The sequence below is a fragment of the Kitasatospora sp. NPDC008115 genome, assembly GCF_042957205.1.
Taxonomy (GTDB): domain Bacteria; phylum Actinomycetota; class Actinomycetes; order Streptomycetales; family Streptomycetaceae; genus Kitasatospora.
In genome coordinates, this window is sequence record NZ_JBIBHU010000033.1 from 1 (window position 1) to 56,718 (window position 56,718).

Here is a 56,718-nt window from a genome sequence, read left to right on the forward strand (position 1 = left end):
GATCCGGCCGACCCTGGAGTCCTTCCGGGACGCCGGCCTGGCCACCGCCTGACCCCGGGCCCCCCCCCCCCCCCCGCCCCCCCCCCCCCCCCCCCCCCCCCCCCCCCCCCCCCCCCCCCCCCCGCCCCCCCCCGCCCCCCCCCCCCCCCCCCCCCGCCGTCCTCCGCCCGGACACCCGGTCGGCGGCCGGCGGCCCGTAGAGTCGGTCGGCGGCGCACGGCGGACCGTCGCGCGCCGCGGACGGACCATCGTGGACACGTGGACAAGGGCGAGGGCGGACACATGACACTCCTGACGGCGCTTCAAGGCGGCTCCGGCGACTGCGGCGACGCACTGCGGATCTCCGACGGCCCCGGGCTCTCCCGCGAGGCGCTGCTCGGCGCGGCCACCGCCGTCGCCGACCGGGTGGCCGGCGCCCCCGCCCTGGCGGTGCTCGCCCGGTCCACCGCCGAGACCGTGGCCGCCGTCGTCGGCGGGCTGCTCGCCGGGGTGCCGGTGGTGCCGCTGCCGCCCGACTCCGGGCCCAAGGAGCGCGCGCACATCCTGCGCGACTCGGGCGCCGCCCTGCTCGCCCACGCCGCCGCCGACACCCCGCCGCAGGACGCCGGGATCGCCGGCCTCCCCGTCGACCTGCGCGAGCGCTCCGCCACCACCCACGCCGAGCCGGACCCGGCGGCGACCGCCTTCGTGCTCTACACCTCCGGCACCACCGGCGCGCCCAAGGGGGCGATGATCGGCCGCTCCGCCGTCGCCGCCGACCTCGATGCGCTCGCCGACGCCTGGCAGTGGACCGCCGAGGACACCCTGGTGCACGGCCTGCCGCTGTTCCACGTGCACGGACTGGTGCTCGGCGTGCTCGGCGCGCTGCGCACCGGCAGCCGGCTGGTGCACACCGGACGGCCCAGCCCCGCCGGGTACGCGGCGGCCGGCGGCAGCCTCTACTTCGGCGTGCCGACCGTCTGGTCCCGGCTGGCCGGCGACCCGGAGGCGGCCGCCCGGCTCTCCTCGGCCCGGCTGCTGGTCTCCGGCAGCGCCCCGTTGCCCGTCCCGGTGTTCGAACGGCTCGCCGAGCTGACCGGCCACGCCCCGATCGAGCGCTACGGCATGACGGAGTCGCTGATCACCGTCTCCACCCGGGCCGACGGCGAGCGCCGTCCCGGCAGCGTCGGCCTGCCGGTGGCCGGGGTGCGCACCCGGCTGGTCGGCGAGGACGGCGCACCCCTCCCGCACGACGGCGAGAGCGTCGGCGAGCTCCAGGTGGCCGGCCCCACCCTGTTCGGCGGCTACCTCAACCGGCCGGACGCCGATGCCGAGGCCTGGACCGCCGACGGCTGGTTCCGCACCGGGGACGTCGCGGTGATCGGCCCGGACGGCTTCCACCGGATCGTCGGGCGCGCCTCCGTCGACCTGATCAAGAGCGGCGGCTACCGGATCGGCGCCGGCGAGGTGGAGGCGGCGCTGCGCGACCACCCGGCGGTGGCCGACGCCGCCGTGGTCGGCGCGCCGGACGAGGACCTCGGCCAGGCGATCGTGGCGTACGTCGTTCCGGACGGTTCCGTGACGGGTGAACAGCTGACGGCCTTCGTGGCCGAGCGGCTCTCGGTGCACAAGCGACCCCGGCGGGTGGTGCTGGTGCCCGAACTGCCCAGGAACGCCCTGGGAAAGGTGCTGAAGAAGCAGCTGCTGGCGGACGCGGCACTCGGGTGACGGGCGGTCATCCGGCGCCGGGTCGGGTGACGGTCGCTCACCTTCCGTGAGCCTTCCTTTGGCGCACTCCACTGCGCGCCGTGAGCGGACGCGTGCTTAACGTGACAACCGGCGCGGCCGGGGCCCGAGGGTCCCGCGCCCCGCGTGAAGCGTTCAGCTCCCAGCGTTCGGCGCGATCGGCGCGTCCGGCGCGATCAGCGAAGGAAGACAGCAGCATGACGACCGTCAACACCGGCGCACCGGGTGCCGCCGACGACGCGACCGGGCAGCACACTGCCGCCTCCACCCCCAGGCCGACGGCGGGTGCCCGCCCTGACCGTGCGGCGCGGATCCGCCGGGGGATAGGCATGGTGGCCGTGATCGCGGCCGGCGCCGGCGTGCTCGGCCTCGGCACCGGCGCGGGGACCGCGGCGGCCGAGCCGGCGCCGGCCCACGCCGGGTGGGACGGCTCGCGGTACTGGTTCAAGGACAGCCAGGGCCACTGGCGCTGGACCTCCCACTACGACGTCTACCAGGCACGCACCGGCGGCTCCGCCACAGCCTCGGCGACGTCCACGCGGGCGGCCGGCTCGTCCGGGGGGATCACCCAGGGGTGGGACGGCTCGCGGTACTGGTTCCGCAACAGCCAGGGCCAGTGGCGCTGGACCTCGCACTACGACGTCTACCTCGCGCGCACCGGCCAGTCGGGCTCGGGCTCCTCGTCGGCGGACGCCGCCCCCTCGTCCTCCGCCCCGGCGGCGGACGGCGACGTCGAGACGGCGGTGCAGTTCGCGCTCGCACAGCTGGGCAAGCCGTTCCGGACGGCCGGCAACGGGCCGGACGGCTACGACTGCTCGGGCCTGGTCCAGCAGTCCTTCCGGCGCGGCGGCATCTCCCTGCCGCGGGTCGCCAACGACCAGTACGCGGCCACCACACCGGTGACGGCCGGGCAGCTGCGCCGCGGCGACCTGCTGTTCTGGTCGGACGACCGCACCGCCCGGGGCATCCACCACGTGGCGGTCTACCTGGGGAACAACCAGTACGTGGAGGCCGCCCGGCCCGGCACCTTGATCCGGATCTCGCGGATCAGCAGCGGCTACTACCCGACCCACATGGGCCGGCCCTAGCCGGTGACGCACGGCGTTCGCACCGGTGCCCGGGCCGACGCGGTCCGGGCACCGGCGGGTGGGGCCCTGCGTGCAATGGGGCGCGGGAAGTGGGCCGGGGGCGCGCGGGAATCGGCCGGACTCCGGTGCCCCCGGCGGCGCACGCCGGTGTGCCAGGGGTTGTACAGGTATCGTCGCAGGCCCTCTGACCTGGGCACATGCCCCTGTCAAACGGAACGGGGAACCGCCAGGAGCGGGGAGCACGTGGAGGTATGGGGACCGGCGCGGCGGGGGTACCACCTCGGGTGGCGCCGGCACGACTGACGGGGGCGCCGCCCGGTGCGAACGGCGCCGGGGGAGGTCGAGAACATGGGGGCGTGAGTGATCGTCTGGGTCAATGGCACATTCGGGGCGGGCAAGACGACCGCCTGCCGCGAGCTGGTGGAACTGCTGCCCGGCAGCATGCTGTTCGATCCCGAGCTGGTCGGCTTCGGGCTGCGCGCGATGCTGCCCGCCGACCGGATGGCGGCGGTGTCGGACTTCCAGGACCTGCCGGCCTGGCGCCGGCTCGTCCCCGAGACGGCGGTGGCGCTGCTCGGCGAGGTACCGGGGCCGCTGGTGGTCCCGATGACGCTGCTGCGGGAGGACTACCGCGACGAGATCTTCGGGTCGCTGGCCTCGAACGGCATCGCCGTGCACCACCTCGTCCTGGACCCTGAAGAAACGATCCTGCGCGAGCGCATCGCCCGACGCGAGGAGGTCCCGGACGACCCCGAGCGCAGCGAACGGATCCGCCAGTGGTGCCTGGAACACCTTCCGCGCTACCGCGCCGCCCGCCGCTGGCTGCGCCGCGACGCCCGGCTCGTCGACACCTCCGGCCTCACCCCGCGCGAGACCGCCGCCCGGCTCGCCCGGCTGGTGGAGGACGGCTCCGCCCGCTGCCCCATCGTGCAGAGCCCCGACCCGACCGGGGACACCGTGGCCGCCGCCGTCCTGCTCTTCGACGAGCAGGACCGGGTGCTCCTCGTCGACCCGGTCTACAAACCGGACTGGGAGTTCCCGGGCGGCGTCGTCGAACGCGGCGAGGCACCCACCGACGCCGCGCTGCGGGAGACCGCCGAGGAACTCGGCCTGCGCCTCGACCCGCGGGCGCTGCGCCTGCTCGCCGTCGACTGGGAGCCGCGCACCGGCCCGCGCCGCGGCGGGCTGCGCCTGGTCTACGACGGCGGGCTGCTGGACGCCACCGCCCGGCAGGGGCTGCTGCTCCAGCAGGAGGAGCTGCGCGGCTGGCGGTTCGTCAGCCTGGAGGAGGCCTCCGGGCTGCTGCCCCCGGGCCGCTACCGGCGGCTGGCGGCGGCGCTGGACGCCCGCCGCTGCGGGGAGCTGCGCTACCTGGAGGCCGGGCGCCGGGCCGGCCTGGGACTGGCCAGGGCCGCCGACGCGGCGTGAGCCCGGGCGGTGTGCGGGCGGGGGGGCGTGCGCCTTGGTGGCGCGCCCCCGTGCCGCGGCGGGCGCGGAGCCGGACGGGGGAGACGGGCGCGCCCGGGCGGCGGCAGGATGAAGGCATGCCGTTCACCCTGAGCCACCCCGCCGCCGTGCTCCCCCTGCTGCGCGCGGCGGGGGAGCGCGGCCCGCTGGTCGCATCGGCACTGGTCGCCGGCTCGCTGGCGCCCGACCTGCCGTTCTTCGCCGAGTCGCTGCTGCCCGGGGTGTACCGGCACGGCGCGGCGACCCACCGCTGGTGGGCGGTGCCGACGCTGGACGTGGCGCTCGCGGCCGGCCTGGTCGCGGGCTGGCACGGGCTGGTGCGCGGACCGCTGGTCGCGCTGCTCCCCGGCCGGTGGGCGGGCGCCGCCGAGGCGCTGACGGCCCCCCGGCCCGGGCGGGGGCGGCCGTCGGGCGCGGACCTCGGGTGGTTCGCGCTCTCGGCGGCGATCGGTTCGGCGAGCCACGTCGGCTGGGACGGCTTCACCCATGCGGGGAGGTTCGGGTCCCGGCTGGTGCCCGCGCTGGAGCGGCCGGTGGCGGGCGGCCCGCCGCTGTACGAGGTGCTGCAGTACGGGACCTCCGCGCCGGCGCTGGCCGCCGTGGCGGCGTACGCGGTGCGGGCGGCCCGGGCGGTGGAGCCGGTGCGCCCGGCCGTCGAACCGTCCCGCCGGGCGCGGCGGACGGGCGCGGCCGTGCTGGCGGCGGCCACCACGGCGGGGGTGGTGCACCGGCTCGTGCCGCTGCGGTGCGGGCCGCTCGCGGAGCTGTGCTTCGGGGCTGGCGCCGGTCTCGCGGCCGGCGCGGCCGGCTGGGCGCTGGCCCGGGCGGCCGTGGCCGGGGGCGCGCGGGTGGCGGGGCGGGCCGCGAGGGTAGCGGGGCGGGCCGCGAGGGTAGCGGGGCGGGCCGCGCCGTCGTGAGGGACGGCGCGGCCCGGCGCCGGTGCCGGAGCGTCAGACGGTGCGCAGTTCGGCGTAGCGGCGCAGGAACAGCGCCTCGGTGAGGGCCATCCGCTCCAGCTCCAGCGGGTCGACGCTCTCGTTGACGGCGTGGATCTGGGTGGTCGGGTCCTCGACGCCGATCAGGATGATCTCGGCCTGCGGGTAGAGGGTGCGCAGCGTGTTGCAGAGCGGGATCGAGCCGCCCTCGCCGGAGGCCACCATCGGGGTGCCGAAGGCCTCCTGCATCGCCGCGCCCATCGCCTCGTAGGCCGGGCCGGAGGTGTCGGCGCTGAACGCGGCGCCGTTGCCCTGCCGCTCCACGGTGACCCGCGCGCCGAACGGCACCTGGGCCTCCAGGTGGGCGACCAGCGCCTCCTGGGCGGCCGAGGTGTCCATGCCCGGCGGCACCCGCAGGCTGACCGAGGCCTTGGCGGAGGCCTGCACCGAGGAGGTCGCGCCGATCACCGGCGGGGCGTCGATGCCGAGCACGGTCACCGAGGGGCGGGCCCAGAGCCGGTCGGCGACCGTGCCGGTGCCGGTGAGCGCGACGCCGTCCAGCACCTTGGCGTCGGCGCGGAACTGCTCGTCGGGGTACTGCACGCCGCTCCAGCGCTGGTCGGTGGCCAGGCCGGCCACCGCGACGTCGCCGTTCTCGTCGTGCAGCGAGGCGAGCGCCTTGACCAGGGCCTGGAGGGCGTCCGGGGCGGCGCCGCCGAAGGCGCCGGAGTGCAGGTTGCCGGCCAGCGTGCGGACCGAGACGTCCACCACGGTCATGCCGCGCAGCGAGGCGGTGACGGTGGGCAGGCCGGGGGCGAAGTTGCCGGTGTCGCCGATCACGATGGCGTCGGCGGTGAGCAGTTCGGGGTGGGCCTCGGCGTAGCGCTCCAGGCCGCCGGTGCCCTGCTCCTCCGAGCCCTCGACGATGACCTTCAGCCCGACCGGGTAGCCGCCGTCCACCTGGCGCAGCGCCCGAAGGGCCGTCAGGTGCATCAGGATGTTGCCCTTGCAGTCGGCGGCGCCGCGCCCGTACCAGCGGCCGTCGCGCTCGGTGAGCTCGAAGGCGGGGCTCTGCCAGGCGTCCTCGTCGAGCGGCGGCTGGACGTCGTAGTGCGAGTAGAGCAGCACGGTCGGGGCGCCGGCCGGGGCGGGCAGCTCGCCGTACACGGACTGCGTGCCGTCGGGGGTGTCCAGCAGCCGGATGTTCGTCAGGCCCTCGGCGGCGAAGGCGTCGGCGACCCAGCGGGCGGCCTTCTCGCACTCCTCGACCGGGAACTGGCGCGGGTCGGCGACCGAGGGGAAGGCGACCAGGTCGGCGAGGTCGGCGCGGGCGCGGTCCATGAGGGACCGGACGGCGTCGGCCAGGGGCAGCTGCGGCATCGGGGGCTCCGGGGAGGGCTGGTCCGTCCGAGGGGGTGGTGCGGGCGAACGGCATTGACGGTGGGTGGAACCGATCATAGGACGAGTCGGGCCGCGGTCCCCGGGGGAGCGGCCGAGGGCGCCCCCACCAGCCCGGGTCCGGCCCGCCCGACCCGGTGATTCGGTCGCGCGTTCGGGGCGGTGCGGCCGACGGCGGCGCGGGCGGCGGCATAGGATTGCTGCCCGTGACTGACTCCGGAAGCCCCGATTCCCACAGCCCGCTCGACGCCGAGGCCGACGGGCCGGACCGGCCGGACCCGCTGGACGGCGTCTGGGACGTCGTCGTGGTCGGCGCCGGACCGGCCGGCTCCTCCGCCGCGCACGCCGCGGCCGTGCAGGGCCGGCGCGTGCTGCTGCTCGACAAGGCCGAGCACCCCCGGTACAAGACCTGCGGCGGCGGCATCATCGGCCCCTCCCGGGACAGCCTGCCGCCGGACTTCAGACTGCCGCTGCAGGACCGGGTGCACGCCGTCACCTTCGCCTACCGCGGCCGGTTCACCCGCACCAGGCGCTCCAAGCGGATGCTGTTCGGCCTGGTCAACCGGGACGAGTTCGACCTGCGCCTGGTCCAGGCGGCCAAGCAGGCCGGGGCGGTGCTGGTCACCGGAGTGACCGTCACCGGGGTCGAGCAGCGCGGCGGCGAGCACCGGACGGCGCTGGTCACCGCCTCCGACGGGCGCGTCTTCGAGGCCCGCGCGGTGGTCGGCGCGGACGGCAGCGCGAGCCGGATCGGCCGGCACGTCGGCGTCTCCTTCGACCAGATCGACCTCGGCCTGGAGGCGGAGATCCCCGTCCCCGCGGACGTCGCCGCCGACTGGGCGGGCCGCATCCACCTCGACTGGGGCCCGCTGCCCGGCAGTTACGGCTGGGTGTTCCCGAAGACCGAGTCCAGCAGCCTGACCGTCGGGGTGATCTCGGCGCGCGGCGACGGCGAGCGGACCAAGCAGTACCTGGCCGACTACATCCGCCGCCTCGGCCTGTCGGGCTTCCCGCCGAGCGTGGAGTCCGGGCACCTGACCCGCTGCCGCGCCGAGGACTCGCCGCTCTCGCGCGGCCGGGTCCTGGTGGCCGGCGACGCGGCCGGCCTGCTGGAGCCGTGGACCCGCGAGGGCATCTCCTACGCGCTGCGCTCGGGCCGGCTGGCCGGCGAGTGGGCGGTCAAGGTCGCCGAGGCGGGTACGGCGGCGGAGGTCCGGCGCGAGGCGCTGAACTACGCCTTCGCCGTCAAGGCGGGCCTGGGCGTGGAGATGCGGGCCGGCAAGCAGATGCTGGAGGCGTTCGAGCGCCGCCCGTACCTGTTCCACGCGGCGGTCTGCCTGGTCGACCCGGCCTGGCGGGCCTTCGCCCGGACCACCCAGGGCCACCTCACCTTCGCCCAGGTGCTGCGCCAGTACCGCTCGGCCCGCCGCCTCGCCGCCCTCGCCTCGCGCTGAACCGGCCGTCGGGCGGCCCGCCTCACCACCGGGCCGCCCGGCCGGGGGTCAGTTCCCCGGGGGCAGGGAATCCGGCGGCAGGATCCGGCGGACGATGCTCCGCACATGCTCCGGCGCCTCGTCCAACTGCCGTGCGGCGGCGTTGAGCGCGGACCGGTGACGGTGCAGCTCCTCGCGGAGTTCGCTGTTCCGCTGCCGGGCGTCCGTGAGGAGGCTGCGAAGTTCGGCGGCCTCCTCGCGAGCCGCCAGGAGCTGCTGCCGCAAGAGGACCACGGCCGGGTCGGGATCATCGGCGGTGGTGTACTGGTGGACCGTGAGGTTCACGGTTCCGTGGAACACGCCTCCGGAGATGACGCTGCCGGTGTGGCCCGAGGCCGTGGTGCCGTCGTCGGCCGGCGCCTCCTCCTCGGTCCCGGCCTCCTCGGGGTCCTGGCGCGGCGGCGTGGGGTGCTCGGCGGCCGCCCGGTAGAGCGCCCGTGCCTGCCGCAGCCGCGCCTCGCGCAGGGGCGGTTCGTCGGTGGTGGCCTCGATGACGCCCACGACGAAGGGCCAGTCGTTCTCGAGGTTGTCCCCGCCCAGCCTGCGGGCGACGGTCGAGGGGCTGTGCGGGAGGCCGGACCGCTCCATCTCGGCCTGCAACTGCCGGATGCTGAGCCCGCGTTCGTTGACCATCATGCGCAGGAGGAGGGCGAGTTCGGTGCTCTCGGCCGAGGACCCCTGCACGGGAGTGTTCCACTGCCGCCCGGGACGACGGGTCTCCTCCGCCATGATGCTGTCCTCCGTCATCTGGAACGTACCGGGTTGTCCCGCAACAGGTCGTGCTGTCGCGTGGGACACCCGTTTTCGTGGCGCCCGTCAGACCGTGCGCGTATGGTAGGGAGCTGAGCACCACGAACCCGCCCCGAGGGTCCAATCTGCAGGGCGGGCCGTGTTCACCTCACCGCTTGAGGGGGTCGCCGCCGTCAGAACCGGTGTCGATCCCCTTGAAGCGTGCGTAGAGCTTCACGAGTTCGACCGCGATCCTGACGGTGGTTCTGCCTCCCGGAGAGCTCAGCCACGTTCCTGTGGCCGAGCCGGCCCCGTAGAGGCGTCGTCCCAACGAACGGGTCCTGCCACGCCGGCCGCCCAGCGGCAACGAGCGCTTCTCCACATCCCCTCCCCAGGTCGGACCTCCGTGCGGAGGTCGTGAACCGGTTCCCTGACCGGTCCTGGGCCAGGGTGAAGGGGTCCTGCGGAACCAGCGTACCGCGTTCTGTCCTACCTGTCTCGTGGTTGTCCCGAGACATGACGAGACATCAAGATCGTTGCACGGTGGGGGAGTACACGAGAAGGGGCCGGTCCACAGGACCGGCCCCTTCCGCTTGCCGTGGTGCTACTTGAGGCCGCCGTCGAGCGCGTTGATCAGGGTGCCGCCCGGTGTGTCACCGGTCATGTCCCAGATCATCGCGCCGAGCAGGCCCTTCGACTTCAGCCAGGCGGTCTTCTTGCCGATCGACCAGGCGTCGTCGAAGGTCCACCACTGTCCGCCCGCTCCGGTGTAGCCGTAGGTCGCCACCGACTGCTCGTCGTGGTAGACGGAGAGGTTGGGGAAGGTGGTGATCAGGTTGTTGTACCCGCGGGTGCCGGCCTCCTCGGCGAACTGGCCGGGGGCTGCGCCGGTCGCGCTCTGCCACTCGCCCTTGGCCCCGCCGTCCGCGACGCCCTGCCAGCCGCGGCCGTAGAAGGCCAGGCCGATGGTGAGCTTGCGCGGGTTGACCCCGGCGTCGAGGTAGGGCTTGACGGCCCCTTCGACGCTGAAGTGCGTGGTGTACGGGTCCTGGGTGTCGACGTACAGGTTGCCCTGGTGGCCGGTGCGGTTGGGCTCCCACGAGTTGTCGCTGCCGGCGCCGTGGAAGTCGTAGCCCTGGATGTTGGCGATGTCCAGGTAGTTGAAGATCTTCGAGAGGTCCCAGCCCTGGTTGATCTTGACCGGGTCGGCCGGGGTGAAGGCGGTCAGCAGCTTGTGCGAGCCGCCGAGCGCGTCCAGCTGCTTGCGGAACTCGGCGAGCAGCGCGGTCAGGTTGTCCTTGTCGTTGGGGCTGTAGTGGTTGCCGGCGTGGCCGTCGGGCGAGCCGGGCCACTCCCAGTCGATGTCGATGCCGTCGAAGATGCCGGCCGCGACGCCGTCGCCGCCCGCGCCGTTGTAGACCGGCAGGTTGCCCTTGATCCAGATGTCGATGCAGGACTTGACGAACTTCTGCCGGGACGCGTCGGTGGCCGCCGCGTCGGAGAAGTACTTGGAGAAGGTCCAGCCGCCGAGCGAGGCGACGATCTTCAGGTGCGGGTACTTGGCCTTGAGCTTCTTCAGCTGGTTGAAGTTGCCGCGCAGCTTGCCCCAGCCGTCGTCGGCCACGCCGTCGACCGACTGGGCGGCGCTCATCGGGCGGGCGTAGTCGGCGTCGGCGTCACCCGCGCCGGTGCCCTGGTCGGGGTCCTGCGGGTTGGAGGTGGTGCCCCGGGTGACGCCCGTCATGCAGGTGAGGTTGACCGGGTCGATGTTCTCGAACGCGTAGTTGATGACGTCGAGCTTGGCCGCACTGCCCGAGGTGTCGAGGTTCTTCACGAAGTACTGGCGTCCGTAGATGCCCCACTGGGTGAAGTAGCCGACCCGGGCGTACTTGCCGGTGCCGACCAGGTCGGAGGTGGTGACCTTCAGCGCGGCGGAGGCGGGCGAGGCGTTGTCGGCGCCGTCGCGGGCCTTGACCGTGAAGGTGTACGAGGTGGACGGGGAGAGGCTGGAGACGGTGGCGCTCAGCGTGGAGCCGGTCACCGTCCTGACCAGCGTGCCGTCCTGGTAGACGTCGTACGCGGCGACCTTCAGGTTGTCGGTGGCGGCGTTCCAGGCGAGCGTCACGTCGCTCGAACCCACCGCGGTGGTCCGCAGGTTGGTGGGCGCGGTGGGCGGCGTCGGGTCGGTCGCCGGGTCGAAGGTGGAGGCGGTGACCGGCGCGCTGGCCGGGCCGAGGTTGCCGCGGCCGTCCTTGGCCCGGACGGTCAGGGTGTAGCTGGTCGCCGGGGTGAGGCCGGTGACCACCGCGTCGGTGGTGGTGCTGGTGGCGACCACGGCGGTGCCGTTGAGCACCTCGTAGGACGCCACCGGGAAGTCGCCGCCGGTGGCCGCCGGCCAGCGCAGCGCCAGGGTGTGGGCGGTCGTGTCGGTCACCGTCGGGGTGCCGGGGGCGGACGGCAGGACGTCCGAACTGCCGTCGCACTTGTCACCGTTGATCCGGCAGCCGGTCGGCGCGCCGATCGGCCCGTTGGCGACGAACCAGAAGCTGTACGGCTCGGTGGTCCGGCCCGCCGGGACGTTGGCGTTGTAGAACGCGGCGACGGCGGTGACGTGGCGGCCGTTGACCGTCGCGGTGCCGTTGTAGCTGTTCTGGATGGTCACGCCGGCCGGGAGGTCGAACTCCAGCGTCCAGCCGTTGACGGCGGTGGTGTTGTCGTTCTTGACGATGTAGGTGCCCTTCCACCAGGAACCGCTGTTCTCACTGGTGAAGGCGGCGGTGAGCTTTCCGGCCGCGCTGGCGGGGGTGGCCAGGGCGGTGATCGCGGCGAGTGGGAGGAGCAGGACGGAGAGCAGCGCGAGCAGCCGGTGGCGCAGCAGCCTGTGGCGCGTTCGGCGCGCGCGGGTTCGAACGGACATGGTTCTCCCTGCGACTGTGGGGGTTGGACAGGGTGGCGCAGAACCGTACGAGTGGTGCCGGGAGCGTTCGAAGTGCCCGCGCCGTGGGGAGACGGGGGCATGGGCACTGTAGGAGGTACAGACCAATGCGTCAACAGGTCTGTACCACTGGCCAGTTGGCGGGAAGTCGGCGGAGCCCTCGCCGGCTGCGGCGCTCGCCTTCGCCGACTGCCGCGGGGGCCTTCGTCAGCCGCGGCGCGGACCGCCGGCGAGCTCGTCGCCCAGCGGGCTGCGGCGGTACAGCACCGAACGGCCGTGCCGCGCCCGGGTCACCAGGCCGGTCTCGTGCAGCACCGCCAGATGCTGGCTGACCGCGCCCGGCGTGACGTCCAGCCGGTAGGCGAGGTCGGTGGTCGAAGCCGGCTCGGCCAGCAGCGTCAGCAGCCGGGCCTTCGGCGCGCCGAGCAGCCGCTCCAGCGCGCGCGGGGTCGCCGCCGGGCGCGGCACCGCCATCCCCGCCTGCCCGCGCGCCGGGTAACTGATCTGCGGGGCGCGGTCGTTGCTGATCATCGTGATGGCGCCGCGGGCGAAGAAGGTCGGCACCAGGACCAGCCCCCGCCCGTCCACCGTGATCTCGCCGTCCCACTCCGTCCAGCGGCGGTCGATCGACAGCACGCCGTCCGACCAGCGCAGCCGGTGGTCGAGGTCGGCGAACAGCGCCGCCGCGCCCTGCTGGGCCAGCACCCGCGACCGGTAGACCAGGTCCGCCTCCAGCACCGCCCGCGCCCGCGGCCACCACGCGGGCGCCAGGCAGCACTCCCAGTACTCCTCCAGCGCGTCGGCGATCCGCTCCAGCAGCCGGGCCGGATCGGCCAGCCCCGCCTCCAGCACCGCGGGCAGCGGCTGCCGGTGCGGCAGGAACGCCTGCTCCAGCTCCGGGCGCACCTGCTCCGGCGGCAACGCCCGGACGGCGGCCAGCTCGGCGCGGAAGTCCGGCCACGGGACGGCCGGACGGGGCGTCAGGAAGTCCGGGATCCAGCCCCTGGGGGTGACCAGGGCGAGCAGCAGCGAGGAGTCCAACTCCTCGAAGGAGGGCCGCAGGCGCGCGAAGGCGGGGGACTGCAGGGCGTAGACGCCCGGGTGGGTCCACATCCGCAGGCTGAGCGCGGCCTCCTGGATCGGCGAGCAGGCGAACCAGGTGGTGGCGAGGTCGGCCAGGTCGAGCTTGAACCTGTGCACGCCCGCTCCCCCCAAGATTTTAGGTAGAGCCTAAATCAGTACTGCCGGGCGGCGGTGCCGGGGTGGGATCGTGGGCATGACCACCTCACCGGCGGCGAACACCGCACCGAGTCCCGTGCCGCCCGCGTCCAGGGCCTCCCGGCTGCTGCACCCCGACCCGACGGTGCGCCGGCTCGCCCGGATCACCCTGCTCAACACCGTCGGCAGCGGCCTCTCGCTCTCCGTCGGGGTGCTCTTCTTCACCCGCCACCTCGGCCTGAGCGCGGCGCAGCTCGGCCTCGCGCTCACCGCCGCCGGGCTCTGCGGCGTCGTCGCGAGCGTCCCCGCCGGACGGGCCGCCGACCGCTGGGGGACCAGGCCGATCCTGGTGACGCTGGTCGCGCTCACCGGCCTCGGCACCGCCGGCTACACGGCGGTCGACGGCTATCCGGTGTTCGTGGCGCTCGCCTGCGTGGTCGCCGCCGCCGACCGGGGCGCGGCCGCCGTGCGCAACGCCCTCTACGCCGAGGTGCTGCCCGCCGACAAGCGGGTGGCCGGCCGGGCCTACCTGCGGGTGGTGACCAACGTCGGGCTCTGCCTCGGCACGGGCGTCGGCGCGATCGCGCTCCAGATCGACGCACGCCCCGGCTACCTGGCGGCGATCCTGGCGGACGCGGCCTCGTACCTGGTGGTCGCGGTGATGTTCCTCCGGCTGCCGGTACCGGGGAAGGGCGCTGCCGCGACCCGCGGGGCGAGGGAGGCACGTGAGGTGAGGGAGGTGCGCGGGGCCGGAGCCGTCGGCGGGCCGCAGCGGCGGCCGGGCCGCGAGCGCAACCCCGCGCTGCGGGACGGGCCGTTCCTGCTGGTGACCGTGCTCAGCTCGGTGCTCGCCCTGCAGTTCGCGGTGCTGGAGGTCGGCATACCGCTGTGGATCGTCCAGCAGACCGACGCGCCCCGGATCACCGTGGCCGCCACCCTGGTCGTCAACACCGTGCTGGTCATCGCCTTCCAGGTCCGCGCCACCCGCGGCATCGAGCACCCGTCCGCCGCCGCACGGGCCTGCGGCCGGGCCGGCCTGATCCTGGCCGCCTCCTGCCTGGTGATCGCCCTCGCCCACGGCGCCCGCACCGAACTCGCCGCCGTGGTGGTCCTCGCCGGCGTCGCGCTCCAGGCGGTCGGCGAGGTCCTGGGCCAGGCCGGCACCTGGGCACTCAGCTACGACCTGGCCGGCGAGCAGGCCCACGGCGCCTACCAGGGCGTCTTCAACGCGGGCAGCGCCGCCGCCCTGATGATCGGCCCGGCCGTCGTGTCGACCGCCGTCATCGGCCACGGCCTGATCGGCTGGGCCGCCCTCGGCGCGCTCTTCGCCGCCGCGGGCCTCGCGATGGGCCCCGCCGTCCGCTGGGCGGCGCGGCGGGGCCCGGCGGCGCGGGCCTGAGCGGACTACTCCGCAACCACCGCGAAGGCCTCGACCTCCAGCAGCACCTCCGGCAGGAACAGCGCCGCGACCTGCACCGCCGAGGAGGCCGGCAACGGCAGGTCGCCGAGCGCCTCGTTCCTGGCCTCGCGGATAACGGGCAGGTCCCCGATGTCGGTGACGAAGTACGTCAGCTTGACGACGTGCGAGAAGTCCGCCCCCGCCGCCGCCAGACAGCGCCGCAGGTTCTCGAACACCTGCCGCGCCTGCGCCTTCGGATCCCCCACCCCGACCAGCCGCCGCTCCTCGTCGAACGCCACCTGCCCCGACACCGCCACCAGCCGCCCGCTCCCCATGACGACCTGCGTGTACCCCGTCCCCGGAGCGACCCCGGGCGGCTCGGCGATGTGGGTGAGGGGGGCGGTATTGCGCTGCGATTCCATGGTCATACGACCATCGTGGCCGACGGCCGATCACCGCACCACGCCTTTATGGCCGGTAGGCCGGTGCCGTACTCATGGTCACGGGGGAAACCCGCCAGGAGGAGACGCCGTGAGCACGCGCCACGCCGAGATCGTCGAAGGAGTCGTCACACTGAGGTCGCCGTCGTGGGCGCACGAGAGCGCCACCGAGGTCATCCGCCGGCAGCTGACTCCCCGACTGGAGGAGTTGGCGCTGGTGTCCGGCTCCGGCAACCTCGATCTGCCCGGGTCGGAGAACCGGTACGTCCCCGACCTCGCCGTCGTGCCGGCCGACCTGGCAGCAAAGACGGAGGGCGCGCTGCTCCCGGACCAGACGCTACTGGTGATGGAGGTCAGCTCACCGTCGAACGCGGAGACCGACCGGACGGTCAAGCGGCGCCGCTACGGCCAGTACGGGGCGCCGCTCCACCTCCTGGTCGACCGCCAGGCCCGCACCTGCACGCTGTTCAGCGAGCCCGGGCGGCTCGGGTACGCCGTCGAGGACGGGCCGCATCCGTTCGGGACGGCGGTCAGGCTGCCGGAGCCGTTCGCCCTCGCCCTCGACACCTCGCGGCTCTGAAACCACCCCGGCTCGTCCAAGGGGGCTGGTCGGCGGGAGGGCGGGCATGTCAGAGTCGTCCGGGCGCCCGCGGCTCACCGGTGGCGGTCGTCCGTTCCGACCCACCCTCAGCCGGAAAGCAGGACCGCACCGATGACCAGCGAAGCGCCCCTCGTCCGCGTCGCCACCGAGGACGCCGTCACCACCCTGACGCTCGACTCGCCGCACAACCGCAACGCGCTCTCCACCCGGCTGATGGCCGAGCTGACGGCCGGCCTCGCCGCGGCGGCGGCCGACCCGGAGGTGCGCGCGGTGGTGCTGACCCACGCGGGCAAGGTGTTCTGCGCCGGGGCGGACCTCTCGGAGGCGACCGGCGCCGACCCGACCGTCGGACCGCGCGGACTCGTCGACCTCCAGCGGGCGATCGTCGACTGCGCCAAGCCCGTGATCGCCGTGATCGACGGCCACGTCCGCGCCGGCGGGCTCGGGCTGGTCGGCGCCGCCGACCTAGCGCTCGCCGGGCCGGCCGCCACCTTCGCGTTCACCGAGGTCCGGCTCGGGCTCGCCCCCGCCGTCATCTCGCTGCCGCTGCGCCCCAAGCTCGACCCGCGCGCCGCCTCCCGCTACTACCTCACCGGCGAGGTCTTCGACGCCGCCGAGGCCGCCCGGATCGGCCTGGTCACGCAGGCCGTCGACGCGCCGGAGGCGGCCGAGGTCGCGCTCAAGGGCCTGCTGGACGCCCTGCGGCTGGGCTCGCCGCAGGGCCTCGCGCAGTCCAAGCGGCTCGCCAACGCCGAGGTGGTGCGTTCCTTCGAGCGGGACGCCGACGAACTGGTGGAGCTGTCGGCGCGGCTGTTCGGCTCGGAGGAGGCGCAGGAGGGCATGCGCTCGTTCCTGGAGAAGCGACCGGCGCGCTGGGTGCGCTGACGCGCCGGTCGAGGGGGCGTCAGCTGATGGCCGCGGTCTCGCGCCACAGGTCGAGCAGCGAGGCGTCCCCCGTGGCGGTCACCCGTCCGGTGCCGCCCGGGAGGCGGTTCCAGAGCAGCAGGTAGAGGTCGCGGGCCGGGCCGGTGAGCGTCAGGTCGGCCGGCCCCTCGGCGCGCTCGACGGCGAGCGGCTCCGGCCCGATGGTCAGCAGCCAACGGCCGGGGCCGTCGCTCGCGCTGACCTGCATCGTCCTCGTCCGCTCGCTGCGGACCCTGGAGCGGCCGAGCGACAGGAAGCCGGCCAGCAGTTCGTCCAGGCCGTCCTGGGCGAACTCCGGATCGGTGTGCGGCCCCTCGACGCCGGCCGCCGCGTCGGCGTCGGCGCGGTGCACGGCCGTCTCGTGCGCCTGGCGGCGGGTCCAGAACGCGAGCGGGCTCGTCGCGGGGATGAAGGTCCAGCAGTCCAGGTCGGCCGGGGCGGCGGCGAGCGTGTCGACCAGGGTGGCGTGGCCGGCGCGGAACCACGCGACCAGATCGGCGTCGTCCGGCTGCTCACCCCAGACGGCCTGGTGGCGCTCGGCATCCAGCGGGGCCGGCAGCCGGTCCCGGACGATGGCGGTCGCCCAGCGGTGCACCCGGCCGGTGTGCAGCACGAGGTCGCGCAGCCGCCACTCCGGGCAGGTCGGGACGGGGGCGGTGAGGTCGGTGCGGTCGGCGGCGTCCGCGAGCAGGGTGCCCTCGCGGCGCAGCGCGTCGAGGTGCGCGGTGATCTCCATGATCGCAATTCTGGCAGAAGTAGCGGTTTCCGGACGTGGATCGGCCGGAGTGACCGGTGGAACGCCCGGGCGTGTGACCTTGGCCGCCTCTCCGCCGGGCGGGCCCTACGGGCCGGTAACGTGAGCGCATGTCGATCACGCGTTCCCTGGTCAGCGCCGCCCGGACGGGCGGCCGGCGAGCCGCGGGCAGGCTCGTCCACCGGGGCTGGCAGTGGGTGCAGCGCACCGGCGCGGTCTCCAGCGAGAACCCCGGCCCGTACCGGTTCCGCGAGCTGGGCGCGGGAACGAAGCTGACCTTCCCGCTCGGCGCGGTCTTCAACGAGCAGTGGATCACCATCGGCCCGTTCTCGATCATCGGCGAGCGGGTGACCATCAGCGCGGGCTTCCTGCCCGGACTCGACCTCGGCCCCGACCCGATCGTGCGGATCGGCGGCGGCTGCGTGATCGGCCGCGACAGCCACATCGTCGGCCACCAGTCGATCGTGCTCGGCGACGACGTGTGGACCGGCCCCGGCGTCTACATATCCGACCAGGCCCACGAGTACCGGGCCACCGACCTGCCGATCGGCAAGCAGTGGCCGCGCAACGAGCCGGTGGAGATCGGCTCCGGCAGCTGGATCGGCACCGGCGCGGTGATCCTGCCCGGCGCCCGGCTGGGCCGCAACGTGGTCGTCGCGGCCGGCTCGGTGGTGCGGGGCGAGATCCCGGACCACACGGTGGTCGCGGGTGCCCCGGCGAAGGCGGTCCGCCGCTGGACGCCGGAGGAGGGCTGGCAGCCGCCCTTCCGCACCGAGGCACCGCAGCCGTTGCCGGGCGACGTGACGGCCGCGCAGCTGCGGGCGCTGGCGGGCTGGGACCTGCGGCTGCCGGGCGAGCCGGAGGCCTGAGCGGGAAGCCGCCGGCCCTCCGCGGAGGCCGGGGCGGGAGCGGCCGGGGCGGGAGGGGCCGGGTTGCACACCGCCCGCGAGGGCACCACCCCCGTCGGCGGCGCGGGCGACGTCGAGGTGACCGCCACCGGGACGGTGCGGCGATGCCGGTGGCCCGGGCCCCGGGCGTGGTGGTCCTGCCCGGCGCCCGGCCGGGCTGTCGCGGTCGTCGGGGCCGGCTCGGTGCCTGGTGGCGCGGGGTGAGGTGGCGGACCAGGGCTTCGGCGGAGTCGGTTCACCGCTGGAGGCCGAGGCGGTTCGGCGGCCACCGTTCCGCATCGACGCGCCGAGGCCGCCGCTGGTCGGCGCAGTTTGGTTCGGTGCGCGTGGTGCCCGGACTGCGGGCGGAGGGTCCCGGTCGAACCGGAGGCATCGCGGCCGTGCGTGCGAGGCGTCGTGCCGGGGCCGGTTCGACGGAGGCCGAGGCGAACGGCCCGTGGCTGCCGGCGGCGCAGGAAGTCGGCGGGGCCGACTTCCTACGCCTCGATGTGCTGGGGCGTCAGCTGCGGAAGGTGATGACGGCGGTGACGCCGGCGGGGTGCAGTTCGTGGGTGGCCGGGGTGGTGAGGAGGGCAGCGTCGTAACGGGTGAGGAGGGTGCCGTCGAGGGTGGCGGTGCCGGAGAGGCAGACCAGCAGCACGGTGGCGTCGACCGGGACCGGGACCGGCCCGGGCTGCTCGGCGAGGAGGAGGTCGGCGGTCGCGTGGCCGCGGCGGGTCATCACGTTGAAGTCGACGAGCGGCCCGCCGAGCAGCCGGCAGTCGGTGGCCGCGTCACCGGGGAAGGCGAACGGGCGGAACGGGGTGTCGACGACGTGCTCGGTGCCGTCGACGGTGAGCGCCATGCCCGGGCCCTCGATCAGGGTGATCACCCGCTCGACGCCCGGGAACGCGGAGAACGGCCCGGCCGCGGCGACGTCGGCGAGGCTGACCCGCCACCGGAAGTCGTCCAGCCCGGCGCCCTCGGGGAACCCGGTGACCTCGCGGGTCACCCCACCCCCGTTGCGCCAGGCCGTGGCCGGCCGCTCGGCGGCGCGCAGGAACCGGACCGGGGCGGTGCTGTTCGTCATGGCGCGATCCTCGCACGGGGTGGGGCGGGGGTCAGCGGCGGCGGGCGGTCAGGGGGAGGACGGCGGCGGTGGCCGCGGCGGCGGCGACGGTGGTGAGGGCGAGCGGCAGGCTGGTCGCGTCGGCGAGGAAGCCGATCACCGGTGGGCCGATCAGCATGCCCGCGTAGCCGAGCGTGGAGGCGAGGGCGACGCCCTGCGGGCCGCCGGTGGCGCCGGCCCGGGCGATGGCGAGCGGGAAGATGTTGGCCAGCCCCAGCCCGACCAGGACGAGCCCGGCCAGGGCCAGCAGCACCAGCGGCGCGAGCGCCGCCAGCAGCATGCCGCCCGCCGCGGTGAGGCCGCCGAGGGCCATCACCCGGTGCTGGCCGAGGCGCATCGACAGCCAGGTGCCGCCGATCCGGCCGGTGGTCATGGCGAGCGCGTAGGCGGCGTAGCCGGCGGCGGCCACCCGGGCGCCGGCGTGGACGTCGTCGGTGAGGTGCAGGGTGGCCCAGTCGGCGATGGCGCCCTCGCCGTACGCGGTGCAGAGCGCCGTGAGGCCGAGCAGGAGGACGAGCAGTCGGCCGCCGGAGGGGGCGGTGCCGGCGGGGGAGGCGGCGGAGCGCGAGGCGGCGGAGCGGGTGGTGGCGACCGGCCGGGCCGCCGGGCTGCGGAGCAGCGCGACGCCCGCCGCCACCGAGACCAGCAGCCCGGCGAGTCCGGCCAGCGCGAGCCACTGGGCGGCCGTGAGGGGCCCGGCGAGCAGGCCGCCGATGCCCGCGCCGAGCAGGCCGCCGAGGCTGTACCCGGCGTGGAAACTGGGCATGACCGGGCGCTTGAGCTCGTCGACGATCTCGACGGCGGCGCTGTTCATGGCGACGTTGGCCCCGCCGTAGCCGGCGCCGAAGAGCAGCAGGACGCCGCTGAGCGCCGCGACCGAGTGGGTGTGCGCGGGCAGCGGGACGGAGAGCGCGAGCAGGCCGAGCGAGGCGGCGGTGACGGGCCGGGAGCCGTACCGCAGGCAGAGCCGGCCGACGATCGGCATGGTGGCGACGGCGCCCGCGGAGACGCAGAGCAGGGCGAGGCCGAGGGCGCTGTGCGAGGCGTTGACCTGGCTGCGGATGTCCGGGATGCGGACGACCCAGGCGGCGAAGAGCAGGCCGTCGACGGCGAAGAAGGCGGTGAGGGCGAGGCGGGCGGTGCCCCAAGAGGCAAGGGAGCGCGCGGAGGGGGTGGGGGATTCGGCGGGGGTGCTGCAAGACTGGGGGGACGGCCGGTGGGGCAGGGCGTGGGCGCGGATTTTGTTTCGGGGCGGCACAAAGTAACAATAGGTCCGTGCAGCTCTCACCTTCAAGCCCGAAGCCCGGGACCGGGACCGACCACGACGCGCAGCGCGACGCCCACCGCCGCGCGGCCCCCGACCGGGGGCGGACGCTGCTCGGCCCCGCGCTGCAGTTGATCCACACCGGCCAGGCCCCGACCCGCTCGGCGCTCACCCGGGCGCTCGACGTCACCCGCGCCACCGCCGGCGCGGTCACCGCCGAACTGGAGGCCCTCGGCCTCATCACGGTCGACTCCCGCCCGGCCGGCGGCGGCCGAGGCCGCCCCTCGCACCGGCTCGCCATCGACCCGGCGGGCCCGGTGGTGGTCGCCGGGCAGATCCACGCCGACGGCCTGAGCGTCACCCTGGCCGGCCTCGGCGGACTGCTCGACCCGCCGGTCCACCTGCCGCTGCCCGCCGCCACCGACCCGGTGCGGATGCTGCGCGCCGTCGCCCAGGCGGGCGCCGAACTCGCCCGGGAGACCGAGCGGCGCTGCCTCGGCGCGGCGCTCGCCCTGCCCAACCCGGTCACCGAGCCGGACGGCGCCGCGCTCGCCGCGCTGCACTTCGCCTGGCCCAGCGGCACGCCGGTCGCCGACCTGTACGACGTGGAGGTGGGGCGCGCCGACCACGGTCCGCGCGCGTTCGACCCGCTGCCCACCGCGATCGCCAACGACGCCAACCTGGCGGCCCTCGCCGAGTACCGGCACGGCGCCGGGCGTGGCGCGCGGCACCTGCTGCTGGTCACCTCCGGCCACCGCGGCGTCGGTGGCGCGCTGGTCATCGACGGGCGGCTGCACACCGGCAGCGCCGGGCTAGCCCTGGAGGTCGGCCACCTGACCGTGGACCCGCAGGGCCGGCCCTGCGGTTGCGGCAACCGGGGCTGCCTCAACTCGGAGACCGACCCGGACGCGCTGTTCGCCGCCGCCGGGCTGACGCCGGACCCGGGCCGGCCGCTGCTCGACCAGGCCGGCGAGCTCTGCCGGGCCGCCGCCACGGACGAGCGGGCCCGGGCGGCCGTGGAGCACGTGATCGACCGGCTCGGGCTCGGCCTGGCCGGGGTCGCCAACATCCTCAACCCGGACCGGGTGGTGCTCAGCGGGCTGCACCTGGACCTGCTGGAGGCCGCGCCGGACCGGCTGCGCGCCGTCGTCGCCGAACGCAGCCTGTGGGGGCGCAGCGGCCGGGTGCCGATCGTCGGCGCCGAACTGAAGCACAGCGCGCTGGCCGGGGCGGCCGAACTGGGCTGGCTGCCGTACCTGGCGGACCCGCAGTCGGTGACCTCCGGGTAGGCGGGGGTGGGGCCGGGGTGGGGCCGGGGTAGGGAGCGGGGGGCGGGCGGGAAGATAAGCGGAGCCTGGAGCTTCGGATAATGTTACTTATCGTGACACTCGTACACTCGTTGTGAGCAATCGGAGGGGGGCTTCCAGGGAACTCGCACGAGGAGAGTGGCACATGGGGATCGACCCGACGGCCGACGTGGACCGTACCGACCCGGCGTACCGGAGCTGGCTCAAGGAGGCGGTCCGCAAGGTCCAGGCGGACGCCAACCGCTCGGCCGACACCCACCTGCTGCGCTTCCCGCTCCCGGCAGAGTGGGGGATCGACCTCTACCTCAAGGACGAGTCCACCCACCCGACCGGCTCCCTCAAGCACCGGCTGGCGCGTTCGCTGTTCCTGTACGGGCTCTGCAACGGCTGGATCCGCCCCGGCGAGCCGGTGATCGAGGCGTCCAGCGGGTCCACGGCCGTCTCCGAGGCGTACTTCGCGCAGCTCGTCGGGGTGCCGTTCATCGCGGTGATGGCCAAGTCCACCAGCCAGGCCAAGATCGACCTGATCGAGTTCCACGGCGGCGAGTGCCACCTGGTCGACCGGCCGGACGAGGTGTACGAGGCCTCGGCCCGGCTCGCCGAGGAGACCGGCGGCCACTACATGGACCAGTTCACCTACGCCGAGCGGGCCACCGACTGGCGTGGCAACAACAACATCGCCGAGTCGGTCTTCGCCCAGCTGCGCCTGGAGCCGCATCCCGAGCCGGCCTGGATCGTGGCCACCGCCGGCACCGGCGGCACCTCGGCGACCATCGCCCGGTACGTCCACTACATGCAGTACGACACCCGGATCTGCGTCGCCGACCCGGAGAACTCCTGTTTCTTCGACGGCTGGGTGCACGACGACCCGGACGCGGTGTGCGACCGCGGCTCGCGGATCGAGGGGATCGGGCGGCCCCGGATGGAGCCGAGCTTCGTGCCTGGCGCGATCGACCGGATGATGAAGGTGCCGGACGCGGCCTCGGTCGCCGCGGTGCGGATGCTGGACCGGGTGCTCGGGCGGAAGGCGGGGGCGTCCACCGGGACCGGGCTGTGGAGCGCGCTGCGGATCGTCGCGCAGATGCGGGCGGCGGGGGAGCGCGGCAGTGTGGTCACCCTGATCTGCGACCCGGGCGACCGCTACCTCGACAAGTACTACTCGGACGACTGGCTGGCGGGCGAGCGGATCGACATCGCGCCCCATCTGGCGGGCCTGGAGTCCTTCCTCGCCGGTGGTGACTGGACAGGCTGACGGGGCGTGCCGTTGCGCGGGGTCAGGATGCGGTGAGCGGGTGCTCGGTGAGGAGCCGTCCGCCAGAAGTCGTAGCGGCGCCAGGAGTTCCATGGAACATCAGTACGGGCATCGCTCGAATATCTAGCACTGCTAGGATATTCGGCGTGACAGCCTACGACCGCCGCGAGCGCGAACGCGCCGAACGGCATCAACTGATCGTCCGGACCGCCCGCGACCTCGCCGAGGACGAGGGCTGGGAGGCGGTGACGGTCCGCAAGCTGGCCGCACTCATCGAGTACAGCCAGCCCGTCCTCTACAGCCACTTCGCCAACAGGGACGCGATCGTCGCCGCCGTCGCCCTGGAGGGCTTCGAGGAACTGGCCGGAGAACTGCGGGAGGCGCCGCGCAACGCCGAGGGCCCGATCGAGGCGTTCACCGCCGTCGTCGGCGCCTACGCGGCGTTCGCGGCCGCCCACCCCGCCCTCTACGACGCCATGTTCACCCACGCGACCGGCCTCCCCTTCGGCCGGTCCGAGGCCCCCGAGCAGCTCAAGGAGGCCTTCACCGCCCTGGCGGGCCCGGTCGGCGAGGTCTCCGGGCGCCACGACCCGGAGACCTTCACCGAACTCGTCTGGACCGCCCTGCACGGTCTGGTCACCCTCACCCGCAGCGGACGCCTGCGCCCCGACCTCGCCGAGGAGCGCCTGGACCTCCTGATCACCCTGATGCTCGCCGGCGAACGCGTCTGACCGGCGTCCACCGCCGCTACGGCCGGCGGGCGTCGTGGCCCCGGATCACCGCCCGGCCGCCGGTGAGGTCGATCCCGGTCCGCCCCGGCGCCCCGCCGTTCTCGTCCTCCCGCAGCACCAGCTCCACTCGCCGCTGCTCCAACTGCGCCCGCTTGCCCGGGTACAGCAGCGCGTGCAGCTCCTCGGTGGCCGCCGCCCCGGCCCCGCGCCCGCCGTCCCCGGCCCCGCACCCACCCGTCCGGGCGAGCAGCCGCCGCGCGGCGGCCCCGAGGAAGAAGACCGCGACCAGGAACGCCGGGAGCAGCAGGCCCCCGGCCGCGCCGGTGAGAAGGGTGCTCATGGCAGGCCCAACGGGTGTGCGGTGCCGGGGAGTTCCCGCCCCCCGCCGGTCTACGGCAGGCGGGGGGCGGGGAGGTCGGCGGGGACGAGGAGTTGGAGGTCCTCGGTGGAGGCGTCGGGGAGTTGGGCGATCCGCATGGCGTGGCGTTCGACCATGGTCTCGAAGACCTGGCGGGCGGTGCGGCCGTTGCCGAAGTTGGGGCCGCGCTCGATGCCGGCGAAGTGGTCGAGCAGGGCGCGCTCGGTGGCGTCGGCGAGCGCGTACTCGTGCTCGGCGCACTGGGCGCGGGCGATCTCCAGCAGTTCCTCGGCCGAGTAGTCGGGGAAGGCGACGGTGCGCGAGAACCGCGACGACACACCGGGGTTGGCGGAGAGGAAACGCTCCATCTCGGCGGTGTAGCCGGCCACGATGACCACCACCTCGTCCCGGTGGTCCTCCATCAGCTTCACCAGCGTGTCGATCGCCTCCCGCCCGAAGTCACGGGCCCCGTCCTCCGGCGCCAGCGCGTACGCCTCGTCGATGAACAGGACCCCGCCGCGCGCCCGGTCGAAGGCGGCGGCGGTGCGGATCGCGGTGGAGCCGATGTGCTCGCCGACCAGGTCCACCCGGGCCACCTCGACCAGGTGCCCGCGCTGCAGCACCCCGAGCGAGGCGAGGATCTCGCCGTACAGGCGCGCCACCGTGGTCTTGCCGGTGCCGGGCGCGCCGGTGAAGACCAGGTGGCGGCGGAGCGAGGGCGCCTTGAGCCCGGCCTGCTGCCGCCGCCGCCCGACCGAGATGAGGTCGATCAGCGTCCGCACCTCCTGCTTGACGGTGGCCAGGCCCACCAGCCCGTCGAGCTCGGCGAGCGCCTCGTCGGCGGGCCGGCAGTCCGGGATCGGCCCGATCACCGCGGCGGCGGGCGCCGAGGCCGCCAGGGGCGCGGCGGTGGTTGCGAGCTGGGCGCGCGGGGCGGGGATCTCGGCGGGAGCCGCGGTCGCGGCCGGCACGTCGTCCGAGGTGCAGCCCTCCACCACCGGCCCCGGCTCGGAGAACTCGAAACCGGCCCGCTCGTTCTGCTCGGCCCGGCACCGGGTGAGCACCGTGCGGCAGCCGTCGATGATGTGGAAGCCGAAGCCCTTGCCGTGCGAGACCCGGCAGTCCTCGAAGGTGCCCCGGCCCTGGGCGGAGACGTAGACGCCGGCGTCCGAACCGGCCCGGACGGTGCAGTCCCGCAGCACCGGGTCGGCGCCCTTGGTGACGATCACACCGGTCGCCACGTCGGAGATCTCGCAGCCGGTCAGCACGCCCCCGCTGCCGTGGTCGCGGAACCACAGCCCGGTGCCCGCCTCCTGGACCCGGCAGCCGGTGAGCGTCACCGTCGCGCCGCCGCTGACCGACACCGCCGAGCTGCGGATCCGGCTGAACGAGCAGCCCTCGGCGACGGCCGCGGAGTCGCGGTCCAGCACGAACAGCGCGTCCGGCAGGTCGTGCAGCGCGCAGTCGGTGAGCGTGAGCCGGGCGCCGTCGCTCACCCACAGCGCCGGGTACTCGCCGTTGGAGCCGTGGATCTGACAGGACTCGGCGCTCGCCTCGGTGCCCTGGTCCCAGACCGAGAGCGCCCCGCGCCCGAAGTCCCGCACGGTGGAGTGGGCGAGGCTGAGCCGGGCCCGGCCGCGCAGGTCGGCGGCGTTCTCCGGCACGTCGTGCACCCGGCAGCCGGTGAGCACCAGCTCGGCCTCGCCGTCCAGGGTGAGCCCGTTGCCGGTGACCCGGTGGATCTCGCAGTCGACCAGCCGCCCGCCCGCCTGGGCCTCCGCCTGCACCCCGCTGCCGCGGATCTCGTAGATCTCGCAGCCGGTGAGCTCGGCCGCGCTGCCCGGGTCGGAGATCAGCACGCCCGCGCCGGCGGCGTGGTGCACCCGGCAGCGCTCCAGTGCTGCGGTCGCGCCGCCCAGGACCGCGAGACCGGCCTGGCCGGCGACGGCGACCTCGCAGTCCTCGAAGGCGGCGGCGGTGCCCGCGCCGCGCAGCCGCAGTCCCAGGCCGTCCGGGTTGGCGACCACGCAGCCCTTCAGAGTCGGCCTCGCGCCGTCGGTCACCTCGACCCCCGCGGCCGAGTGGGTCTCCACCCGGCAGCCGGTGAACGAGGGCGTCGCGTCCGCGCCGGTGACCAGGACGGCCGGGGCGGACCGGTCGCTGCCCTCGATCACCAGGTCGCGGACGGTCGCCGCGGCGGTGACGGTGAGCGGCACCCCGCCCGGCGGGTCGATCCGCACGCTGCCGGGGCCCTGGGCGGCGACGACCGTCACCACCTTGTCCACGACCACGTTCTCCCGGAAGGTGCCCGGTCGCACGGTCACCGTGTCGCCCGGTTCCGCGGCCGCCAGGGCCTCCGTGAGCGTGTCGTACTCGCCGGCGCGGCGCCGCCAGCGGGATGCGCTGTCCTGGGTGACCCGGACCCTGTGCTCAGCCATGACGGTCTGTCGTCCCCACCTTCATCGAGCCGGCGATCTGCGGACCGGACGCACGCGGACGCGGTGCGCCCGGACGCGGCGCACCCCGGGGTGCGCGGGTCGTCCGCCCACCGTAGCGCGCCCGCGCGGGTGATCCGGCCGCACGGGCCGGGGCGGGCCGGACGCGCGGCCGGACCGCAGGCGCCGCCGCGGGCCGGCCGGGCGTCGGCCGCGGGTCCGGCCGTACGCGTCAGCCTGTTTCAACGAGCGCGCACACGTCCGGTTCCGGGACGCGGGTGCGGCAGCGGGCGCGCGCGAGCGGGCGCCCGCCGTCAGACCTTGAGGTCGGCCGGCCAGTGCGCGCCGTCCTCCAGCACCTCGACCTCGTCGCCCAGCCGCAGCGTGCCGAGCGCGTCGCCCTCGGCGCCGGCCGGGCGCTCGGGGATCAGGTTCTGCCCGAACGCGGCCTTCTTCAGCAGCCGGTGGTGCCGGGCCAGGGTGCGCAGCGGCTCGGGGCCGCGCCGCTCGCCGCTCTCCTGGTCGGTGGTGGTGACCACGCAGCGCCCGCACGGCTTGACCACCCGGAAGGTCAGCTCGCCGATCCGGAGCCGCCGCCAGCCGTCCTCCGCCCACGGCTCGCTGCCGGAGACCACCACATTGGGGCGGAACCGCTCCATCGGCAGTTCCTCGTGGCCGTCCGGGTGCTCGGCGGCGATCAGCGCGTTGAGTTCGGCGAGCGAGGCGGTGGTGGTGAGCAGCAGCGGGAAGCCGTCGGCCATCGAGACGGTGTCGCCGGGGGAGGAGAAGTGCGGGTCGACGGGCCGGGCGCGCGGGTCGTCCAGGTGCACCAGCCGGTAGTCGCCGAGGTGCTCGGCGATCCACAGCTGGGCCTCCTTGCCGGCCTCGGCGGCGCGGAAGCGGGTGCCCCAGACCTCGACGTCGGCGAGCGCGTCGCCGTCCGCGACGGCGGGGGCGGGGACCTCGGCGCGGGTGCCGTCGGGGGCGGTGAGCACGAGGGCCCCGGTGGGGGTGAGCTCGGCGCGGACCTGGCCCAGGGCGGCGTTCTCGCGCTGGCTGACGAACCGGCCGGTGGCGTCGGCGAGCATCCAGCGGCGGTCGCCGGCCAGGCCCCACGGTTCGACGCGGGCGCTCTCGGGGCTCAGGCGGTACATGGACTTGACGGGGTAGACGTGGAGTCCGGTGAGCTGCATTCCCCCATCCTGCCAGCCGCGCCCGGGCCGTCGGCAGGCGCGGTCGGGGGCCGGCTCCGGGCCGACCTGCCCGGACCTGCTCGGACCTGCTCGGACGTGTGCCTCGACGGGTGCCCCGGCGGGTGCCCGAATGCGCACGGACCGCCCGGAACGCCAAGGTGGGGCGGCGTTCCGGGCGGTCCGTGGATGACCCGTTTCTCCGTACGCCCGGCGGCTGTGGGAACGCCGGCTGGTGCTAGGTCCTCTCTTTCGGATCACGTCGGGCGTTCGCCGCCGGAGCACGCACCTCGCCGGCTTGTCGTCGGTCGCCGATGCTCCGCATGGACTCCCTCCTCCGCACCGCCGATGCACGCCCTCCAACGACGCCCGCTGATCCGACGTGATCCGAAAGAGAGGACCTGGGTAGTGCGGGTGCGGGCCGGGTGGGGCTGGCCCGAAGTGTCAGCGGCTTCGATGTCTCCAGTGGCTAGGCGGCCTCGGTCGGCTCGGCGGCCTCAGTAGCCCTGGGCCTGTGGCTGGTAGCCCTGCTGGAACTGGCCGGGCTCGCCGTACGGGCCGGGCCGCTGCGGCTGCATCGGGCGGACCGGGGCGACCGGGGCGACCGCCGGGCGCAGCTGGGCGCCGCCGAAGGACTGCTCGCCGGAGCCGCCGAAACCGCCCGGCTGGGCGCCGTGGCCGGCGAAGCCCTGCGGGCCGCCGAACGGCTGCGGGGCCTGCGGCTGGCCGGCCGTGCCCTGCGGACCGGCGGGGCCGCCGGCCGGCTGCGCGCCGAAGGTCTGCGGGCCGCCGTGGCCGCCGACGAAGGTGTTCTGGCCGCCGAAGCTCTGGCCGCCGGACGGCTGGTACCCGCCGGTGGCGGCCTGGGTGAAGCCCGGGGCCGGGGTCTGCGGGCGCTGGCCGGGCAGGTACGGCTGCGGGCCGCCGTAGCCGGGGACCGGCGGCTGGGGCGCGGCGGCGTACGCGGGCGCGGGCTGCGCCGGGATGTACGCGGTGGCCGGGCCGGAGGAGGGTGCGCTGCTCGGGCCGGGGCCCAGGGCGAGGCGGGCGGGCGGCAGGGCGGGGAGGTTGCCGCCGGGACTGTCGTACCCGGTGCCGTACCGGTTGTTCTCGTAGGACGGGCCGGAGAGGCCGGATCCGTAACCGGTCGACAGGGCCGGCGGCAGGGCGGCCGGCACGTTGATGGGCGCGATCTGCGGGACACCGCGCTCTGCGACGAGGCTGTCGTAGATGGGCGTGCCGGAGGAGAAGGACGGAGAGGGGTAGCCGACTCCGTCGTAGGAGCGGGGCGAGGTCATGGGGCATACGGTAAGCCCACAACGCGGCTGCTGAGGAGACTGGGAGGCGGAGCAGTTCGAGTGTTTACACAAGCTTCGCTCGAACAAAGGTCTCGAAAGTAGGAAGAACGGACATTCCGGCGGCGAGTTCCGGCCACCGTCCGGCGGGGCCGCGGGGTTCGAACGGCGCTCGGACGGGGGCGACGAAGATCCGTGTGGTGACGGGCCGGTGGACGGTTCGGGGACCGTCGAAGAAACTTCTGCGGGCGGGGCGCGCACCGGCGCATTCGAGCCCCCGCCGGGGGCGCGGCGGGGGCTCGTGAATGTTTGGGGAATAAAGTCCCCGTCAGGGCCGGTATGGGGCCCGGGGCGGGACCCGGCCGAGGTGACCGGGGCCGTTCTCAGTGCGCCGGCGCGGGCTGCGGCTCGTCGGACTCCGCGGCGGCCTTCTCGCCGGACTTGACGGACTTGCCGGCCTTCTCGGCGGACCGGCCGGCCGGCCGCCCGGCGGCGGACTCGGCGCCCTGCTCTGCGGCGGGCTCGGCCGGCGGCTCGACGGGGCCGCGCTGGGCGGGGAAGCCCGGCAGGCCGGCCACCTCGGTGGTGCAGAACGAGCAGCGCACCGCCGCGGCCGGGATCGCGCTCAGGCACTCCGGGCAGTCCGCCTTGGCGGCCGGTGCCGGCTTGTCGCCCTCCAGCCGCGCCTGGAGGCGACCGACCGGCACCACCACGACGAAGTAGATCACCGCGGCCACCAGCACGAAGCCGATCAGCGCGTTGACGAAGACCCCGTACGGGAACCGGGTGCCGGCCACGTCGAAGGTCTTCTGGCTGAAGTCGCCGACCGCGCCGGTCGCCACGCCGACCAGCGGGGTGAGGAACGCCGTGACGAACCCGGTGACCACGGCCGTGAAGGCCGCGCCGATCACGATGCCGACCGCCAGGTCGACCACGTTTCCACGCAGCAGGAAGCTGCGGAATCCCTTGAGCACCGGGAACTCCAAACACGTACGGGGGAGGGTGGGTCGGGACCGCGGGCCCCGGCCGGACATCCTGCCGACCGGGCGGGCCCGAGGTCCAACCGGCGTCACCCGAACCGCGTAACGGGGCCCGCGCCCGGAGCCGGCCGGGTCAGGCGGCGCGCAGACGCTCCGCGTACGGCTGGATCCGGACCACCGCGTCCGCGATCCGGCGCACGGTGGCCGCGTCCATCTGCGACCAGAGCGGCACGGTGAGCACCGATTCGGCGAGCCGGTCGGTGAGCGGCAGCGACTCGGCCTGGCCGAGGTGGGCGTAGGCGCGCTGGCGCTGCACCGGCGGGTGGAAGTAGCGGCGCGAGTCGATGCCCTCCGCCCGCAGCGCGTCGGCGAGTTGGCGGGAGGTGAGGCCGAAGGCGGCGGCGTCCAGGACGAGCGTGAGGTCCTTGAAGGTGGAGGTGTCGCCCTCCTCCGGCAGGGCCAGCCGCAGGCCGGGCAGCCCGGCGGTGACGGCGGCGAACTCCTTGACCAGCGCGGTCCGGTGGGCCACCCGCTCGGGCAGGCCGGCCAGCCAGTTGAGGCCGAGGGCGGCGTGCAGTTCGCTCATCCGCGCGTTCAGGCCGGGGAACAGCGTGTCGTAGTCGCCCGGGTTGCCGTAGTCGCGGGCGATGCGCAGCCGGCGGGCGAGGTCGGCGTCGCGGGTGGCGACCAGGCCGCCCTCGCCGGCCACCACGACCTTGGTCGGGCTCATCGAGAACACCTCGGCGTAGCCGAAGTTGCCGACCGGAACGTCCTTGCGGCGGCTGCCGAAGCCGTGCGCGGAGTCGTAGACCAGCGGCACCCCGGCGGCGTCGGCGACCTCCTGGAGGCGTTCGACCTGGCAGGGCGTGCCGTAGACGTGGGTGGCCATCAGCGCGGCCGGGCGCTCGGCGGCGGCGAGCTTGGCGGCGGCGTCCTCGGGGTCGAGGGTGATGTCCTGCTCGCGGGCCTCGGCGAACAGCGGGGTGCCGCCGGCCCAGTGCGCGGCGTGCGCGGTGGCCGAGAAGGTGAAGCCGGGCATCACCACCGGGCGGCGGTCGTCGACGCCGGCGGCCTGGAGGACCAGCATCAGTCCGGTGGTGCAGTTGGAGACCGCCACCACGTGCGGCACCTCCAGGAGTTCGGCCGACGCCTCCTCCAGTTCGGCGACGGTGCGGCCGTTGGTGAGCTGTCCGCTGTCGAGCACGGTGCCGAGCCGCTCCAGCAGCGCGGCGCGGTCGGGCACCTGGACGCGGGTGAGCGGCAGCCCGTCGGGGAAGGCGGGCGTGCCGCCGAGGGCGGCGGGCAGGGCAAGGGTGTCGGTGGTGTCGGTGGTCATGGCGCGGTCGATCCCCCCTGGGACGGTGACGGTGACACGGTTGACGGCGGTGGAACGGCTGTTGGCGGTGACGCGGCCGACGTTGACGCGGCCGGTGACGGCGACGCGGCCGGTGGCGTCCGCCGCGCGCCCCACTGCCCGGGCGCGACCCGCCAGACCGGTGGCGGCCTGCGGGTGGCGGCGGTGCCGCGGCTCGCGGCGGCGGCCGGAACGACCAGCAGCACCAGGGCGAGCGGCAGCACCTGGACCCGTTCGCGGGACAGGATGCCCATGTTGTTGATGGTCGAGAAGGCCCAGCAGAACAGCAGCGTGTAGACCACGGCGAAGGCCGCGTAGGAGCGCTGCACGAACAGCCGGGGCAGCCGGCTCAGCCGCGGCCAGGCCCGGACGAACATCACCAGCAGCGCGAAGCACTCCACCGACTGGATGAGGTTCTGGATGTTCGACGCCTCGAACGGGAACGGGCGGAACAGCACGCTGATCACCGCGACCGGCAGGCCCGCCGGGTTGAGGCTGAACTCGGGCGAGGCGTCGTCGGGCGCGGTCGGGTTGATCATCGAGTTGCCCTGGCTGGTGCGTCTGGAGGTCTCCGAGAGCACCTGGTTGACGGCGTCGCCGCCGGTCCCGTCGGTGCCGAAGAAGGTGGAGACCTGCTGGAGCATCAGCACCGCCATCGCGCCCAGCACCACCGCGGTCAGGATGGTGCGCAGCGGCCCCAGCGCGCTGACCTGCTGCGGACGGCGGCGCAGCACGTAGGCGACCATCAGCCCGGCCCCGGCCAGCGCGGTGACGTGCGGGCGGACCATCGCGGTGCCCAGCGAGCCGGCCGCGATGCAGGCGAAGGCACCGAACCGGCGGTCCAGCAGCCGAGCGGTGCCGTAGGTGGTCAGGCCCAGGCAGAACATCATCCAGGCGTCCTTGCCGATGCTGGAGGGCCAGAACAGCAGCGAGGGCAGGAAGAAGACCAGCTTGGCGTACTTGCGGGTGTCCGCCTCGGGGAAGGCGATCTGCAGCGCCCGCCAGAACAGCAGCAGCCCCCAGAAGCCCAGCCAGGAGAAGACCAGGAAGCCGCCGATCAGCGAGGGGCCGGTGACGGCGTAGACGACGCCGGTGACGATGATGATGAAGCCGGTGCCGGCGACCTTCATGCCCAGGTCGTAGTGGATGCCGCCGAGCAGGTCGGCCTGGCCGAGGTAGGCGGCGAGGTCGCCGCCCTTCTGGTGGTACATCTTGGCGTCGGCCGCGCCGCCGTAGAGCACGAAGGCCATCAGGTAGCGGGGGAAGGCGCAGAGCAGCTTGGCGGTCATCGCCAGCAGCAGCAGCCGGAAGACGTCCCGCTCGGGGTTGGCGGCGGCGACCCGGGCCAGGATCGGGGTGCCGATCGCCATCAGGGCCGGGAGGATCAGCAGCGCGCCCCAGGTGTCGTACGAGGTGTGCACCGAGGCGAGCACGAAGAGCGTGACGTAGCCGGTGACCAGGGCGGCGGCGACGGCGGAGGGCCAGGGGACGCGTCTCAGCACCGCCGCCGCGCTCCCCGGCGCCCTCGGCACCCCCGGGGCCCTGGGCACCCCGGGCATCAGAAGACCTCCAGGTCGCCGAGGCTGAACCGCCAGTCGGCGGGGGTGAGCGGGGTGGGTCCTGCGGGGGTGCGGGCGGCGAGCGTCATGCCGGTGCGCGGGGCGGGCAGGTAGCCGGTGCGCAGGGCGGCGTCGGCGGCCTCGGTGCCGGGGGAGAGGTGGGTGGCGACGTGGTCGCAGCCGCTCTCGCGGGCGGCGGCGCGCAGCAGCCGGGCGGCGCTGCCCCGGTCGCCCGGGCGCACGATCACGTCGGCGAGGGTGAACTCGGCGAGCGGGCCGCGCCGTCGGGGCCGGCCGAGGGCCAGGCCGGTGAGTTCGTCGCCGCGGTGGACGGTGAGCACCCGGTAGTCCAGGCCGGGCGCGTCGCCGTAGCGCCAGCGCAGGAACTCCGGGGTGCGGTGGACGGCCAGCCGGTGGTCGGCGGCGTCCGCGGCGGCGCGCTCGCGCAGCAGTTCGGCGAGCGGGCCGTGCCCGCCGGCGTCCGTGTGGGCGGCCAGCCAGTCGGCGGCGGTGGGCAGCCGGCAGGCGTCGCCGGCGGGGCGCGCGGGCCCGGCCGGGCGGCGGGCGAGGGCGGCGCGCACGCCCCGGGCGAAGGCGGCCGGGCGGACGGCGCGCACCGAGATCGGCACCCGGCCCAGTTCCTGCCAGCCCATCCTGCGGTAGCCGGGCAGGCTGTTGCCGTTGGGGGTGTTGAACACCAGCGCGGTCTCGTCGGCGACCTCGTCGAGCAGGTCCAGGGTGAGCCGGCGGAAGATGCCGCGCCCCTGGAAGTCGGGGTGGGTGGCGGTGTCGACCGGTCGGACGGCGCTCACCACGGTGCCGTCCCCGCCCCGCCGCCACTGCCAGCGCAGGAACAGCCGGACGCCGGCGAGCCGTCCGTCCGGGGTCTCGGCGACCATGCCGGGGCTGGCGCCGAAGGGGTTGCGGCGGTGCTTCCAGGCGAAGAACCCGGCGGTGCGGGTGCCGGTGGGGCCGCCCGCCAGGGTGACGGTCAGCAGGTCGAGCACGGCGGGCAGGTCGGACTCGGCGAGCGGGCGGAAGGTCAGCTCGGCGGGGGCGGGCGGGGCGCTCACGTCCGGACTCGCTCTCCCATCGGTGGTCGGGGGGCTATCGGGGAAACATCGGGCATCGCTGTTCTCGGAGCGGGCGCGCGGCGGGTGCGCGGCGGGCGCACCGCGGGCGGCGCGCGGTCAGTGCCGCAGGACCCGCGCGTACACCGCCTCGACGGCGCGTTGGGCGCCGGCCACGTCGAAGCGCTCGGCGCGTTCCCGGGCGGCGGCGGACAGCCGGGCGCGCAGGTCCGGGTCGCCGGCCAGCCGCTCGAACGCGCCGGCCAGCGCGGCCGGGTCGCCGGGCGGGACGAGGAAGCCCTGCCCGCCGTCGTCCAGCACCTCGGGCATGCCGCCGACCCGGGTGACCACGGCGGGCAGTCCGCTGGTCATCGCCTCCATCAGCGCGACCGGCAGGCCCTCCTGGCGCGAGCTCAGGGTGAACACGTCCAGGGCGGGCAGCAGTTCGGGCACGTCGGCACGCGAGCCGGCGAACACGACGCTGTCCGCGACGCCCAGTTCGGCGGCCCGGGCGCGCAGTTGGGCGTCCAGCGGCCCGGAGCCGACCAGCAGCAGCCGGGCGTCGGGGCGGGTGCGCAGCAGGGCGGCGTGCGCGGCGAGCAGCGTCGCCTGGTCCTTCTTGGGGGTGAGGTTGCCGACCGTGCCGACCACGAACGCTCCGTCCGGCAGGCCGAGTCCGGCGCGCGCGGCGGCCCGGGCGGCCGGGCCCTCGGGGGCGCCGGCCAGGTCAGGGCCGTGGTGCACCACGGTGACCCAGTCGCCGGGGCGGCGCCGGGCGGGCGGGATGCTCCGGGCGACGGCGTGCGAGACGGCGATCACCGCGTCGTTGCGCCGGTAGGTCAGCGCGTTGGCCCAGCGGGTGGCCGGGCGGTAGCGCTCCCAGACGTTGTGCTCGGTGTGCACCAGCCGCGGCGCGGCCCCCGCGAGGGTGGGGGCGAGCAGCCGGGTGGCGGCGGCCGGGACGGGCATGTGGGTGTGGACCAGTCCGTAGCGGCGGGCGGCGAGCAGCGCGCGCAGCCGCAGCGGCCAGCGCGGGTCGGCGCGCCCCGGGGTGCCGGGGGCGCCGCCCAGGCAGTGCACGGCCACCCCGGCCTCGGTGAGCGCCGGGGCCAGCGCGTCCTTCCACGGCAGCACGTAGGCGACCTCGATCCTGTAGCGCGAACGGTCCGCGTGGCGGGCGCAGTTGAGGAGCAGCTGCTCGGCGCCGCCGCGGCCGAGGCCCTTGGCCAGCCAGAGCACCCGGACGGGGGCGCCGGCCGCCTCGGTGGAGGACCCGCTCACCGCTCCTCCGCCTCGCGCAGCAGGGCCGGTTCGCCGGGCCCGCCGCCGTCGTCCTCGGGCGGGCGCCGCGCCCAGCTGGGCGTGGTGCGTCCGCCGCCGAGTTCGCCCGGGCGGTCGGCGCCCCGCTCCACCGCCGGCCCGGACGGACGCGCCGGCGTGGCGGCCGGCGGCCCGCTCCGGCCGGCCGTCCCGCTCGTCCCGCTCGTCCCGTTCATTCCGCTCGTCCCGCTCGTCCCGATGCCGCCCGCCGGGGCGCGCCGCCGCCGTCCGGACGGCCCGTAGGTGCCGAGCAGCGCCACCCCGGCCACCGGGACGCCGGTGCGCGAGAGCAGTTCGGCCACCCGGTCGGCCTGTTCCGGAGTGACGTTTCCGCTGCGCACGGTCACCAGCACCGCGTCCGCGTGCTGCACCAGGTCGTAGGCGTCGTTGGCGTGCAGCAGCGGCGAGGTGTCGACCAGGATGACGTCCGCGTGCCGCCGGGCCCGGCGCAGCACCTCGCCGGCCCGCAGCACCAGCGCCGCCGGGTACGCGGTGGTGTTGCCGCCGGTGATCAGCGAGACGCCGGCCACGTTGGTCGGGCGCACCAGGTCGTCCAGCTCGCCGAGCCTTTCGCCGCTGAGCAGTTCGGCCATGCCGGGGCCGTCGCCGACGCCGAGGTGGGCGTGCAGTTGCGGGTGGCGGAAGTCGCAGTCCAGGACGAGCACCTCGCGGCCGGTCTCGGCGAGCGCCGCAGCCAGGTTGGCGATGGTGATGGTGCGCCCGTCGCGGCTGGAGCCGGAGGCGACCAGGACCACCGGCGCGGGCTCGGCGAGCCGGCGCGAGACGGTCCGCGCCGGGTCCCGGTCGTCGCCGCCGGCCGGGCGGGCCAGTGAGTCGGGGCCGGTGAGCAGCAGGGTCGAGCGCAGCGAGCGGTACGCCTCGGCGGCCGGGTCGGACGGGCGGGCGCGCACCAGCGGTTCGCGCACCCGGCGCTGACGGCGCGACAGGTGCGGCACCTCGCCGATCACCGGGAGGTTGAACGCCTCCTCGACGGCGTTGCGGCTGCGCAGCCTGGTGTCCATCCGGCTGAGCATCAGGGCCGCGACGACGCCGAGCGCGAGGCCGAGCGCGACCGCGAGGCCGAGCCGGACGCCGCGGCTGGGGGAGGAGAGCAGGTTGCCGTCGCCCTGGCGGGCGTCGATGCTGCCCCACTGCTGGATGGCGTCGGTCTGGGCGCTGTTGGCGAGCTTGCTGATCGTGGTGAGGGTGGTGGTCAGCGAGGTGTTGGCGGCGGTCAGCTTGGGCTGCAGCTTGGGCTGGTCGGCCGCCGAGGAGCGGTTGAACTGGGCCTGGATCTCGTTCAGCTGCTGCTGCTGGGCGTCCGCCTGGGCCTGCAGCTTCTTGATCGTCTCGGCTGCGCTGCGGGCCGACTCGTCGCTGTAGCCCTTGATGATCGCGGCCGAGTAGGCGGTGGCGAGGTCGGAGCAGGACTGCCTGGTGGGGCCGGTGGTGGCGATGGTCAGCATCTGGGGGCTGTCGGCGGTGACGGTCCGGCGGGCGATCACCTCGGCGGTGTCGGCGATGCCGAGGGCCTTGGCGGCGGCGGCCGCGACGTCCGCGCCCTGCGCGTAGGAGAGCACCTGGTCGGCGCGGACGGTGTCGCCCGCGCCGGCGACCGGGGTGATCGCGACCTTGCACTCCCATTTGGCGTTGTCCACCGTGGCACCGGCCGGGGTGAGTAGCCAGCCGACGACCAGCGCGGCGAGCGTGCAGCCGGCGAGCAGCCGCCAGTAGCGCCGCAGGACGGTGAAGTGGTTTGCCGGTTCCACCGGTTGGATCCCCTCGTTGGTGGTGCGGTGGTGCTGTCAGCGCCCGTCGCGCCCCGGGCGGGAGTGCGGCGGGTCCGGGTACCGCTGGGGTGTCACGCCCCCGGGCGTGACCGGTCGGCCCTCGCGGGCACGGTGGAATCCCTCGGCTGGTGTCGCAACCCGCCCCCCTGACGACTCGCGGCCAACGTCCCGACGACGACGCGCTCCCCACGGCGTGGCCCGGCCCGGCGGTACGCCGTGAACGGCGCCGGCCGACCGCCGCCCCCGCCGGTCCCCCTTGCGATGCTTCCCGAGCCCCGACGTGCGGCGCAACCACTTTGGCGATACTCGTCCGGGAGATCCCGGGCGACCGGGCCCGCACCGCCGGGATCCGGACAGAACGGCACCGTCCGGTCCCGCCCGGGCACCGCCCCGGCCCGGCGGCGGGCGCGCTCAGACCGCCCGCAGCCGCAGCGAGCGCTCGTAGAACTCCACCATCTGCGCCGACACCTGGTGCAGCGTGAACGAGGTCAGGAACCGCGCCCGCGCCGCCTTCGCCCGCACCCGCGCCGCGGCCCGGTCCTCCAGGGTGTCGGTCAGCGCCGCCGCCAGCGCGGCCGGCCGCTCCGGCGGCACCAGCCGCGCGTAGTCCTCCGAGCCGACCGTCTCGCGCAGCGCCGGCACGTCGGCGGCGACCAGCGGCACCCCGACCCCCATCGCCTCCATCGCCGCGCTGCCCAGCCCCTCCCAGCGGGACGGCACGGCGAACGCGTCGGAGGCCGCCATCAGGTCGAACACGTCGTCCCGGGGGCCGAGGAAGCGCACCCCGCCGCTCGCGTCGGCCAGCGCCCGCAGCCGCTCGGTCTCGGTGCCCTCGCTGCCGGCCAGCAGCAGCACCGCCTCCGGCTCCGCCCGCAGCACCTGCGGCCAGGCCTCCAGCAGCACGTCCAGGCCCTTCTGGTACTGCTGCCGGGCCGCCGCCAGCACCACCGGCACGTCCGGCGACAGCTCCAGGGAGGTGCGCACGGCGGCCCGCCGGTCCGGCGTCACGGTGCCCAGACGCTCCGGGTCGCGCCCGCGCGGCACCACGTCGATCCGCTGCGAGGGCACCCGCAGCCGGCGCGCCATCGCCCCGGCCACGTAGCGGGTCAGCGCGTGGAAGCGCCGGGTGCCCTGCGCGGTCGCCGCGTCCACCGTCTGCGCGGCCCGCACCTTCCACGGGCTCAGCCCGCGCGCGTTGCGGTGCTCCGGCCCGTAGGAGGCGTTGACCAGGCTGGTCACCACCGGGGTGCGGGCCGCCAGCGCGGCCGCCCGGCCGAGCACGTCCGACTCGTAGAGCGTGGTGTGCACCAGGTCCGGGCGGCGCTCGCGGACCAGCCGGTGCAGGGCGGCGACGGTGCGCCCCCGGGTGGGGTGGCCGACCCCGAACACATCGGCCCCGGCAGCGGTGAGCTCGGGCTGGAAGCCGCCGGGGGAGTCCTTGAGGTAGGCGACGTCGAGCTTCACCCCGGCCCGCACCAGCTGCGGGGCCATCGCCACCAGGCCCTGCTCGGCCCCGCCGACCCGGCTCACGCTGTCGATCACATAGAGCACATGCACAGGCCAACCCCCGCCCTCCTGGGCGTGCCCGGTCTCCCGTGCCGGGCCGCGCCCTGACTGCCGCTCAGCATCGCAGGTCGCGACCGGCGCCCGCCAGCGATTCGGTCACACCGGGGATGCCACCGGAGGGCCGCTGCCGAACCGTCAGGGGGCGGACGACAGCGCTGATCGGGGCGCGCGGACCCCCGAGGGGCGCACGACGGCTCCCGCCCGGCGCCTTTCGGGAGTACCCGCGCTGGCGCACGGACCACCGCCGGGTTGCGCGAAGGGGTCGTCCCAGGCCGGAGGCTGTGCCAAGGTCTGTCCCATGCCTGAAGCGACACCGGTCAGGACGGCCGGAACCCGCCCCCGCATCCTCCACCTCATCACCGATCCGCGCCGCCGGGGCGCCCAGAGCCTCGCCCGCGACCTCCACCGCGAATTGCGCCGCCGGGGCCAGGCCTCCGCGCTGCGCGCCCTCGCCCCGCACCCGGACGCCCACCCGGACGCCCCGGACACCCTCGCCACCCCCGTGCTCGGCCCCGGCCGGCTCCACCCCCGCACCCTCGGCGCCCTGCGCACCGCCGCCCGCACCGCCGACCTCGTCGTCGCCCACGGGTCCTCCACCCTCCCCGCCTGCGCCCTCGCCCTCGCCGGCACCCGCACCCCGTTCGTCTACGTCTCCATCGGCGACCCCCGGCACTGGACGCCCGGCCCGGTCCGCCGGCTGCGCACCGGCGCCCTGCTGCACCGTGCCGCCGCCGTCACCGCCCTCGCCGACGGGGCCCGCGACCTGCTGGTCGAGCGCTTCCGGCTGCCCGCCGCCAACGTCCGCACCATCCCCAACGCCCGCTCCGCCGACCGCTACCCGCCCGCCGACGGCGAGGCCGACCGGCGCGCCGCCCGCCAGGCCCTCGGCCTGCCGCCGGAGGGCCTGCTGGTCGCCTGGCTCGGTGCGATCGCCCCCGAGAAGCGCCTCGACCTCGCCCTCGACGCCCTCGACCGCCTCCCCGACGTGCGCCTCGCCGTGGCCGGCGACGGCCCGCAACGCTCCGCCCTGGAGCGACATCCGGCCGCCGCCCGGGCCCACTTCCTGGGCACCCTCGCCGACCCGGCCCCGCTCTACCGGGCCGCCGACGCCGTGCTGCTCACCAGTGACAGCGAGGGTGTGCCCGGGGTGCTGATCGAGGCCGCGCTGGCCGGCCTGCCGGCCGTCGCCACCGACGTCGGCTGGGTCAGCTCGGTGGTCCGGGACGGCACCACCGGCGCGCTGGTCACCCCCGGCGACCCGCCCGCCCTCGCCGAGGCGCTGGCCAAGGTGCTGGCCGGGGACCGCACCGGCCTCGGCGCCGCCGCCCGCGCCCACGCGCTGGCCCACTGCGACCTGGACGTGGTGGCCGACGCCTGGCAGCGCCTGTTCAGCGAGATCTGCGAGCGCGGCGGAGCGGCCGGAGCGGGCGGACGCGGCTGACGCGTCCCGGTGCGCCGGGCCGGGTGCGCCTTTTAGGCGAATCCCGGCCCGACGCACCGGGACGACTGGCCGCCGACGCCCCGTCACGGGCCACACTCCCCGTGTGAAGTCGATCCTTCGAACCACCCTGTTGCTGGCCGTCGCCGCCGGGATCGCCGCATCCCCCCTCCCGGCCGCCGCCGCCAGCCACCAACCGCTCCTCGGGGGCAACCCGTTCTCCCGCCTCGACACCATCCAGCCGGTGCGCGAGAGCGCCCGCACGGAGGCGCTGGAGTTCTTCTGGTACGACTGCGGGCACTCGCAGGCGCTGGAGCGGCCGCTCCAGGCCTGGACCGAGCGCCACCGCGCGGACGTCGACCTGCGCCGCGTCCCGGCCATCTGGCCCGGCAGCCGCGAGGAGGCCGTGCAGCGCGGCCACGCCCGGCTGTACTACACGCTGGAGCGCCTCGGCCTGGTCGAGCGCCTCCAGGAGGCCGCGTTCCGGGCCGTCCACACCGACGACCAGGACCTCACCGCCGAGAACGGCGCCGCCGCCTGGGCGCAGAGCCAGAACGTCGACCAGCAGCGCTTCCGCGAGGTCTACCGCTCGGAGGCGGTGGCCCGGTCGGTCGACGAGGCCGCCGAGCTGTTCGTGCGGTACGGCATCAAGGAGCTGCCGACCGTGGTCGTCCAGGGCGAGGAGCGCACCTCGCCGACCACCGCCGGCGGCGTCGAGGCGATGCCCGCGGTGATGGACCGCCTGGTCGACCAGGACCAGCAGCGCCACCCGCGCGCCCACGCGTCGCACTGATCCACCTCCCCCCGACCACCCTGGGCGGGCCGGCCGCAGCGACGGCCGGCCCGCCCCTTGCCGTGCAGGCCCGTCCTCTTCCAGGGTGGCGCGCTCCTGCCCGCGCCGGCCCGCCCGTTCCGGTGCCGGCGCACCCCTTCGGCCAGGGGGAGTCCGCCCACCTTCACCGAACCGACCCCCCGCGGCCACACTCTGTGCCAGAGTGGGGCCGGGCCGCGTCGGGGAGGCGTCAAACACCGCTGTGACAGGCCCACTTCTCGATACCGCCGGTACCGGAGAGGGCAGATGTCCGTGGGGGGACAACGCGCGCAGCTCGTCGACGGGCGCGACGACAGCCAGACAACGCAGGCCCCGGGTGGACGCCCGCCGGCCGCCGACGGGCCGCCGCCCGAGCTGATCTTCAAACGCCGGCTCCGCCCGGCCCGGGTCGCCCGCGAGCTGTGGGGCGCCCGTGAACTCGTCCGCGCGCTGGCCGAACGCGACCTGCGCGCCCGCTACAAGCAGGCCGTGCTCGGCTTCGCCTGGGCGGTGCTCACCCCGCTGGCGCTGTGCGCCATCTTCACCCTGGTGTTCCGCCGCGCCGTGCACGTCGACACCGAGGGCGCCGCGTACCCGCTGTTCGCCTACGTCGGCCTGATCGTCTGGCAGTTCTTCAGCAACACCATGAACCAGGGCGCGCTGAGCCTGGCCAACAACCTCAGCCTGCTCAACAAGGTGTACTGCCCGCGCGAGGTCTTCCCGCTCGCCACCATGCTGGTCGCCAGCGTGGACATGCTGATCGGCACCGCCGTGCTCGGCCTGCTGTTCCTGGTCTTCTGGACCGCCCCCGCGGCCACCTTCCTGTGGGTGGTGCCGCTGCTGGGCATCCAGTTCGCCTTCACCTACGGCATCGCGCTGGTCCTGTCGGTGGCCGTGGTGTACCTGCGCGACGTGCGCCACCTGCTGCCGATCATCACCCAGATGGGCGTCTTCGCCACCCCCGTCGCCTACCCGCTGGCCCAGATCCCGGAGACCCTCCAGGAGGTGTACGTCGGCGTCAACCCGCTCGGCGCCGTCATCGAGGGCTACCGCAACGCCCTGCTGTACGGCCAGGCGCCCGACGCCGCGCTCACCACGATCGCCGCGGTCTCCTCGGTGGTGTTCCTGGTCGGCGGCTACCTGCTGTTCAAGAAGCTGGAGACGGGGATCGCCGATGTCGCCTGACCGGACCCTCCCGCTGGGGACGATCCGCACCGAGCAGGTGTGGAAGCGCTTCAAGGCCGACCAGCAGCGGATGCTGCTGCGCGACAAGGTCGAGTCGATGGCCCGCCGGCTGCGCGGCGAGAAGGGCGAGGACTGGCGCTGGGCGCTGCGCGACATCTCGATGCACATCGAGCCGGGCGAGTCGGTCGGCCTCATCGGCTCCAACGGCTCGGGCAAGTCCACCCTGCTCAAGATGCTGACCCGGGTGATGTACCCGTACGGCGGGGTGATCGACGTACGCGGCCGGATCGGCGCGCTGATCGAGATCCGGGCCGGCATCCACCCCGACCTGACCGGCCGGGAGAACATCTACCTGTTCGGCGCGCTGCTCGGCCTGCGCCGGCGCGAGGTGGCCACCCGCTTCGACGACATCGTGGAGTTCGCCCGGCTCGGCGGCGCCATCGACCGGCAGGTGAAGTTCTACTCCTCGGGCATGCAGATGCGCCTCGGCTTCGCCGTCGCCGCCTACCTGGAGCCGCACGTCCTGCTGGTGGACGAGGTGCTGGCGGTCGGCGACGCGGTGTTCCAGCAGCGCTGCCTGGACCGCATGCGCGAGGTCGCCGAGCAGGGCACCACCATCGTCTTCGTCTCGCACGACCTGCCCGCCGTGGAGTCCATCTGCCGGCGCGGCATCTGGCTGGAGCAGGGCTCGATCCGGGTGGACGCCGGGATCAGGGAGGCGATGGCCGGCTACCGCGACTCCATCGAGGCGCAGTCCGAGGCGGGCGGGCGCACCGGCGAGCCGATCCAGCTGCTCAAGCACGAGGTGCGCGGCGAGGAGCGGGAGAGCCTCACCACCGACGAGCCGATGACCGTCGAGCTGACCCTGGGCGGCGACTACCGGGGCGACGCGACCCTGCACCTGGGCGTCAGCGAGGGCACCTCCAGTCCGATCTTCCAGATCAGCCATGAGATCCGGCTGACCGGCGGGGACCGCACGGTGACCTGCGTGATCCCCCGGCTGCCGCTGCCGCGCGGCCGCTACACGCTCTGGGCCGGCGTCTACAGCATCGGCAGGACCGACGGCGGAACGCTGATGAGCTGGCACTCCACCGGCCAGTTCGACGTGTTCGGGCCGATGCTGGACTCCCCGCCGCGCGCCGTGGTGCTGGCCGCGCCGGTGTTCGTCGCGCACCACTGGGAGGAGTGAGGCGTGCGACCGGTCCGGGTGCTCGTCCATCTCAACAACCTGGCCCTCGGCGGCGCCCAGCTCAACGCGGTCGACATCGCCCGCACCCTGCGCGACCGGGGCCACGAACCGGTGCTGTTCGCCCAGGGCGTGGCCGGTCCGGCGCCGATGGTCGACGTCGCCGCCAAGCACGGCCTGGACGTGGTGGTGGCGGGCGGTCCCGACACCCCGCACGCCGAGGTGCGGCGCCGGCTGGGCCGGCTGGCCGCCGAGCACGGCAGCCAGTTGCTGCACGCCTGGGAGGTCCGGGCGGCCCGCAACGCCTTCTTCGGGCCGGGGCGGTTGGGCCGGCTGCCGGTGGTCACCACCTTCTACGGCATCCGGATGCTGCGCGGCATGCCCCGCCACCAGCCGCTGGTGCTGGGCCTGGGCGCGCTGCTGGGCGACGGCCGGGCCTTCGGCCACCGGGACGTCAGCCTGATCGAGCCGCCGGTGAACACCGCCACGGACGCCCCCGGGCTGGTCGACGGGGCGGCGTTCCGGCGCGAACACGGCATCGGCGACGACGAGTCGCTGCTGGTCATCGTCACCCGGCTGGTGCCCGCGCTGGAGAAGGACGCCGGCGCGGAGCTGACCGTGGACGCCGTCCGGCGGCTGGACGACCCCCGGGTGCGGCTGGTGATCGTCGGCGCCGGCCCCAGCCTGGAGCCGCTGCGGACCCGCGCCGCCGCCGCCAACGCGGAGCTGGGGCGCCCGGCGGTGCTGGTCCCCGGACAGCTGGCCGACCCGCGCCCGGCGTACCAGGCCGCCGACATCGTGCTCGGCATGGGCGGCTCGGCGCTGCGCGGCCTCGCCTTCGGCAAGCCGGTGGTGGTGCACGGCGCGGCCGGCTACACCGCCGTGCACGAGCCCGGCCCGCTGGTCGAGCCGCACGCCTCGCGCTGCATGTACGGCTTCGGCGACGGCTCGCGGGCCCCCGAGGCGCTGGCCGGCCAGCTGCGCGGGCTGCTCGACGACCCGGCGCGCCGGGCCGGGCTGGGCGATTGGGGGCGGCAGTGGGTGGTCGGCCGGTTCTCGCTGGAGAGCGTCACCACCGCCTTCGAGGACCTCTACGCCCGGGCGCTGGCCCGGCCCGGCCGGGCGGCGAGCTGGCTGAAGGACCTGGAGCAGATGACCCGTTACGAGTTCACCAAGCCGGCCGCGCTGCGGCTGCTGGGGCGGTGACGCCCGCTCAACCCTTCCTCTAACCGCTGTTCGTCTGTTTAATGGTTAGCATGAGCGAGCTGACGATCCCGCACGTCCACCACCGCCACGCCGACGTCGACGGCCTGCGCGTCTTCTACCGGGAGACCGGGCCGGCCGACGCCCCCGTGCTCCTGCTGCTGCACGGCTTCCCGTCCGCCTCCCACCAGTACCGCCGGCTGTTCGACGCGCTCGGCACCCGCTACCGGCTGATCGCCCCCGACTACCCGGGCTTCGGCCACAGCGACAGCCCCGCCCCCGACGCCTTCCGCTACCGCTTCGACACCCTGGCCGACGTCGTCGAGGGCTTCTGCCGGGCCCTCGGCCTCGACCGGTTCGCCCTCTACGTCTTCGACTTCGGCGCCCCCGTCGGCCTGCGGCTCGCCACCCGCCACCCCGAGTGGATCACCGGCCTGGTCGTCCAGAACGGCAACGCCTACGAGGAGGGGCTCTCCGAGCAGGCCCGCGCGTTCATCGCCAACCGCCCCGGCGTCGAGGGCGCGGAGGAGCGCGTCCGCACCATCCTCACCCTGGAGATGACCCGCTCCCAGTACGAGGGCGGCACCGGCGACCCGACCCTGGTCGCCCCCGACGGCTGGACCCTCGACCAGCACCACCTCGACCTGCCCGGCCGCAAGGACATCCAGGTCGAACTCGCCCTCGACTACCACCGCAACATCGAGCTCTACCCCGTCTGGCAGGAGTGGCTGCGCACCCACCGCCCGCCCACCCTCGTCGTCTGGGGCCGCAACGACCCGTTCTTCACCGAGCCCGGCGCCCACGCCTACCTGCGCGACGTGCCCGACGCCGAACTGCACGTCCTCGACACCGGGCACTTCGCCCTGGAGGAGAAGCTGCCCGACATCGCCCCGTTGATCGACGACTTCCTCGCCCGTACCCAGAAGTAGGCGCGCTTCGGGGGGAGTTCAGTCGCGGCGCAGCAGCAGGGTGACGAAGCCGAGCGTCCCCCGGTAGCCGTGCAGCCACTCGGCGCGGTGCAGGTCCGCCGCCGCCCGGGCGCCGGCGGCGTCCGGGTGCTCCGGGTGGTCCAGCGCCCACTGGGCGAGCGAGCCGGTCCAGGAGAACTCGTAGTCGTCCCACTCCTGTCGGGTGCTCACATGGCCGGACACCGGCGTCCAGCCGTCCGCCGTCACCCGGTCCACGGTGGTGGCCAGGTCCGCGTAGTCCTCGCGCCCGGCGCCGAGCGCGGCCAGCGCCGCCACCGAGGGCTCGCGCTCCCAGAACCCCTCGCCGACCAGCACCCGGCCGCCCGGCGCCAGGAACGCCCGGGCCGCGTCCAGTGCCGGCAGCAGGCCGCCGAAGACGTGCGTGGCGCCCACGTTCAGGACCAGTTCGAAGGGCCTGGTGTCGGTGAACTCCCGGGCGTCCTGGTGGTGCAGGCCGATCCGCCGCTGCGCCCCCAGCGCCTCGGCCGACTCCCTGGCCAGGGCCAGCGCCGCCGCGTCCACGTCCACCCCGACCGCCCGCCAGCGCGGCCGCGCGCCGAGCGCCCGCAGCAGCCACGCCGCCCGCCCGCACCCCAGGTCCAGCGCCCGCCCCTCCTGTTCCGGCGCGAGCGCCCGCTCCAGCAGCGCGCCCACCGACGCGTCGGACAGCGGCGCGGCGATCGGATGACGGGCGTGCGCGAGCCGGGAGATCGTCTGACGGTCCATCCGACCAGTGTGGCCCACCCGGGTTCAGTACGTCCGGCCTTTCCAGGCGGCGCCCCGGCCGCGCCAGTGCTGCACCGCCGAGTCGACCGTCATCAGCAGGTAGAGCGAGGCCGTGAACGGCAGCAGCAGCGCGGCTGCCGGCGGCCGGCCGTAGTAGCGCAGCATCGGCACGAAGGTCCCCGCCATCAGCGCCCAGGCCGCCCCGCCCGCCGCCGCCACCGGCCAGGCGCCCGCCGCCAGCCCCGCGACCGCCGCCACCGGCGGCACCAGGTACACCAGCGCCAGCCCCAGCACCGTCCCCAGCAGCAGCACCGGAGAGTGCCGCAGCTGGGCGTACGCGCTGCGCGACACCATCCGCCACAGCTGCTCCAGGCGCGGGTACGGCCGCACGCTGTCCACCTGCTCCGCCAGCCCCAGCCAGGTCCGGCCCCCGGCCGACTTCACCGCCCGGGCCAGCGACACGTCGTCGATCACCGCGCCCCGGATCGCCGCCACCCCGCCCGCCCGCTCCAGCGCCTCCCGCCGCACCAGCGAGCAGCCGCCCGCCGCCGCGGCCGTCCGGGCACCGGGCCGGTTGCTCCGGCGGAACGGGTACAGCTGGGCGAAGAAGTACACGAAGGCCGGCACGATCAGCCGCTCCCAGCCCGTCTCCACCCGCAGCCGGGCCATCTGCGACACCAGGTCCAGCCGGCCGCTCTGCGCCGCCGCCACCAGCTCGGCCAGCGAATCCGGCCCGTGCGCGATGTCCGCGTCGGTCAGCAGCAGGTACTCGGCGTCCGGGCCCGCCAGCTCGACCCCGTGCCGCAGCGCCCACAGCTTGCCCGTCCACCCCGGCGGCAGCGGGGGAGGGGTGGTCACCGTCAGCTCCAGGCCGCCCGGGGCGGCGAGCGAGCGCGCCAGGGCGCCCGTCCCGTCCGTGCTGTGGTCGTCCACCAGCACCACCCGGGCCCGCCCCGGGTACTTCTGCGCCAGCAGGCTCGGCAGCGACAGCGGCAGCACCTGCGCCTCGTCCCGGGCCGGCACCAGCACCGCCACCTGCGGCCAGCGCTCCGGCGCGCGGCGCGGCGGCAGCCGGACGTCGGTGCGCCAGAACAACCCGTGGCAGCCCGCCAGCCAGAGCCAGACCAGCAGGGAGAACGCGGCGATCCACAGCAGGACGGTCACCCGGGCAGTCTGCCGCACCAGGGGCCCGGCGCGGGCCATCGACTAAAGTCTTGACCCGTGAAGATCGCACTGATGGACTCGGGAATCGGCCTGCTGGCCGCCGCCGCCGCGCTCCGGACGCTGCGTCCGGACGTCGATCTGGTGCTCTCCTCCAACCCCGCCTCGATGCCCTGGGGACCGCACACGCCCGAGGAGATCACCGAACTCGCCCTCGGCTGCGCCCGGGCCGCCGCCGAGTACCGGCCGGACGCGCTGATCGTCGCCTGCAACACCGCCTCGGTCCACGCGCTCGCCGCCCTGCGGGCCGAGCTGGAGCCCGGGCTGCCGGTCATCGGCACCGTCCCGGCGATCAAGCCGGCCACCGCGCTCGGCGGCCCGGTCGCCATCTGGGCCACCCCCGCCACCACCGGCAGCGCCTACCAGCGCGGCCTGATCCGCGACTTCGCCGGGACGGCCGCCGTCACCGAGGTCGCCTGCCCCGGGCTCGCGGACGCCGTCGAGCACGGCGACGACGCGGCCATCGAGGCGGCCATCGCCGACGCGGCCGCCCGCACCCCGGCCGGCACGGCGGCCGTCGTCCTCGGCTGCACCCACTACGAGCTGGTCGCCGACCGCATCCGCACCGCCGTCGCCCCGACCGCCCTGCCGACGCTGACCCTGCACGGCTCCGCCGAACCGGTCGCCGCCCAGGCCCTGCGCCGCGTCCTCGACCCCACCCGCGAGGGCACCGCCACCCTCACCGTCCTCCACGCCGGCATCCCCACCACCCTCCCCCCGGCCGCCCTCGCCTACCCCCAGACCCTCCCCCTCACCGCCCCCACCCCCTGACCCCACCGGCCCTCTCGCGGGAGTAGAGGCATGGCGCGCCCGTGGGAGTGGGAAGTCGGCGGGGCCGACTTTCGGAGGGGCTGGCGTTTTTCCCGGCGTCCCTGATGGGGTGTCCTGGCGGACAGGCCGCGCTCGGCGGCGGTGGCACGCCTGCGGGCGCAGGAAGTCGGCGGGGCCGACTTTCGGAGGCTCGGTGATGCGCGGCTGCGGGGAGCGCGTAGGCGCGGTGGCGGTGGCTGGCGACGCGGGTGGTGGTGCAGGAAGTCGGTGGGGTCGGCTTTTGGAGGGGCGGGTGTCTTTCCCGGCGTCCTTGTTGGGGTGTTCTGGCGGAGAGGCCGCGCTCGGCGGCGGTGGCACGCCTGCGGGCGCAGGAAGTCGGCGGGGCCGACTTTCGGAGGCTCGGTGATGCGCGGCTGCGGGGAGCGCGTAGGCGCGGTGGCGGTGGCCGGCGACGCGGGTGGTGGTGCAGGAAGTCGGCGGGACCGACCTTCGGAGGCCGCGATGTGCCGATGACGGCGCAGGAAGCCGGTGGGGCGACTTCCTGCGCGGGGGAGGGTCAGGCGGCGTGGCCGCGCCAGCGGCGGTAGGCGGGTTCGAGGCCGGAGAGGATGGTGTCGAAGCGCCGTGTGCTGGTCGTCGAGTCCACCTGGAGCCGGCTGATCTGGAGAGGGTGGGAGGGGAGCCGGGGGCCGAGGCGGTGGTCGGAGAGGAAACCGAGCCGGTAGCCCAGCTCCTGGAGGACGGTTTCGGCCCGGACGTCGTGGCCGCCGTCCGGGTAGGCGAAGGCGATCGGGGGCTCGCCGAGCCAGCGGGTGAGGGCTTCGTGGGCGCCGGTGATCTCCGCCCGGACGGTGGCGTCGTCGCAGCGGCCCAGGCACGGGTGGCCCTGGGTGTGGTTGCCGATGGCGACCCCGCCCTCGCGCAGTGCGAGCAGGTCGGCGGGGGTGAGCTGCTCCTGGCCGGGCGGGCGCCGGTCGGCGCTGACCCGCAGCTCGTGCAGGCTGCGCCGGCGGTCCGGGTCGGGCATCGCCTTGAGCCGGCGGAGCAGCTGCGAGGGGTGGCCGCAGTCGAGCGAGCGGGCGCGTCCGCCGTGCCGGGCGAGGAAGTCGGCCTCGTGCCACCAGAACGGCTTCTCGGTGCCGATCAGCTCGGAGATGACGAAGGCGGCGGCCGGGATGCCTCGTTCGATCAGCGCGGGCAGCGCATGGGTGAGGACGCTGCGGTCGGCGTCGTCGAAGGTGACCAGCACGCTGCGGGCGGGCAGCGGGCGCCGTTCGGCGACGGCCTGCTGCACGGCGGCCAGCGAGACGGGGGTCGCGAGTCTTCGCAGCCGGTCCAGCTGGGCGCCGAAGGAGCGCGGGTCGGTCACGCCGTGGTACGCGAGCACGGCGAGCCGCTGCGCCGCCCGGGCACGGAACAGGGGCTGGACGGGGGCGAACCGCAGCCACTCGCCGCGCGCGTCGGCGGGGTGGCAGGGCCGGGTCGCGGCGGACCGCAGGGCCCGGCCGCCCGGCGGGAGGACCGCCGGGGGGAGGCCGGCCGGTGGGGTGACGATCGGCTGCCCGTCGGTCGTCACGGTGGCGGTCCCGGGCGGGGCGGCGGTGGTCGGCGGGGGCCGCAGGTCCGACAGGGCGGTCACCAGGGCCCTGTCACGGGCCGTGGGGCCGGAGGTCGACGTCGTGGACTGGGACTGCGGCACGGTTCCCCCTCGGTCGCCGATGCGGCGTGGCGGTACCGCCGGAGGACGGAGCCCGGCCTCCGACTCCAGGGCACGGCGGCTCCGCCCCCTGGGTATTTCCGGCCCGCGGCGGGGACTCCCAACCCGCACCGCGGACGGCTCCTGGATCGCTCAATGTAATGGAGACAGCTACACCTCGTTGAGGGTTGTACCGGACCGGCAAGGTTTTTTCGACGACCGGGAACAATTCCGGAACGAGCCCGGAACGGGCCCGGGACCACTCCGGAACATCTTCCTGAACACCCGCCACGCCCCGCCGCGGACAGCTCTTCGCCCAACCCAGACCCGTTACCAGGAGTGACCGCCCGATCGCCGCCCGCATGCTGCCCGCCGGGCCGCTCCGGGGTACCTTGGGCTCATGGCAGATGCGGAACGTGATCACTTCCACCCGCACGGCGCGACCCGGATGGCCCGGTACTGTCACGGTGGCCCGCTGGTCACCCACCAGGTGCCGCTCGCGCTGGTGGGCGTGGCCTGCCTCACGCTGGGCATCGTGGTGGCGGTCGTGATTCCGGACAGTGACGGCCCGGCGTGGGCGATGGCGGTGGCCGGCTGCCTCGCAGCCGGGGTGCTGCTGCTCGGCCGGATCGGTTTCGCGCTGTTCCGCCGCCGGCGCGCGGCGGCCTGAGGACGGAGCGCGGACGGCGGACGGTGGGGCGCGCGGGAAACCGCTCAATCACCGCTCACCCGATCGAGTCCAACCGGTCAGATCGGCAGGTTTTCGGCCCATCTGCCAACTCCTTCTCGCTTCTTTCACAATTCCGGGGCACCAGCCCCACAGTTCCCCCTACTGTGATGTCCGTCCGGGGTGCCGACCGCACCGGATGCGAGGCCACTTGACGGCGCCGGGGAGGGCGCCGCAGAGGGGGGAAGGATGAGCGGCACCGCCGTGCCCGGAACGGCCCCGGCCAGCGGGGGGATCCGGGCCCGGGTGAAGCGACAGCTGGCACGCCGGGTCGGGACCGGCCCCGGCGAGGGCGCCACCGTGCTGATCTACCACCGGGTGGGTGGCGGGAGCCCGGACGAGCTGGACGTGTCCGCCGCCGACTTCGCCGCCCAGGCCGACCTGCTCGCCGCGCTGCCGCCCGGCCGGGTGGTCTCCCTGGACGAGGCCACCGACCGGATCGAGGCCGGGCGCCGCACCCCGGGCGTCGTCCTCACCTTCGACGACGGCTTCGCGGACGTCTACGACAACGCCTGGCCGCTGCTGCGCGAACGTCGGCTGCCGTTCACGGTCTACCTGGCCAGCGGCCACGTCGGCGGCGAGATGCGCTGGGAGGGCTCGACCGCCAAGGCCGCCGGCGCCCCCGCGCTCAGCTGGGCGCAGCTGCGCGAGATGACCGCCTCCGGTCTGTGCACGGTCGCCAACCACACCCGCACCCACGCCCGCCCCGAACTCCTCTCCACCGCCGAGCTGGACGCCTGCAACGACGACGTCGAGGAGCACCTGGGCGTGCGCCCCCACCACTACGCCTACACCTGGGGCGTGCCGGTCCCGCACATGGAACCGGCCCTGCGGGCCCGTTTCCGGACCGCCGCGACCGGCGAGGTCGGCCGCAACACCCCCGGCGTGGACCCGGTCCGGCTGCGCCGGGTGCCGGTCCGCCGCACCGACCCGATCGACTTCTTCCGCGCCAAGCTGCACGGCCGGCTGATCCCCGAGCGCGCCTATGCCCGGATCGTCGCCACCGCGAAGGCGGTGGGCGCCCGTGCCTGAGGACCGGATCCCGCAGCGCCTGCGCGGCCCCGGCGGCCGTCCGCTGCGCGTCGCCCACCTCACCACCGTCGACATGAGCCTCCACCTGCTGCTCGCCACCGAGCTGAAGGTCGACCTGGAGGCCGGCTTCGAGACCTACGGGATCAGCGCGCCGGGCCCGTACGTCCCCGAGCTGACCGCGATCGGGGTGCGCCACGAACCGCTGCACGCGCTCACCCGGGCCTGGGAGCCGCGCGCCGACGCCGCCGCCGCCCGCGAACTGCACGCCGTGCTGCGCCGGATCCGCCCGGACGTGCTGCACACCCACAACCCCAAGACCGGCGTGCTCGGCCGGGTCCTCGGCCGCCTGGCCCGCGTCCCGGTCGTGGTGAACACCTGCCACGGCCTCTGGGCGCAGGCCCACGACCCGCTCGCCAAGCGGGCCTTCGTCCTGGGCGCCGAGGCCTTCGCGGCCCGCTTCTCGCACGCCGAGCTGTACCAGAACGGCGAGGACCACCGCACGCTGGCCCGCGCCGTCCCGGCCCGCCGCTCGCGGGTGGTCGGCAACGGCGTGGACCTCACCCGCTTCGCCACCGACCCGGGCGAGCGCGCCCGGCTGCGGGCCGGGCTGCGCGCCGAGCTCGGCGTCGGGCCGGACGAGCTGCTGGTCGGCGGGGTCGGCCGGCGGGTCGCCGAGAAGGGCATCCGGGAGTACGCCGAGGCGGCCCGGGCGCTGGCCGGCAAGGCCCGGTTCGTCTGGATCGGCCCGGACGACCCGGACAAGCCGGACGCCCACGGTGCCGAGTCCGGCGTCGTCTTCCCCGGCCCGCGCGGCGACATGCCCGCCGTCTACGCGGCCCTGGACGTCTTCGTACTCCCCTCCTACCGGGAGGGGTTCTCCCGCTCCGCCATGGAGGCCGCCGCCGGCGGCCTGCCGATGGTGCTCAGCGACATCCGCGGCTGCCGCGAGATCGGCACCCACGACGAGCACCTGCTCCTCGCCCCGCCCGGCGACGCCCGGGCCCTCACCCACGCGCTGGACCGGCTCCTCACCGAGCCCGGCCTGCGCGAGCGCCTCGGTGCCGCGGCCCGCCGCCGCGCCACGGCGCGGTTCGACCAGCGCGCGGTGGCCGCCGTCTCGCTGGCCACCTACGCGGCCGTCGCCCGCGCCAAGGGCCTGCCCTGGGCGGTCGGCTGAGCCCACCCACGACCACACACCGCATCAGGGGGAAGGACCGTCATGAAGCGAGGGGGGGACCTCGTGATCACCGTCCTGACCGGGATCGTCGCGATTCCGCTCGGTCTGGTGATCGCCCTGCTGATCCGCTGCACGATGGGCGGACCGGTGCTCTTCCGGCAGACCCGGACGGGGCTGCACGGCAAGGAGTTCGAGATCCTCAAGTTCCGCACCATGCGGGACAGGCGTTTCCCCGAGGAGCCGGACGCTCCCCGGATCACCCGGCTCGGGGAACTGCTGCGCAGGACCAGCCTGGACGAGCTGCCGCAGCTGTGGAACGTCGCGCGCGGCGAGATGGGCGTGATCGGGCCCCGGCCCACGCTGCCCGAGCAGGTCGTCCACTACTCCCGCCGGCAGCGCGGGCGGCTCGACGTCCGCCCCGGCCTCACCGGCTGGGCGCAGGTGCGGGGGCGCAACTCCATCACCTGGCCCGAGCGGATCGAACTCGACCTCTGGTACGTGCGCAACCGTTCGCTCGCAGTCGACCTGCGGATCCTGCTGCTGACCGTCAGGGTGCTGCTGCGCCCGGCCGGGATCACGGCGGCCGGGGGCGTCAACCCGGGCTTCCCGACGCCCACCGAGCCCGCCGACACCGCCGTTCCGGTGCCCGCGGCCGGGAACGAGCCGCCGCCCGCCGTGATCAGCCTGCCCCGGCAGAGCACCGCGCCCCGCCAGAGCACCGCGCCCCGGCCGGCCCCGCCGGTGCGCCCGGCGCCGGTGCACGCGGCCGTCGAGGAGGCGTCCTGACCACCGGACCGGGCAGGATGACCCCCGTGCCCTCCGCAACCGCCCCTCGCGGGCTCTGGATCGCCGGCGCCGGGGGCCTCGGCCGCGAGGCGCTGGACACCGCGCTCGCGGCCGGCGTCCCGGTCGCGGGCTTCCTCGACGACGCCCCGTTCACCGGCGTCCGGGGCCTGCCCGTCCGCAGGCCCGCCGAGTTCGAACCCGGCGCCCGCTACCTGATCGGGATCGCCGACCCGGCCGTCCGGCGGCGGCTCGCCGCCCTGCTGAACGGCCTGGGCGGCGAAGCGGTCACCCTGGTCCACCCCCGGGCGCTGATCGCCCCGGACACCGTGCTCGGGCCCGGCTGCCTGGTGATGGGCGGCGCCTACGTGTCCAGCAGCGTCCGGCTCGGCGCGCACAGCCAGGTCCAGTACAACGCGACGGTCGGGCACGACGCGGTGCTGGGCGAGCGGGTGACGGTGTATCCGGGTGGGAACGTCTCGGGCGCGGTGGTGCTGGCGGACGGCGCCACCGTCGGCTCCAACGCGGTGGTCCTGCAAGGCCGCAAGGTCGGCGAGGACGCCTTCGTGGGCGCGGCCGCCGTGGTGACCAGGGACGTGCCGCCCGGCGAGGTGGTGGTCGGTTCCCCGGCCCGCCCGCTGCGCAAGGACCGCCCGGCCGCGGACTGAGCCGGCCGCGGCCCGACCCCGGCAGTGCCCGGCCCGCGCCCGGATAGGGTGCGGGCCATGGCCATTCCCGAGTTCCTCGCCGACCTCCGCGCCGTGGTCGGCCCCCGCATGCTCTGGCTCAGCGCCGTCGTCGCGGTCGTCCTCGACGACGACGGCCGGGTGCTGCTCGTCCAGCGCTCCGACGACGGCTGCTGGACCCCGCCCGGCGGCATCCTCGACCCGGGCGAGCAGCCCGCCGACGGCGCGGTCCGCGAGTGCCTGGAGGAGAGCGGCATCGTCGCCGTCCCCGAGCGGCTGGTGACCGTCACCGTCTCGCCGGAGGTCACCTACCCCAACGGCGACATGACGCAGTACCTGGAACTCGTCTTCCGCTGCCGCCCGGCGGGCGGTGAGATCCGGCTGGACGAGGACGAGACCCTCGCCGTCGGCTGGTACGCCCTGGACGCGCTGCCGCCGATGGCGGAGAAGGAACTCGCCTGGATCCACCGGGCGGTGGTCGGCCGGGCCGAGGCCGCCTTCGAGTGGAACGGCGCACTGCTCCCCTGACCGACGGCGGACCCTAGAGGCCGCGGAACCAGTCCGCCGTCCGCTCCAGCCCCTCGCGCAGCGGCACCGGCCGCACGTCCGGGAAGAGCTCGCGCAGCCGCGCATTGTCGGCCTGCGAGTCCCGGACGTCGCCGGGCCGCGGGTCGACGTGCGACACCTCGACGGGGTGGCCGAGCACCGTCTCCAGCTCGCCGATCAGCTCCAGCAGCGAGGTGCGGGTGCCGAACGCCAGGTTCACCGGGTCCGCGTGCACCACCCGGCGCAGCACCGCCTCGGTGATCACCTGGGTGACGGTGCCGACGAAGGTGAAGTCCCGGCTCTGCCCGCCGTCCCCGTGCACGGTCACCGGCCGCCCGGCCAGCGCGGCGTCCAGGAAGGCCGGGACGACGGCGGCGTAGGCGTGCCCGGCGGGCTGCAGCGGGCCGAAGACGTTGAAGAACCGCAGCGGGAGCACGCCCAGCCCGTAGCAGTGATGGTAGGCGGCCAGGTAGGACTCGGTGGCGAGCTTGCTGACCGCGTAGGGGCTCATCGGCGCGGTGCGCATGGTCTCCCGCTTGGGCAGCTCGCGGTTGGCGCCGTAGACGGAGGAGGAGGACGCGGCGGCCACGTACAGGCCCCCGGCGCGGCGGGCGGCCTCCAGGACCTCCAGGGTGCCGGTGGCGTTGGCGTGGTGGCTGGCCAGCGGGTCGGCCACCGAGCGGGGCACCGAGGGCAGCGCGGCGAGGTGGACCACGGCGTCGGCGCCGGCGAAGGCCTCGTCCAGCAGCGCCGGGTCGAGGACCGTGCCCTCGTGGAGCACCGCGTCGGTGCCGGACAGGTTGGCCTTGTGCCCGGTGGAGAGGTCGTCCACGACCCGGACCTGGTCCACCTCGGGCCGGGCCAGCAGGGCCCGGACCAGGTTGGCCCCGATGAATCCGGCTCCGCCGGTGACGACCACGCGCATGGCTGAGGATCCCCCCTCACGACCGGGCGGCCCCTCGGCCGGCCCTGCGCCGATGGTAGCCGCGCGGTCACCGGCGGTGTGGCGGAACCCCGAGAACGGCCGGAAGCGGACAGGCGGCGACGTCCCGGGCGCTCAGCCCTTGGGCTGGCGGTACGCCTCCTCGGCGGCGTCCAGCACCGCCGCGAGGTCGCCGCCGGCCGTGGCGGTGGCGACCGCGGCCACCGCGCCCTCGACGAACGGGGCGTTGGCGAACCGGACCGGGAACGGCAGGCCGTGCTCGTCGGCGTCGGCGAGCAGCGCCCGGACGGTGGTCACCGCGCCGCCGAGGTCGGCCAGGACGACCACGCCGTGGCCCTGGTCGACCCGCCGGGTGGCGGCGGCGACCAGGACGGCACTGATCCCGGGGCCGGCCACCAGGTCCCCGCCGGTCGCGGCGACCGGGGTGGGGGAGTCGTCGGCGGTCAGCGCGAGGGCGAGGGAGCGCACCGCGCCGGCGAGTTCCTGGCTGTGCGAGACCAGCACCACGCCGACCCGGCCGTGCGCGGGCGGCCGGCCGGGGGCGGGCCGGGGCAGCGGGGCCGGGGCGGGCGGGGTGCGGGGCGCCGGGGGGTGGGCCGAGGGGGCGTCGGAGATGGGGATGACATCGGCGCGGGTGCCGTCCCGGCGGCTCATCGGCTGCTCCTCGGGCGCTCGGTGGGGCCCGGTGGGGCCCGGTGGGGGTTCCCCACACTCTGGCAGTTCGCCCGCCGCCCGCCCGCGCGGGACACGCGCCCGGCGGGGCGGCCCGGGGCCGCTGACGGGCGGTCGGCCACGGCCGGGGGAGTCCTCCCGATCCCGCTGACCGGGGCCGTGCGGGTGACTAGGCTGGGGCCGTTCAGGCCGTCGGGAGGAGAGAGCAGCAGTGGCAGCCAACAGCGGGACCGGGGTGGAGTCGGTCGACGTCGAGCCGTCGGGAGCGGCGGAGCTCGGCGTCAACGGGAAGCCGAAGGTGGACTTCACCGGGGCGACCTGGCTCTGCAGCAGCCAGGGCGTGGGCGACGTCCA

At 75.3% G+C, this 56,718-nt stretch carries 49 protein-coding genes and 1 pseudogene (1 of these 50 only partly in view); 26 read left to right on the top strand and 24 right to left on the bottom strand.

What is annotated here, in order from left to right:
* The first annotated feature begins 282 nt into the window (after positions 1–282).
* The 4 genes from ACFZBX_RS31735 (at position 283) to ACFZBX_RS31750 (ending at position 5,197) form a co-directional block, all read left to right on the top strand.
* On the top strand, positions 283–1,707 hold the full coding sequence (locus ACFZBX_RS31735) for an acyl-CoA synthetase (RefSeq protein ID WP_391537251.1): 1,425 nt from the start codon (positions 283–285) through the stop codon (positions 1,705–1,707).
* A 215-nt stretch (positions 1,708–1,922) separates the two neighbouring features.
* Positions 1,923–2,813, top strand: coding sequence for a C40 family peptidase (locus ACFZBX_RS31740; protein ID WP_391537252.1), 891 nt, complete (start codon positions 1,923–1,925; stop codon positions 2,811–2,813).
* Between the two features lie 360 nt (positions 2,814–3,173).
* Entirely contained in the window at positions 3,174–4,241 is a 1,068-nt protein-coding gene (locus tag ACFZBX_RS31745) for an NUDIX domain-containing protein (RefSeq protein WP_391537253.1), read from the top strand.
* 116 nt (positions 4,242–4,357) lie between these two features.
* A complete protein-coding gene (locus ACFZBX_RS31750) occupies positions 4,358–5,197 on the top strand; it encodes a DUF4184 family protein (RefSeq protein WP_391537254.1) in 840 nt (279 codons plus the stop codon).
* A gap of 33 nt (positions 5,198–5,230) precedes the next feature.
* On the opposite strand, the gene ACFZBX_RS31755 is transcribed toward ACFZBX_RS31750, so the two are convergent.
* Positions 5,231–6,595 carry a dipeptidase gene (locus tag ACFZBX_RS31755; protein WP_391537255.1) on the bottom strand — a complete coding sequence of 455 codons (1,365 nt, stop codon included), beginning with the start codon at positions 6,593–6,595 and terminating at the stop codon, positions 5,231–5,233.
* Between the two features lie 224 nt (positions 6,596–6,819).
* On the opposite strand from ACFZBX_RS31755, the gene ACFZBX_RS31760 reads away from it, so the two are divergent.
* Entirely contained in the window at positions 6,820–8,067 is a 1,248-nt protein-coding gene (locus tag ACFZBX_RS31760; protein ID WP_391537256.1) for a geranylgeranyl reductase family protein, read from the top strand.
* A gap of 48 nt (positions 8,068–8,115) precedes the next feature.
* On the opposite strand, the gene ACFZBX_RS31765 is transcribed toward ACFZBX_RS31760, so the two are convergent.
* The 3 genes from ACFZBX_RS31765 to ACFZBX_RS31775 all read right to left on the bottom strand — a co-directional run bounded on the left by ACFZBX_RS31765 (position 8,116) and on the right by ACFZBX_RS31775 (position 12,970).
* A complete protein-coding gene (locus ACFZBX_RS31765) occupies positions 8,116–8,853 on the bottom strand; it encodes a hypothetical protein (RefSeq protein WP_391537257.1) in 738 nt (245 codons plus the stop codon).
* Positions 8,854–9,439: 586 nt separating this feature from the next.
* Positions 9,440–11,752: a glycosyl hydrolase family 18 protein gene (locus tag ACFZBX_RS31770; protein ID WP_391537258.1), complete on the bottom strand. Its 2,313-nt coding sequence runs from the start codon at positions 11,750–11,752 to the stop codon at positions 9,440–9,442.
* A gap of 225 nt (positions 11,753–11,977) precedes the next feature.
* Positions 11,978–12,970, bottom strand: a complete 993-nt coding sequence (locus ACFZBX_RS31775) for an ArsR family transcriptional regulator (protein ID WP_391537259.1) — start codon at positions 12,968–12,970, stop codon at positions 11,978–11,980.
* Between the two features lie 76 nt (positions 12,971–13,046).
* Between ACFZBX_RS31775 and ACFZBX_RS31780 the strand changes: the two genes are divergently transcribed.
* On the top strand, positions 13,047–14,387 hold the full coding sequence (locus tag ACFZBX_RS31780; RefSeq protein ID WP_391537260.1) for an MFS transporter: 1,341 nt from the start codon (positions 13,047–13,049) through the stop codon (positions 14,385–14,387).
* A gap of 5 nt (positions 14,388–14,392) precedes the next feature.
* Here ACFZBX_RS31780 and ACFZBX_RS31785 read toward each other — a convergent pair whose 3' ends face one another.
* On the bottom strand, positions 14,393–14,815 hold the full coding sequence (locus ACFZBX_RS31785; protein ID WP_391537261.1) for a RidA family protein: 423 nt from the start codon (positions 14,813–14,815) through the stop codon (positions 14,393–14,395).
* 103 nt (positions 14,816–14,918) lie between these two features.
* Between ACFZBX_RS31785 and ACFZBX_RS31790 the strand changes: the two genes are divergently transcribed.
* Both ACFZBX_RS31790 and ACFZBX_RS31795 read left to right on the top strand, forming a co-directional pair.
* Positions 14,919–15,407, top strand: a complete 489-nt coding sequence (locus ACFZBX_RS31790) for a Uma2 family endonuclease (protein WP_391537262.1) — start codon at positions 14,919–14,921, stop codon at positions 15,405–15,407.
* Between the two features lie 132 nt (positions 15,408–15,539).
* Positions 15,540–16,313 (top strand): enoyl-CoA hydratase family protein, encoded by a 774-nt coding sequence (locus tag ACFZBX_RS31795; protein ID WP_391537263.1) that lies wholly within the window; start codon positions 15,540–15,542, stop codon positions 16,311–16,313.
* 19 nt (positions 16,314–16,332) lie between these two features.
* On the opposite strand, the gene ACFZBX_RS31800 is transcribed toward ACFZBX_RS31795, so the two are convergent.
* Entirely contained in the window at positions 16,333–17,088 is a 756-nt protein-coding gene (locus ACFZBX_RS31800) for a maleylpyruvate isomerase family mycothiol-dependent enzyme (protein ID WP_391537264.1), read from the bottom strand.
* Positions 17,089–17,216: 128 nt separating this feature from the next.
* Between ACFZBX_RS31800 and ACFZBX_RS31805 the strand changes: the two genes are divergently transcribed.
* Positions 17,217–17,975: an acyltransferase gene (locus tag ACFZBX_RS31805; protein ID WP_391537265.1), complete on the top strand. Its 759-nt coding sequence runs from the start codon at positions 17,217–17,219 to the stop codon at positions 17,973–17,975.
* Positions 17,976–18,513: 538 nt separating this feature from the next.
* On the opposite strand, the gene ACFZBX_RS31810 is transcribed toward ACFZBX_RS31805, so the two are convergent.
* Together ACFZBX_RS31810 and ACFZBX_RS31815 are read right to left on the bottom strand one after the other, a co-directional pair.
* Positions 18,514–19,083: a HutD family protein gene (locus tag ACFZBX_RS31810; RefSeq protein WP_391537266.1), complete on the bottom strand. Its 570-nt coding sequence runs from the start codon at positions 19,081–19,083 to the stop codon at positions 18,514–18,516.
* 31 nt (positions 19,084–19,114) lie between these two features.
* Positions 19,115–20,380, bottom strand: a complete 1,266-nt coding sequence (locus tag ACFZBX_RS31815) for an MFS transporter (RefSeq protein ID WP_391537267.1) — start codon at positions 20,378–20,380, stop codon at positions 19,115–19,117.
* Positions 20,381–20,397: 17 nt separating this feature from the next.
* Between ACFZBX_RS31815 and ACFZBX_RS31820 the strand changes: the two genes are divergently transcribed.
* The 3 genes from ACFZBX_RS31820 (at position 20,398) to ACFZBX_RS31830 (ending at position 23,676) form a co-directional block, all read left to right on the top strand.
* Complete coding sequence (locus tag ACFZBX_RS31820; protein ID WP_391537268.1) at positions 20,398–21,675, top strand: ROK family protein; 1,278 nt, start codon at positions 20,398–20,400, stop codon at positions 21,673–21,675.
* A 163-nt stretch (positions 21,676–21,838) separates the two neighbouring features.
* Entirely contained in the window at positions 21,839–22,945 is a 1,107-nt protein-coding gene (locus ACFZBX_RS31825) for a PLP-dependent cysteine synthase family protein (protein WP_391537269.1), read from the top strand.
* A gap of 146 nt (positions 22,946–23,091) precedes the next feature.
* A complete protein-coding gene (locus tag ACFZBX_RS31830; protein WP_391537270.1) occupies positions 23,092–23,676 on the top strand; it encodes a TetR/AcrR family transcriptional regulator in 585 nt (194 codons plus the stop codon).
* Positions 23,677–23,692: 16 nt separating this feature from the next.
* On the opposite strand, the gene ACFZBX_RS31835 is transcribed toward ACFZBX_RS31830, so the two are convergent.
* The 11 genes and pseudogenes from ACFZBX_RS31835 to ACFZBX_RS31885 form a co-directional block, all read right to left on the bottom strand.
* On the bottom strand, positions 23,693–24,016 hold the full coding sequence (locus ACFZBX_RS31835; protein ID WP_391537271.1) for a DUF6191 domain-containing protein: 324 nt from the start codon (positions 24,014–24,016) through the stop codon (positions 23,693–23,695).
* A 50-nt stretch (positions 24,017–24,066) separates the two neighbouring features.
* Positions 24,067–26,472 carry a right-handed parallel beta-helix repeat-containing protein gene (locus ACFZBX_RS31840; protein WP_391537272.1) on the bottom strand — a complete coding sequence of 802 codons (2,406 nt, stop codon included), beginning with the start codon at positions 26,470–26,472 and terminating at the stop codon, positions 24,067–24,069.
* Positions 26,473–26,783: 311 nt separating this feature from the next.
* A complete protein-coding gene (locus tag ACFZBX_RS31845; protein WP_391537273.1) occupies positions 26,784–27,662 on the bottom strand; it encodes an MOSC domain-containing protein in 879 nt (292 codons plus the stop codon).
* A gap of 494 nt (positions 27,663–28,156) precedes the next feature.
* A complete protein-coding gene (locus ACFZBX_RS31850; protein WP_391537274.1) occupies positions 28,157–28,957 on the bottom strand; it encodes a DUF6643 family protein in 801 nt (266 codons plus the stop codon).
* A gap of 563 nt (positions 28,958–29,520) precedes the next feature.
* Positions 29,521–29,928 (bottom strand): annotated as a pseudogene (mscL, locus tag ACFZBX_RS31855) (large conductance mechanosensitive channel protein MscL); the annotation flags it as partial.
* Between the two features lie 139 nt (positions 29,929–30,067).
* Entirely contained in the window at positions 30,068–31,270 is a 1,203-nt protein-coding gene (locus ACFZBX_RS31860) for a DegT/DnrJ/EryC1/StrS family aminotransferase (RefSeq protein ID WP_391537275.1), read from the bottom strand.
* A complete protein-coding gene (locus tag ACFZBX_RS31865; protein WP_391537276.1) occupies positions 31,267–32,790 on the bottom strand; it encodes a hypothetical protein in 1,524 nt (507 codons plus the stop codon). Before ACFZBX_RS31865 ends, ACFZBX_RS31860 begins: the two co-directional genes overlap by 4 nt.
* Before the next feature lie 56 nt (positions 32,791–32,846).
* Positions 32,847–33,920 carry a GNAT family N-acetyltransferase gene (locus ACFZBX_RS31870; protein WP_391537277.1) on the bottom strand — a complete coding sequence of 358 codons (1,074 nt, stop codon included), beginning with the start codon at positions 33,918–33,920 and terminating at the stop codon, positions 32,847–32,849.
* 117 nt (positions 33,921–34,037) lie between these two features.
* A complete protein-coding gene (locus ACFZBX_RS31875) occupies positions 34,038–35,198 on the bottom strand; it encodes a glycosyltransferase (RefSeq protein ID WP_391537278.1) in 1,161 nt (386 codons plus the stop codon).
* Positions 35,195–37,006, bottom strand: coding sequence for a CpsD/CapB family tyrosine-protein kinase (locus ACFZBX_RS31880; protein ID WP_391537279.1), 1,812 nt, complete (start codon positions 37,004–37,006; stop codon positions 35,195–35,197). The genes ACFZBX_RS31875 and ACFZBX_RS31880 overlap by 4 nt, the downstream gene beginning before the upstream one ends.
* A gap of 432 nt (positions 37,007–37,438) precedes the next feature.
* On the bottom strand, positions 37,439–38,569 hold the full coding sequence (locus tag ACFZBX_RS31885) for a glycosyltransferase family 4 protein (RefSeq protein ID WP_391537280.1): 1,131 nt from the start codon (positions 38,567–38,569) through the stop codon (positions 37,439–37,441).
* A gap of 322 nt (positions 38,570–38,891) precedes the next feature.
* Here ACFZBX_RS31885 and ACFZBX_RS31890 point away from each other — a divergent pair, with 322 nt between their 5' ends.
* The 6 genes from ACFZBX_RS31890 to ACFZBX_RS31915 all read left to right on the top strand — a co-directional run bounded on the left by ACFZBX_RS31890 (position 38,892) and on the right by ACFZBX_RS31915 (position 45,345).
* Complete coding sequence (locus ACFZBX_RS31890) at positions 38,892–40,034, top strand: glycosyltransferase family 4 protein (RefSeq protein WP_391537281.1); 1,143 nt, start codon at positions 38,892–38,894, stop codon at positions 40,032–40,034.
* A 103-nt stretch (positions 40,035–40,137) separates the two neighbouring features.
* A complete protein-coding gene (locus tag ACFZBX_RS31895; RefSeq protein WP_391537282.1) occupies positions 40,138–40,824 on the top strand; it encodes a thiol:disulfide interchange protein DsbA/DsbL in 687 nt (228 codons plus the stop codon).
* A gap of 285 nt (positions 40,825–41,109) precedes the next feature.
* On the top strand, positions 41,110–42,027 hold the full coding sequence (locus ACFZBX_RS31900; protein WP_391537283.1) for an ABC transporter permease: 918 nt from the start codon (positions 41,110–41,112) through the stop codon (positions 42,025–42,027).
* Complete coding sequence (locus ACFZBX_RS31905) at positions 42,017–43,216, top strand: ABC transporter ATP-binding protein (protein WP_391537284.1); 1,200 nt, start codon at positions 42,017–42,019, stop codon at positions 43,214–43,216. Before ACFZBX_RS31900 ends, ACFZBX_RS31905 begins: the two co-directional genes overlap by 11 nt.
* 3 nt (positions 43,217–43,219) lie before the next feature.
* Entirely contained in the window at positions 43,220–44,419 is a 1,200-nt protein-coding gene (locus tag ACFZBX_RS31910; RefSeq protein WP_391537285.1) for a glycosyltransferase family 4 protein, read from the top strand.
* A 50-nt stretch (positions 44,420–44,469) separates the two neighbouring features.
* Positions 44,470–45,345: an alpha/beta fold hydrolase gene (locus tag ACFZBX_RS31915; RefSeq protein WP_391537286.1), complete on the top strand. Its 876-nt coding sequence runs from the start codon at positions 44,470–44,472 to the stop codon at positions 45,343–45,345.
* Between the two features lie 18 nt (positions 45,346–45,363).
* Here the strand turns inward: ACFZBX_RS31915 and ACFZBX_RS31920 are convergent, their stop codons facing one another.
* A complete protein-coding gene (locus tag ACFZBX_RS31920; RefSeq protein ID WP_391537287.1) occupies positions 45,364–46,110 on the bottom strand; it encodes an SAM-dependent methyltransferase in 747 nt (248 codons plus the stop codon).
* A gap of 24 nt (positions 46,111–46,134) precedes the next feature.
* Positions 46,135–47,265: a glycosyltransferase gene (locus tag ACFZBX_RS31925; protein ID WP_391537324.1), complete on the bottom strand. Its 1,131-nt coding sequence runs from the start codon at positions 47,263–47,265 to the stop codon at positions 46,135–46,137.
* 66 nt (positions 47,266–47,331) lie between these two features.
* Here ACFZBX_RS31925 and ACFZBX_RS31930 point away from each other — a divergent pair, with 66 nt between their 5' ends.
* Positions 47,332–48,102, top strand: coding sequence for a glutamate racemase (locus tag ACFZBX_RS31930; protein WP_391537288.1), 771 nt, complete (start codon positions 47,332–47,334; stop codon positions 48,100–48,102).
* 556 nt (positions 48,103–48,658) lie between these two features.
* On the opposite strand, the gene ACFZBX_RS31935 is transcribed toward ACFZBX_RS31930, so the two are convergent.
* Entirely contained in the window at positions 48,659–49,801 is a 1,143-nt protein-coding gene (locus tag ACFZBX_RS31935; protein WP_391537289.1) for a polysaccharide deacetylase family protein, read from the bottom strand.
* Positions 49,802–50,198: 397 nt separating this feature from the next.
* Here ACFZBX_RS31935 and ACFZBX_RS31940 point away from each other — a divergent pair, with 397 nt between their 5' ends.
* The 6 genes from ACFZBX_RS31940 (at position 50,199) to ACFZBX_RS31965 (ending at position 54,731) form a co-directional block, all read left to right on the top strand.
* Positions 50,199–50,468: a hypothetical protein gene (locus ACFZBX_RS31940; RefSeq protein WP_391537290.1), complete on the top strand. Its 270-nt coding sequence runs from the start codon at positions 50,199–50,201 to the stop codon at positions 50,466–50,468.
* 246 nt (positions 50,469–50,714) lie between these two features.
* Positions 50,715–51,557: a polysaccharide deacetylase family protein gene (locus tag ACFZBX_RS31945; RefSeq protein ID WP_391537291.1), complete on the top strand. Its 843-nt coding sequence runs from the start codon at positions 50,715–50,717 to the stop codon at positions 51,555–51,557.
* Complete coding sequence (locus ACFZBX_RS31950) at positions 51,550–52,734, top strand: glycosyltransferase (RefSeq protein WP_391537292.1); 1,185 nt, start codon at positions 51,550–51,552, stop codon at positions 52,732–52,734. Before ACFZBX_RS31945 ends, ACFZBX_RS31950 begins: the two co-directional genes overlap by 8 nt.
* A gap of 42 nt (positions 52,735–52,776) precedes the next feature.
* Entirely contained in the window at positions 52,777–53,520 is a 744-nt protein-coding gene (locus tag ACFZBX_RS31955; protein ID WP_391537293.1) for a sugar transferase, read from the top strand.
* A gap of 26 nt (positions 53,521–53,546) precedes the next feature.
* Positions 53,547–54,185, top strand: a complete 639-nt coding sequence (locus ACFZBX_RS31960) for an acetyltransferase (protein ID WP_391537294.1) — start codon at positions 53,547–53,549, stop codon at positions 54,183–54,185.
* 57 nt (positions 54,186–54,242) lie between these two features.
* On the top strand, positions 54,243–54,731 hold the full coding sequence (locus ACFZBX_RS31965) for an NUDIX domain-containing protein (RefSeq protein ID WP_391537295.1): 489 nt from the start codon (positions 54,243–54,245) through the stop codon (positions 54,729–54,731).
* A gap of 13 nt (positions 54,732–54,744) precedes the next feature.
* On the opposite strand, the gene ACFZBX_RS31970 is transcribed toward ACFZBX_RS31965, so the two are convergent.
* Positions 54,745–55,674, bottom strand: coding sequence for an NAD-dependent epimerase/dehydratase family protein (locus tag ACFZBX_RS31970; RefSeq protein WP_391537296.1), 930 nt, complete (start codon positions 55,672–55,674; stop codon positions 54,745–54,747).
* A 132-nt stretch (positions 55,675–55,806) separates the two neighbouring features.
* On the bottom strand, positions 55,807–56,247 hold the full coding sequence (locus tag ACFZBX_RS31975) for a PTS-dependent dihydroxyacetone kinase phosphotransferase subunit DhaM (RefSeq protein WP_391537325.1): 441 nt from the start codon (positions 56,245–56,247) through the stop codon (positions 55,807–55,809).
* A 352-nt stretch (positions 56,248–56,599) separates the two neighbouring features.
* On the opposite strand from ACFZBX_RS31975, the gene ACFZBX_RS31980 reads away from it, so the two are divergent.
* Positions 56,600–56,718 carry the start of a DUF397 domain-containing protein gene (locus ACFZBX_RS31980; protein WP_391537326.1) on the top strand. The gene runs 133 nt beyond the window's last position, so the window shows 119 of its 252 coding nt (coding positions 1–119); its start codon is at positions 56,600–56,602; the stop codon falls past the right edge of the window.

Excerpts from the sequence above, each read along its gene's own strand:
- ACFZBX_RS31735 (WP_391537251.1), top strand. The coding sequence starts at position 283 with ATGACACTCCTGACGGCGCTTCAAGGCGGCTCCGGCGACTGCGGCGAC.
- ACFZBX_RS31800 (WP_391537264.1), bottom strand. The coding sequence starts at position 17,088 with ATGGAGATCACCGCGCACCTCGACGCGCTGCGCCGCGAGGGCACCCTG.
- ACFZBX_RS31955 (WP_391537293.1), top strand. The coding sequence starts at position 52,777 with ATGAAGCGAGGGGGGGACCTCGTGATCACCGTCCTGACCGGGATCGTC.
- ACFZBX_RS31940 (WP_391537290.1), top strand. The coding sequence starts at position 50,199 with ATGGCAGATGCGGAACGTGATCACTTCCACCCGCACGGCGCGACCCGG.
- ACFZBX_RS31740 (WP_391537252.1), top strand. The coding sequence starts at position 1,923 with ATGACGACCGTCAACACCGGCGCACCGGGTGCCGCCGACGACGCGACC.
- ACFZBX_RS31795 (WP_391537263.1), top strand. The coding sequence starts at position 15,540 with ATGACCAGCGAAGCGCCCCTCGTCCGCGTCGCCACCGAGGACGCCGTC.
- ACFZBX_RS31750 (WP_391537254.1), top strand. The coding sequence starts at position 4,358 with ATGCCGTTCACCCTGAGCCACCCCGCCGCCGTGCTCCCCCTGCTGCGC.
- ACFZBX_RS31765 (WP_391537257.1), bottom strand. The coding sequence starts at position 8,853 with ATGACGGAGGACAGCATCATGGCGGAGGAGACCCGTCGTCCCGGGCGG.
- ACFZBX_RS31970 (WP_391537296.1), bottom strand. The coding sequence starts at position 55,674 with ATGCGCGTGGTCGTCACCGGCGGAGCCGGATTCATCGGGGCCAACCTG.
- ACFZBX_RS31825 (WP_391537269.1), top strand. The coding sequence starts at position 21,839 with ATGGGGATCGACCCGACGGCCGACGTGGACCGTACCGACCCGGCGTAC.
- ACFZBX_RS31845 (WP_391537273.1), bottom strand. The coding sequence starts at position 27,662 with ATGCAGCTCACCGGACTCCACGTCTACCCCGTCAAGTCCATGTACCGC.
- ACFZBX_RS31840 (WP_391537272.1), bottom strand. The coding sequence starts at position 26,472 with ATGGCTGAGCACAGGGTCCGGGTCACCCAGGACAGCGCATCCCGCTGG.
- ACFZBX_RS31945 (WP_391537291.1), top strand. The coding sequence starts at position 50,715 with ATGAGCGGCACCGCCGTGCCCGGAACGGCCCCGGCCAGCGGGGGGATC.
- ACFZBX_RS31755 (WP_391537255.1), bottom strand. The coding sequence starts at position 6,595 with ATGCCGCAGCTGCCCCTGGCCGACGCCGTCCGGTCCCTCATGGACCGC.
- ACFZBX_RS31915 (WP_391537286.1), top strand. The coding sequence starts at position 44,470 with ATGAGCGAGCTGACGATCCCGCACGTCCACCACCGCCACGCCGACGTC.
- ACFZBX_RS31810 (WP_391537266.1), bottom strand. The coding sequence starts at position 19,083 with ATGACGAACAGCACCGCCCCGGTCCGGTTCCTGCGCGCCGCCGAGCGG.
- ACFZBX_RS31850 (WP_391537274.1), bottom strand. The coding sequence starts at position 28,957 with ATGACCTCGCCCCGCTCCTACGACGGAGTCGGCTACCCCTCTCCGTCC.
- ACFZBX_RS31780 (WP_391537260.1), top strand. The coding sequence starts at position 13,047 with ATGACCACCTCACCGGCGGCGAACACCGCACCGAGTCCCGTGCCGCCC.
- ACFZBX_RS31905 (WP_391537284.1), top strand. The coding sequence starts at position 42,017 with ATGTCGCCTGACCGGACCCTCCCGCTGGGGACGATCCGCACCGAGCAG.
- ACFZBX_RS31805 (WP_391537265.1), top strand. The coding sequence starts at position 17,217 with ATGTCGATCACGCGTTCCCTGGTCAGCGCCGCCCGGACGGGCGGCCGG.
- ACFZBX_RS31770 (WP_391537258.1), bottom strand. The coding sequence starts at position 11,752 with ATGTCCGTTCGAACCCGCGCGCGCCGAACGCGCCACAGGCTGCTGCGC.
- ACFZBX_RS31860 (WP_391537275.1), bottom strand. The coding sequence starts at position 31,270 with ATGACCACCGACACCACCGACACCCTTGCCCTGCCCGCCGCCCTCGGC.
- ACFZBX_RS31900 (WP_391537283.1), top strand. The coding sequence starts at position 41,110 with ATGTCCGTGGGGGGACAACGCGCGCAGCTCGTCGACGGGCGCGACGAC.
- ACFZBX_RS31920 (WP_391537287.1), bottom strand. The coding sequence starts at position 46,110 with ATGGACCGTCAGACGATCTCCCGGCTCGCGCACGCCCGTCATCCGATC.
- ACFZBX_RS31785 (WP_391537261.1), bottom strand. The coding sequence starts at position 14,815 with ATGACCATGGAATCGCAGCGCAATACCGCCCCCCTCACCCACATCGCC.
- ACFZBX_RS31835 (WP_391537271.1), bottom strand. The coding sequence starts at position 24,016 with ATGAGCACCCTTCTCACCGGCGCGGCCGGGGGCCTGCTGCTCCCGGCG.
- ACFZBX_RS31890 (WP_391537281.1), top strand. The coding sequence starts at position 38,892 with ATGCCTGAAGCGACACCGGTCAGGACGGCCGGAACCCGCCCCCGCATC.
- ACFZBX_RS31965 (WP_391537295.1), top strand. The coding sequence starts at position 54,243 with ATGGCCATTCCCGAGTTCCTCGCCGACCTCCGCGCCGTGGTCGGCCCC.